The organism is Methylobacterium sp. SyP6R (genome assembly GCF_019216885.1).
In the GTDB taxonomy this organism is placed as follows: domain Bacteria; phylum Pseudomonadota; class Alphaproteobacteria; order Rhizobiales; family Beijerinckiaceae; genus Methylobacterium.
Genome location: NZ_JAAQRC020000001.1, coordinates 6365515 through 6420434 on the forward strand (window position 1 = coordinate 6365515; position 54920 = coordinate 6420434).

At 70.5% G+C, this 54920-nt stretch carries 59 protein-coding genes (2 of these 59 only partly in view); 25 read left to right on the plus strand and 34 right to left on the minus strand.

The window, feature by feature from the left end; translation table 11 throughout:
• Together HBB12_RS29095 and HBB12_RS29100 are read left to right on the plus strand one after the other, a co-directional pair.
• Positions 1-355: the 3' portion of a hypothetical protein gene (locus HBB12_RS29095; RefSeq protein WP_236992554.1), read on the plus strand. The gene continues 35 nt to the left of window position 1, outside the view; 355 of the gene's 390 nt are visible here — the last part of the coding sequence; its start codon lies off the left edge, out of view; it ends in the stop codon at positions 353-355.
• A 181-nt stretch (positions 356-536) separates the two neighbouring features.
• Complete coding sequence (locus HBB12_RS29100) at positions 537-2369, plus strand: gamma-glutamyltransferase family protein (RefSeq protein ID WP_236992555.1); 1833 nt, start codon at positions 537-539, stop codon at positions 2367-2369.
• Between the two features lie 99 nt (positions 2370-2468).
• Here the strand turns inward: HBB12_RS29100 and HBB12_RS29105 are convergent, their stop codons facing one another.
• From HBB12_RS29105 to HBB12_RS29115, 3 genes are all read right to left on the minus strand, one after another.
• On the minus strand, positions 2469-2675 hold the full coding sequence (locus HBB12_RS29105) for a hypothetical protein (protein WP_048433129.1): 207 nt from the start codon (positions 2673-2675) through the stop codon (positions 2469-2471).
• 64 nt (positions 2676-2739) lie between these two features.
• Positions 2740-3054 carry a polyhydroxyalkanoic acid system family protein gene (locus HBB12_RS29110; RefSeq protein ID WP_048433130.1) on the minus strand — a complete coding sequence of 105 codons (315 nt, stop codon included), beginning with the start codon at positions 3052-3054 and terminating at the stop codon, positions 2740-2742.
• A gap of 74 nt (positions 3055-3128) precedes the next feature.
• Positions 3129-3512, minus strand: coding sequence for a septal ring lytic transglycosylase RlpA family protein (locus HBB12_RS29115; RefSeq protein WP_203155402.1), 384 nt, complete (start codon positions 3510-3512; stop codon positions 3129-3131).
• Positions 3513-4133: 621 nt separating this feature from the next.
• Between HBB12_RS29115 and HBB12_RS29120 the strand changes: the two genes are divergently transcribed.
• Both HBB12_RS29120 and HBB12_RS29125 read left to right on the plus strand, forming a co-directional pair.
• Complete coding sequence (locus HBB12_RS29120; RefSeq protein WP_272913308.1) at positions 4134-5324, plus strand: site-specific DNA-methyltransferase; 1191 nt, start codon at positions 4134-4136, stop codon at positions 5322-5324.
• 163 nt (positions 5325-5487) lie between these two features.
• Complete coding sequence (locus tag HBB12_RS29125) at positions 5488-6093, plus strand: hypothetical protein (protein ID WP_236992557.1); 606 nt, start codon at positions 5488-5490, stop codon at positions 6091-6093.
• A 17-nt stretch (positions 6094-6110) separates the two neighbouring features.
• Here HBB12_RS29125 and mutY read toward each other — a convergent pair whose 3' ends face one another.
• Positions 6111-7343 (minus strand): A/G-specific adenine glycosylase, encoded by a 1233-nt coding sequence (gene mutY / locus HBB12_RS29130; RefSeq protein ID WP_236992558.1) that lies wholly within the window; start codon positions 7341-7343, stop codon positions 6111-6113.
• A gap of 86 nt (positions 7344-7429) precedes the next feature.
• On the opposite strand from mutY, the gene HBB12_RS29135 reads away from it, so the two are divergent.
• From HBB12_RS29135 to HBB12_RS29185, 11 genes are all read left to right on the plus strand, one after another.
• Positions 7430-7687, plus strand: a complete 258-nt coding sequence (locus HBB12_RS29135; RefSeq protein WP_272913309.1) for a DUF4160 domain-containing protein — start codon at positions 7430-7432, stop codon at positions 7685-7687.
• Complete coding sequence (locus tag HBB12_RS29140) at positions 7680-8012, plus strand: DUF2442 domain-containing protein (RefSeq protein WP_236992559.1); 333 nt, start codon at positions 7680-7682, stop codon at positions 8010-8012. Before HBB12_RS29135 ends, HBB12_RS29140 begins: the two co-directional genes overlap by 8 nt.
• Positions 8013-8112: 100 nt before the next feature.
• Positions 8113-8601 carry a DUF721 domain-containing protein gene (locus HBB12_RS29145; RefSeq protein ID WP_236992560.1) on the plus strand — a complete coding sequence of 163 codons (489 nt, stop codon included), beginning with the start codon at positions 8113-8115 and terminating at the stop codon, positions 8599-8601.
• Positions 8602-8881: 280 nt separating this feature from the next.
• Positions 8882-9526 (plus strand): DsbA family protein, encoded by a 645-nt coding sequence (locus HBB12_RS29150; protein WP_236992561.1) that lies wholly within the window; start codon positions 8882-8884, stop codon positions 9524-9526.
• Between the two features lie 220 nt (positions 9527-9746).
• The gene (smc, locus tag HBB12_RS29155; RefSeq protein WP_236992562.1) at positions 9747-13196 is read left to right on the plus strand and encodes a chromosome segregation protein SMC; all 3450 of its coding nucleotides are present in this window, start codon (positions 9747-9749) and stop codon (positions 13194-13196) included.
• 157 nt (positions 13197-13353) lie between these two features.
• Positions 13354-13731, plus strand: coding sequence for an AtpZ/AtpI family protein (locus tag HBB12_RS29160; RefSeq protein ID WP_236992563.1), 378 nt, complete (start codon positions 13354-13356; stop codon positions 13729-13731).
• A gap of 91 nt (positions 13732-13822) precedes the next feature.
• Positions 13823-14578 carry a F0F1 ATP synthase subunit A gene (locus HBB12_RS29165; RefSeq protein WP_135414404.1) on the plus strand — a complete coding sequence of 252 codons (756 nt, stop codon included), beginning with the start codon at positions 13823-13825 and terminating at the stop codon, positions 14576-14578.
• 127 nt (positions 14579-14705) lie between these two features.
• Complete coding sequence (locus tag HBB12_RS29170; RefSeq protein ID WP_048436618.1) at positions 14706-14933, plus strand: F0F1 ATP synthase subunit C; 228 nt, start codon at positions 14706-14708, stop codon at positions 14931-14933.
• Positions 14934-15129: 196 nt separating this feature from the next.
• Positions 15130-15696 carry a F0F1 ATP synthase subunit B family protein gene (locus HBB12_RS29175; RefSeq protein WP_236992564.1) on the plus strand — a complete coding sequence of 189 codons (567 nt, stop codon included), beginning with the start codon at positions 15130-15132 and terminating at the stop codon, positions 15694-15696.
• Positions 15697-15718: 22 nt separating this feature from the next.
• A complete protein-coding gene (locus HBB12_RS29180) occupies positions 15719-16204 on the plus strand; it encodes a F0F1 ATP synthase subunit B family protein (protein WP_236992940.1) in 486 nt (161 codons plus the stop codon).
• Between the two features lie 255 nt (positions 16205-16459).
• Positions 16460-16717, plus strand: a complete 258-nt coding sequence (locus HBB12_RS29185) for a DUF6894 family protein (RefSeq protein WP_236992565.1) — start codon at positions 16460-16462, stop codon at positions 16715-16717.
• Between the two features lie 251 nt (positions 16718-16968).
• On the opposite strand, the gene fcl is transcribed toward HBB12_RS29185, so the two are convergent.
• The 5 genes from fcl to HBB12_RS29210 form a co-directional block, all read right to left on the minus strand.
• The gene (gene fcl / locus HBB12_RS29190; protein ID WP_236992566.1) at positions 16969-17940 is read right to left on the minus strand and encodes a GDP-L-fucose synthase; all 972 of its coding nucleotides are present in this window, start codon (positions 17938-17940) and stop codon (positions 16969-16971) included.
• A complete protein-coding gene (gene gmd, locus HBB12_RS29195; protein WP_236992567.1) occupies positions 17930-19006 on the minus strand; it encodes a GDP-mannose 4,6-dehydratase in 1077 nt (358 codons plus the stop codon). Before gmd ends, fcl begins: the two co-directional genes overlap by 11 nt.
• 237 nt (positions 19007-19243) lie before the next feature.
• Positions 19244-19759 carry a transcriptional regulator LdtR gene (ldtR, locus tag HBB12_RS29200; protein WP_236992568.1) on the minus strand — a complete coding sequence of 172 codons (516 nt, stop codon included), beginning with the start codon at positions 19757-19759 and terminating at the stop codon, positions 19244-19246.
• Between the two features lie 173 nt (positions 19760-19932).
• The gene (locus tag HBB12_RS29205) at positions 19933-20394 is read right to left on the minus strand and encodes a DUF6163 family protein (protein WP_236992569.1); all 462 of its coding nucleotides are present in this window, start codon (positions 20392-20394) and stop codon (positions 19933-19935) included.
• 3 nt (positions 20395-20397) lie between these two features.
• Positions 20398-21450, minus strand: a complete 1053-nt coding sequence (locus HBB12_RS29210; RefSeq protein WP_236992570.1) for an enoyl-CoA hydratase/isomerase family protein — start codon at positions 21448-21450, stop codon at positions 20398-20400.
• A gap of 242 nt (positions 21451-21692) precedes the next feature.
• On the opposite strand from HBB12_RS29210, the gene hemB reads away from it, so the two are divergent.
• From hemB to HBB12_RS29225, 3 genes are read left to right on the plus strand one after another with little or no spacing between them, the layout of a single operon-like run.
• A complete protein-coding gene (hemB, locus tag HBB12_RS29215) occupies positions 21693-22742 on the plus strand; it encodes a porphobilinogen synthase (RefSeq protein ID WP_236992571.1) in 1050 nt (349 codons plus the stop codon).
• Between the two features lie 14 nt (positions 22743-22756).
• Positions 22757-23140 carry a hypothetical protein gene (locus HBB12_RS29220; RefSeq protein ID WP_236992572.1) on the plus strand — a complete coding sequence of 128 codons (384 nt, stop codon included), beginning with the start codon at positions 22757-22759 and terminating at the stop codon, positions 23138-23140.
• A 47-nt stretch (positions 23141-23187) separates the two neighbouring features.
• Complete coding sequence (locus tag HBB12_RS29225) at positions 23188-24429, plus strand: threonine ammonia-lyase (protein WP_236992573.1); 1242 nt, start codon at positions 23188-23190, stop codon at positions 24427-24429.
• 50 nt (positions 24430-24479) lie between these two features.
• Here HBB12_RS29225 and HBB12_RS29230 read toward each other — a convergent pair whose 3' ends face one another.
• Entirely contained in the window at positions 24480-25367 is an 888-nt protein-coding gene (locus HBB12_RS29230) for a transporter (RefSeq protein WP_236992941.1), read from the minus strand.
• A gap of 192 nt (positions 25368-25559) precedes the next feature.
• Entirely contained in the window at positions 25560-25853 is a 294-nt protein-coding gene (locus HBB12_RS29235) for a hypothetical protein (RefSeq protein WP_236992574.1), read from the minus strand.
• A 320-nt stretch (positions 25854-26173) separates the two neighbouring features.
• Here HBB12_RS29235 and HBB12_RS29240 point away from each other — a divergent pair, with 320 nt between their 5' ends.
• Together HBB12_RS29240 and HBB12_RS29245 are read left to right on the plus strand one after the other, a co-directional pair.
• Positions 26174-26692 (plus strand): RDD family protein, encoded by a 519-nt coding sequence (locus HBB12_RS29240; protein ID WP_236992575.1) that lies wholly within the window; start codon positions 26174-26176, stop codon positions 26690-26692.
• A gap of 160 nt (positions 26693-26852) precedes the next feature.
• Complete coding sequence (locus tag HBB12_RS29245) at positions 26853-27605, plus strand: arginyltransferase (protein WP_236992576.1); 753 nt, start codon at positions 26853-26855, stop codon at positions 27603-27605.
• Here HBB12_RS29245 and HBB12_RS29250 read toward each other — a convergent pair whose 3' ends face one another.
• The 7 genes from HBB12_RS29250 to rpmI all read right to left on the minus strand — a co-directional run bounded on the left by HBB12_RS29250 (position 27606) and on the right by rpmI (position 33783).
• Positions 27606-28529, minus strand: coding sequence for a DUF1186 domain-containing protein (locus HBB12_RS29250; RefSeq protein ID WP_236992577.1), 924 nt, complete (start codon positions 28527-28529; stop codon positions 27606-27608).
• 59 nt (positions 28530-28588) lie between these two features.
• A complete protein-coding gene (pheT, locus tag HBB12_RS29255; RefSeq protein ID WP_236992578.1) occupies positions 28589-31012 on the minus strand; it encodes a phenylalanine--tRNA ligase subunit beta in 2424 nt (807 codons plus the stop codon).
• 18 nt (positions 31013-31030) lie between these two features.
• Positions 31031-31519 (minus strand): HEPN domain-containing protein, encoded by a 489-nt coding sequence (locus tag HBB12_RS29260; RefSeq protein WP_236992579.1) that lies wholly within the window; start codon positions 31517-31519, stop codon positions 31031-31033.
• Positions 31516-31842, minus strand: coding sequence for a hypothetical protein (locus tag HBB12_RS29265; RefSeq protein WP_236992580.1), 327 nt, complete (start codon positions 31840-31842; stop codon positions 31516-31518). The genes HBB12_RS29260 and HBB12_RS29265 overlap by 4 nt, the downstream gene beginning before the upstream one ends.
• A 37-nt stretch (positions 31843-31879) precedes the next feature.
• Positions 31880-32962 (minus strand): phenylalanine--tRNA ligase subunit alpha, encoded by a 1083-nt coding sequence (gene pheS, locus HBB12_RS29270; protein WP_236992581.1) that lies wholly within the window; start codon positions 32960-32962, stop codon positions 31880-31882.
• Positions 32963-33131: 169 nt separating this feature from the next.
• Positions 33132-33512: a 50S ribosomal protein L20 gene (gene rplT / locus HBB12_RS29275; protein WP_236992582.1), complete on the minus strand. Its 381-nt coding sequence runs from the start codon at positions 33510-33512 to the stop codon at positions 33132-33134.
• Between the two features lie 67 nt (positions 33513-33579).
• Positions 33580-33783, minus strand: coding sequence for a 50S ribosomal protein L35 (rpmI, locus tag HBB12_RS29280; RefSeq protein ID WP_007561407.1), 204 nt, complete (start codon positions 33781-33783; stop codon positions 33580-33582).
• A gap of 350 nt (positions 33784-34133) precedes the next feature.
• On the opposite strand from rpmI, the gene HBB12_RS29285 reads away from it, so the two are divergent.
• Positions 34134-35264: a glycosyltransferase family 4 protein gene (locus HBB12_RS29285; protein WP_236992583.1), complete on the plus strand. Its 1131-nt coding sequence runs from the start codon at positions 34134-34136 to the stop codon at positions 35262-35264.
• 296 nt (positions 35265-35560) lie between these two features.
• The gene (locus tag HBB12_RS29290) at positions 35561-37825 is read left to right on the plus strand and encodes an amylo-alpha-1,6-glucosidase (protein ID WP_236992942.1); all 2265 of its coding nucleotides are present in this window, start codon (positions 35561-35563) and stop codon (positions 37823-37825) included.
• A gap of 146 nt (positions 37826-37971) precedes the next feature.
• On the opposite strand, the gene infC is transcribed toward HBB12_RS29290, so the two are convergent.
• Both infC and HBB12_RS29300 read right to left on the minus strand, forming a co-directional pair.
• Positions 37972-38493, minus strand: a complete 522-nt coding sequence (infC, locus tag HBB12_RS29295; RefSeq protein WP_048430889.1) for a translation initiation factor IF-3 — start codon at positions 38491-38493, stop codon at positions 37972-37974.
• A gap of 248 nt (positions 38494-38741) precedes the next feature.
• Positions 38742-39974 (minus strand): glycosyltransferase family 4 protein, encoded by a 1233-nt coding sequence (locus HBB12_RS29300; protein ID WP_236992584.1) that lies wholly within the window; start codon positions 39972-39974, stop codon positions 38742-38744.
• A gap of 253 nt (positions 39975-40227) precedes the next feature.
• Between HBB12_RS29300 and HBB12_RS29305 the strand changes: the two genes are divergently transcribed.
• A complete protein-coding gene (locus tag HBB12_RS29305) occupies positions 40228-41001 on the plus strand; it encodes an alpha/beta hydrolase (RefSeq protein ID WP_236992585.1) in 774 nt (257 codons plus the stop codon).
• A 43-nt stretch (positions 41002-41044) separates the two neighbouring features.
• On the opposite strand, the gene HBB12_RS29310 is transcribed toward HBB12_RS29305, so the two are convergent.
• The 11 genes from HBB12_RS29310 to HBB12_RS29360 form a co-directional block, all read right to left on the minus strand.
• Positions 41045-41308 carry a BQ00720 family protein gene (locus tag HBB12_RS29310; RefSeq protein ID WP_236992586.1) on the minus strand — a complete coding sequence of 88 codons (264 nt, stop codon included), beginning with the start codon at positions 41306-41308 and terminating at the stop codon, positions 41045-41047.
• Positions 41309-41401: 93 nt separating this feature from the next.
• The gene (locus HBB12_RS29315) at positions 41402-41836 is read right to left on the minus strand and encodes an Hsp20 family protein (protein ID WP_060848394.1); all 435 of its coding nucleotides are present in this window, start codon (positions 41834-41836) and stop codon (positions 41402-41404) included.
• Between the two features lie 191 nt (positions 41837-42027).
• Positions 42028-42690 carry a DUF2939 domain-containing protein gene (locus HBB12_RS29320; protein ID WP_236992587.1) on the minus strand — a complete coding sequence of 221 codons (663 nt, stop codon included), beginning with the start codon at positions 42688-42690 and terminating at the stop codon, positions 42028-42030.
• 34 nt (positions 42691-42724) lie between these two features.
• Positions 42725-43258, minus strand: coding sequence for an RNA pyrophosphohydrolase (locus tag HBB12_RS29325; protein WP_236992588.1), 534 nt, complete (start codon positions 43256-43258; stop codon positions 42725-42727).
• 164 nt (positions 43259-43422) lie between these two features.
• Positions 43423-44616, minus strand: a complete 1194-nt coding sequence (locus HBB12_RS29330; protein WP_236992589.1) for a divergent polysaccharide deacetylase family protein — start codon at positions 44614-44616, stop codon at positions 43423-43425.
• 124 nt (positions 44617-44740) lie between these two features.
• Entirely contained in the window at positions 44741-46081 is a 1341-nt protein-coding gene (gene ctpA / locus HBB12_RS29335; protein WP_236992590.1) for a carboxyl-terminal processing protease CtpA, read from the minus strand.
• A complete protein-coding gene (locus HBB12_RS29340) occupies positions 46081-47415 on the minus strand; it encodes a murein hydrolase activator EnvC family protein (protein ID WP_236992591.1) in 1335 nt (444 codons plus the stop codon). The genes ctpA and HBB12_RS29340 overlap by 1 nt, the downstream gene beginning before the upstream one ends.
• Positions 47412-47900: a 23S rRNA (pseudouridine(1915)-N(3))-methyltransferase RlmH gene (gene rlmH, locus HBB12_RS29345; RefSeq protein ID WP_236992592.1), complete on the minus strand. Its 489-nt coding sequence runs from the start codon at positions 47898-47900 to the stop codon at positions 47412-47414. The genes HBB12_RS29340 and rlmH overlap by 4 nt, the downstream gene beginning before the upstream one ends.
• 33 nt (positions 47901-47933) lie before the next feature.
• Positions 47934-48245 (minus strand): ribosome silencing factor, encoded by a 312-nt coding sequence (gene rsfS, locus HBB12_RS29350; protein WP_442919383.1) that lies wholly within the window; start codon positions 48243-48245, stop codon positions 47934-47936.
• A gap of 269 nt (positions 48246-48514) precedes the next feature.
• Positions 48515-49156, minus strand: a complete 642-nt coding sequence (locus tag HBB12_RS29355; RefSeq protein WP_236992594.1) for a nicotinate-nucleotide adenylyltransferase — start codon at positions 49154-49156, stop codon at positions 48515-48517.
• Between the two features lie 34 nt (positions 49157-49190).
• Positions 49191-50480, minus strand: coding sequence for a glutamate-5-semialdehyde dehydrogenase (locus tag HBB12_RS29360; RefSeq protein ID WP_236992595.1), 1290 nt, complete (start codon positions 50478-50480; stop codon positions 49191-49193).
• Between the two features lie 355 nt (positions 50481-50835).
• On the opposite strand from HBB12_RS29360, the gene HBB12_RS29365 reads away from it, so the two are divergent.
• Complete coding sequence (locus HBB12_RS29365) at positions 50836-51276, plus strand: translation initiation factor 2 (protein WP_236992596.1); 441 nt, start codon at positions 50836-50838, stop codon at positions 51274-51276.
• 101 nt (positions 51277-51377) lie between these two features.
• Here the strand turns inward: HBB12_RS29365 and lepA are convergent, their stop codons facing one another.
• Complete coding sequence (gene lepA, locus HBB12_RS29370) at positions 51378-53183, minus strand: translation elongation factor 4 (protein ID WP_236992597.1); 1806 nt, start codon at positions 53181-53183, stop codon at positions 51378-51380.
• A 251-nt stretch (positions 53184-53434) separates the two neighbouring features.
• Between lepA and HBB12_RS29375 the strand changes: the two genes are divergently transcribed.
• Positions 53435-53719 carry a hypothetical protein gene (locus HBB12_RS29375; RefSeq protein WP_236992598.1) on the plus strand — a complete coding sequence of 95 codons (285 nt, stop codon included), beginning with the start codon at positions 53435-53437 and terminating at the stop codon, positions 53717-53719.
• A 14-nt stretch (positions 53720-53733) separates the two neighbouring features.
• Here HBB12_RS29375 and HBB12_RS29380 read toward each other — a convergent pair whose 3' ends face one another.
• Together HBB12_RS29380 and HBB12_RS29385 are read right to left on the minus strand one after the other, a co-directional pair.
• Positions 53734-53985 carry a hypothetical protein gene (locus HBB12_RS29380; RefSeq protein ID WP_236992599.1) on the minus strand — a complete coding sequence of 84 codons (252 nt, stop codon included), beginning with the start codon at positions 53983-53985 and terminating at the stop codon, positions 53734-53736.
• 127 nt (positions 53986-54112) lie between these two features.
• Positions 54113-54920, minus strand: partial view of an NAD(P)/FAD-dependent oxidoreductase gene (locus HBB12_RS29385; protein WP_236992600.1) — the 3' portion only. Its footprint extends 278 nt past the window's final position; only the last 808 of its 1086 coding nucleotides appear in the window; its start codon lies off the right edge, out of view; the stop codon is at positions 54113-54115.

The window sequence follows — 54920 nt, forward strand, 5'->3', positions numbered from 1 at the left end:
TCTGACGGAACTCGGCTTCGAGCGGAGAATGGCCAATGACAGCCATGCGCTCTACGATCATCCGGCCGGCGCGAGCGTCTCGCTTCCCCACAGCCGGCCTCATGTGTCCGGTGCGCTCCTGAAGGCGATCGAGCGTCAGGTGGCGGGGTTCGGCATCGCTCCGGCTCATGTCTTCGGTGAGACGGTCCTCGCCCGGCACCGGGCTGCTCCGGTGACCGACGAGGCCGGCGACGGTTCGGCCGATGCGGCCGGTTCCGGGACCGCGCCGGCACGATCCGCATTCGATCGCGAGACCGGCGGGCACAGGGCCGCGAGCCCGCCGAAACCGCGCCGACGCCGCGCCGCCGCGCAATAGACCTTCGGAACTGCGCGGCACACCGACGACGCCCGAAGGCTTCCTCTCCCTCGATGGGTAGCGTCGGGTGCAGGCCGGCCCCGACGGATCGTGCCGTGCTCATCCCCGCCCGAGCCGGTGTAAGACCATAGTGGCTGCGGTTCGCGCCCATGCCCCTGGGCCGCCCCGAAGAGGATTCCCGATGAGCGTCGCCAAACCCGATCCCTTCACCACCCGCCCCGAGATCGACGGCACCTTCGGGGTCGTGGCCTCGACGCACTGGATCGCCACCGCGGTCGGGATGGGCGTGCTGGAGCGGGGCGGCAACGCCTTCGATGCCGGGGTGGCCACCGCCTTCGTGCTGCAGGTGGTCGAGCCGCATCTCAACGGACCGGGCGGCGACGTGCCGGTGATCCTGCACGACGTCCGGGTCGGGCACCCGCAGGTGGTGTGCGGCCAGGGCCCGGCGCCGCAGGCCGCCACCATCGCACACCTGCGCGACGATCTCGGCCTCGATCTCGTGCCGGGCACCGGGCTGCTCGCGCCCTGCGTGCCCGGCACCTTCGACGCTTACATGCTGATCCTGCGCGACCACGGCACCTGGCGGCTGGCCGACGTGCTGGAGGCGGCGATCGGGTATGCCCGCGACGGCTTCCCGCTGGTCGAGCGGGTCTCGGCCACCATCGCCACCGTCGAGGGGCTGTTTCGCGAGCACTGGCCGAGCTCGGCGGCGACCTACCTGAAGGAGGGCGGCGTGCCTGCCCCCGGCAGCCTGTTCACCAATCCGGTGCTCGCCGAGACCTATGCCCGCATCGTGCGCGAGGCGGCCGGCGGCTCGCGCGAGCAGGAGATCGAACGCGCCCGCCGGATCTGGTCGCAGGGCTTCGTCGCCGAGGCGATCGACGCGTTCTGCCGCGGTGAGCCGGTGATGGACGTGACGGGCAAGCCCCATCGCGGCCTCCTCACCGGGGCCGACATGGCGTCCTGGCAGGCGAGCGTCGAGGCGCCGATCGGGTACGAATACGGCCGCTACACCGTGCTGAAGGCTGGTCCCTGGACGCAAGGCCTCGCGACCCTGCAGCAGTTCGCCCTCCTCAAGGGCTTCGACCTCGACCGCCTCGATCCGGCGGGACCCGACTTCATCCATCTCCAGGTCGAGTGCGCCAAGCTGGCCTTTGCCGACCGCGACACGTTCTACGGCGACCCCGCCTTCGTCGACGTGCCGGTCGAGACCCTCCTGTCGGATGCCTACAATGCCGAGCGCCGCCGTCTCGTCGGCGCCACCGCCTCGCTGGAGCAGCGGCCGGGCACGATCCCCGGCTTCGGCAAGGCCCTCGATGCCAGGGTGAGCGAGGGCGCGCGCACGGCCGTCGGCTCGTCCGGCGCGGGGGAGCCCACGGTCGGCAGGATCGAGGCGAGCGTCCCGCCGGACGATGCCCGCGCAGGGGTGGTGCGGGGCGACACGGTGCATTTCGACATCATCGACCGGCACGGCAACATGATCGCCGCCACGCCGTCGGGCGGCTGGCTGCAATCCTCGCCGGTGATCCCGGCCCTCGGCTTCTGCCTCGGCACCCGCGCGCAGATGTTCGTGCTCGACGAGAGCCATCCGGCAGCGCTCGCCCCCGGCAAGCGACCGCGCTCGACGCTCTCGCCCACCATGGCTTTGCGTGACGGCAAACCCTACCTCGCCTGGGGCTCGCCGGGCGGCGACCAGCAGGACCAGTGGATCCCGCAATTCTTCCTGCGCCACGTCCATGCCGGCATGAACCTGCAGGCGGCGATCGACGCGCCGGCCTGGCACACCGAGCACTTCCCGTCCTCGTTCTGGCCGCGCACCGCCCGGCCGGGCGTGGTGGTGGTGGAAAACCGCATCAGCCCCGCCACCATCGCGGAGCTGCGCCGGCGCGGCCACCTCGTCGAGGTCGGGTCGGACTGGTCGGAGGGGCGGCTGACGGCAGCAAGCCGCGACGGGCGGCGCCTCAGGGCCGCCGCCAATCCCCGCGGCATGCAGGGCTACGCCGCGGGACGGTGACACAGGGTCCGCCGATCAGGTCTCCGGTTCGGCGGACCATGCGGCAAGGAGGATCGGGACAGCACTCGATCGCGGTGCGATCGGGTGTCGTCCCACCCCTCACATCGTCGGGTTGGCGGGGCCGGTCGGGGACGGGTCGGGGGTGATGGCCGGCGAGTTGCCGGGATCGTTCACCGGGATCTCGACCGGCCGGTCGCCGGGCGCCTCGCTCGGCAATTCCGGCCCGCCGGGATTCGGCGTATCGGGACCGGGTGTCGGGGGCACGGGATCGTAGGGCTGGTCCGGGATCGGGCCGGGATTCGACATCGAGCGCTCCTCATCTCTATCGAACCCAAACCGGGGCGCGCGGCCCCGGTTCCGCTTCCGTCCCCTACTGCTTGGTCAGCAGCTTGGTGCCGTTCTGGCTGACGATCTGCTGGATCTTGTGGGCGAAGATCGAGAGCAGGAGCGGCATCCGCACCTCGACCCGCACCGCGTCGTCCTCGACGTCGATGTCGCCGTCGACGCGCTGGTTCATGGCGGCGACGAGGAAGGAGAGCCGGTCGCCGGTCCAGGTCGCATCGGCCATGCTGAGACCCGCCTTCTGCAGCATCTCCTTGGCCTGGCCGATCCCGTTCTCCAGCCGGCGGCGGGCCTCGGCCCGGCCGAGCTGATGGGGAATCACGACAACCAGGGGCTTTGCCATCACATCACGCTCCGCTCGCACGATCGAGCCTGATGTGGGGACGCCTCGCCCGACGGCAACGCCAAAGGGGTGGATCAGTCCACCACCGCCACGGCGACGCGGGCGACGCCGTTCATGCCGATCGCCCTCCCTGCGCCGCGGGCGAGATCGATGATGCGGCCATGGGCGAACGGCCCGCGGTCGTTGATCCGCACCACCACCGAGCGGCCGTTGGACTGGTTGGTCACCCGCACCCGGGTGCCGAAGGGCAGGCTGCGATGCGCCGCGGTGAGGCCGTTGGGGTTGAAGCGCTCGCCGCTCGCGGTGCGATGGCCGGACGCGTACCAGGAGGCCTTGCCGCTCTGGGCCTGGGCCGTCGACACCCCCGCGAGGCTCGAAAATCCGGCGAGGGCGACACCCCCCGCGAGAGCCACGATGCGGGCCGCGTTCGACCGACGCGCAGGCTGGGCGCTGTTCATTCCACTGTCCTTGGTGGTTGCTGATGACCGCGTCAATCGAGACCAAACAGGACGAAAATATGACCGCCCGATTTGCGGCCAATCACGCCGCATTCTCGGCCGATATCTTGCCGTTCGTTAAGATTTAATTTTTCAAGTCATGGCCGGCCGCGAAACCTTATTGCCGACTTACGGGCTCGCGCGGCTTCACTCGGGTTTTCAGCATTCGAAAGAAGCGGGGCTGGGGCGGTGGGGGCGGCTGCGGCGGTGTCGGGGTGCCCCTTCAGGCCGCGCTGTCCGGGGACAGTTGTGCCGCGGGTTCTCTCCTCTCCCCGCGGGCGGGGAGAGGAGGGTTCCCGCGCCATTCCTTTCCCGGACAGCCCTGCCGGGGGCACAGACAGGGGAAAGCCCATGCTCCATCATAGGCGGACAGGTTCACCTGAAGGGCCGACGCCGGCCCGCAACGACGAGGCCGGGCCATCGTCGCATCAGTATCGCTTCATTAACGAATGAGCCCGCGCACGAAACGACTAGGCAAGAAGTGCAGCCCCATTTCGAGACGCAATTCGTATCTGCGGGAAACGTGACCTTTACCGTAGCGGCGGCAATGTCTGGTGGTCAGTCGCGTAACCGGTGTTTGCCATGGCTTCCCCGCGTACCGCGGTCGCCGGCGCCGCCGCCCGGAATCAAGTCTCGCGTACCGGGCGAGTGGTGTCGGCGCCGCGGATGGGTCTCGTTACCCCCGCACAGCGCCTTCCCCTGGACGAGGTCATCCTCGGGGATTGCCTCTCCGCCCTCGAGCGGCTCCCGCCGGCCAGCGTCGACATGGTCTTCGCGGATCCGCCCTACAACCTCCAGCTCGGCGCCGGCACCCTGCTGCGTCCGAACCAGAGCACCGTCGACGCCGTCGACGACGACTGGGACCAGTTCGCCAGCTTCGAGGCCTACGACACCTTCACCCGCGCCTGGCTCGCCGCCTGCCGCCGGGTGATGAAGCCGACCGCCACCCTCTGGGTGATCGGGTCGTACCACAACATCTTCCGCGTCGGCAGCGCGTTGCAGGATCTTGGTTTCTGGATCCTGAACGACATCGTGTGGCGCAAGGCCAACCCGATGCCGAACTTCCGCGGCAAGCGCTTCACCAACGCCCACGAGACCCTGATCTGGGCCTCGCGCAGCGACCAGAAGGGCTACACCTTCCATTACGAGGCGCTGAAGGGCGGCAACGACGACCTTCAGATGCGCTCGGACTGGTTCATCCCGCTCTGCACCGGCGACGAGCGCCTGAAGGGCGAGGACGGGCGGAAACTGCACCCGACCCAGAAGCCCGAGGCGCTGCTGGCCCGCACCATCCTGTCGGCGTCCAATCCCGGCGACGTGGTGCTCGATCCGTTCTTCGGCACCGGCACCACCGGGGCGGTGGCCAAGCGGCTCGGCCGGCACTTCATCGGCATCGAGCAGGAGCCGGCCTACGCGGCCGCGGCACGCGAGCGCATCGCCGGCATCGAGCCCCTGTCGCGCGCCGCCCTCCTCACCGCGCCGACGAAGCGCGCCGAGCCGCGGGTGCCGTTCCTGAGCCTGCTCGAGGCCGGCCACATCCGGGCCGGCGAGACGCTCACCGACGAGCGCCGCCGCCACAAGGCCCTGGTGCGCCCCGACGGCACGCTCGGGGTCGGCCCGGCCTCGGGCTCGATCCACAAGATCGGCGCCCTGGTCCAGGGCCTGCCGGCCTGCAACGGCTGGACCTTCTGGCACGCCGAGCGCGGCGGACGCCTCGTCTGCATCGACGATTTCCGCGGCACGATGCGGGCCGGGATGGGCTCGGCGGCCTGACCGCCGACGCCCGTCACCGGGCGGGACCTGTGGCCAGCCGGCCACGGGTCACTCGCTGTTTAACGAATGCGAAACACTTCGCTTGCCGGTTGACCCTGGGTCAGACACTGCCCGTACAGCGCGACCGTATCGGACGGCGTGAAGAGCGGGAAAGTGTCTGACGATGGGTCGATGGTCGTGGGTGCTCGTCGTGCTGGCGAGCCTGTGCGTGGCGGCGTGCAACACCGTGGCGCCCAATCGCCTGTCGCTGGCCGACACGGCGCAGCTGCGCTTCACCGGGATCGACGTCCAGACCAGCGGCGCCGCCATCAACTGGACCAGCGCCGAAGACGAGTACCTGCGCAGCCGCAACCTGTCGCTGACTGACCCGGCCCTGGTGCAGACGCCCGAGGCTCGAGGCTACATCCGCGATCTGGCGGCGCGGCGCCTCAAGGCCGCCCTGGAGCGGGCGCTGGCCTCCCGGCCCGAGGGCGCTCGCCCGGCCCGGCTCGTGGTCACCCTGGTGAGGGCCGACATGCCCTCGGCCGCCCAGCGCATCATCGCGGGCGGCCATCCGACGATCCGCGCCAACATCGCGGTCGTCGACGCCCGCACCGGCGCGGTCCTGACGAGCTATAGCGGCGATCAGGGCATGCAGGTGGCCGGCCAGGGCGTGCTCGGCGTGGTGGTGGACGGTGCTCTCACGGCCGGCGGCATGGACGACCAGTTCGACCGCGCCGCCAACGACGTCGCGCGGCGCTTCAAGGCCTGGCTCGCCGCCGGGGCCTGAGCCTCCTCAGTTCCTCCTCAACTCCCCTTGGGCCGCCCCCGTCCCTTGACCACCGGGGCGGCCGAGGCAGGCCGCCGCGACAGCACCTTGGGCAGCGGCGCGCGCCGCACCGGCGGCTCGGGCTCGGGCAGCGTCGCGAGGTCGGGCTCCGGCGGGGGCTTGGGCGCGGGCGGCGGGGCCGCCAGCTTCTGCTCCAGGGCGTGGGCCAGCACCTTCTTCATCGCGCCCGGCAGCGGCTCGGATTCGAGGCCGGCGCGGGGGGTGAAGCGCATCCCCTCGGGGGCCGGGGTACCGGCGGCGACCCGGGCGAGGAAGACCGTCAGTTCGAGCGGGAAATGCGTGAAGACGTGGCGCACGATGCCGGGCAGCCGCTTCCAGCGCGCATCGAGGGGCGCGTCGAGAAGCGCCTGAGCCGGGTCGTAATCGGCCCGCCACTCGCTCGTCGGCGGCTCGGCCATCGAGCCGAGCAGGCCTTCCGGCGGCCGGGTGCGCAGCAGCACCGCGTCGTCGCCGGCCCGCAACACCACGAAAGCGGCGCCGCGGCGCAAGGCGCCCGCCACCTTCTTCACCTTGCGCGGAAACGTCTCCTGCAAGCCCTCGGCCCGGGCGCGGCAGGGCTGCATCCAGGGGCAGAGCGCGCAGGCCGGCCGCTTCGGCGTGCAGAGCGTGGCGCCGAGATCCATCACCGCTTGCGCGAAGTCGCCGGGGCGCCGTTGCGGCACCAGGCCTTCCGCGAGGCGGCGGATCTCGGGGCGCGCGGCGGGGATCGGGGTCTCGATGGCGTAGAGCCGCGACACCACCCGCTCGACATTGCCGTCCACCGCCGCCGCCGGCCGGTCGAAGGCGATCGCCGCGATGGCGCCCGCCGTGTAGGCGCCGATGCCGGGAAGCGTGCGCAAACCCTCGACCGTGTCGGGAAAGCTCCCGGCCTGCGCCACCGCCTTCGCGCAGGCATGCAGGTTGCGGGCGCGGGAATAGTAGCCGAGGCCCGCCCAGGCGCCCATCACCGCCTCCTCGGGCGCCGCCGCCAGGGCCTCGACGGTGGGAAAGCGCTCCAGGAATCGGGCGAAATACGGTTTGACCGCAGCGACGGTGGTCTGCTGCAGCATGATCTCGGACAGCCAGACCCGGTACGGATCGGGCGCGACGCCGGGCAGCGCGCGCCAGGGCAGCGCACGGCGATGGCGGTCGTACCAGACCAGGAGGTCGGCGGCTTCCGGCCTTGAGTGCGACGCGGCGGGCGCTACCATGCGGCCCGCCTTAGCGGGTTTTCGGGCATTGCGGGAGCGGGATTTCGGCGCGGTACCGACGCGCCGGCGTTCTCGCCCACCGCGAAATGGGGTATGCTCGCTTGCCTACCGTCCTGCGTCTCGGGTCGCTGCGCGTGGTGATCTATCCGGCGGACCATCGCCCCGCCCATGTCCACATGATCGGGGACGGCAACGAAGCAGTGTTCATCCTCGGCTGTCCCGACGGACCCATCGTGTTGCGAGAGAACAGAGGGTTCGCCTTTGCAACCGTCAGGGCGATCGCGCGGGACCTCGCCGGACACCGGGCACACCTCTGCGAAAGTTGGAGGCACATCCATGGATGAAGAGGACTATGCGCTGGCGACGGCGCGAGGACAGGCGCGAGCCAATGAACCGCGCGCCGTGGGAGCCCGGTACCTGTCCGTCCCCGACACTCTCGTCGTCACCCTCTCGACCGGCATGGAACTGCACGTGCCTGTCGCCAGAATCGAGGGACTTGCACAGGCGGCAGCGGAGGACCTGCACGAGATCGAGGTGAGTCCGGCGGGAACGGGTCTCCACTTCCCGCGGCTCGACGCCGACGTCTACGTGCCGGGTCTTCTGGCGGGCATCACCGGATCCGCGCGCTGGATGGCGCGACTGCCGGCAGCGCAGGCGCCCGCCGCCTAGCTACCGGGGATTCGAGGGTTAAGCATTCCCTTACACGAAGGCTCTAAGAGTCGGGACTTCACGCCGGATACGGCGACCTTGCAGGACGGACGGACGGGCGATGGCGCGGCCCAAACCCTTGAGCGAGCTGATCGAGCGGTCCCTCGGCCCCGTCTTCGCGGCGCAGGGCTTCGCCTCGACCGACATCCTGGCCTCCTGGGCCGAGATCGTCGGCGAGCGCCTGGCCCGGGCCTGCCAGCCGGAAAAGCTCGAATGGCCGCGCCGGCGCGGGGCTCCGCGCGACCAGAGGCCGGAGCCCGGCACCCTGACGGTGCGGGTCGAGGGCGCCTTCGCCCTCGAGCTCCAGCATCTCGGGCCGCTGGTGATCGAGCGCATCAACCGCCATTACGGCTGGGCCTGCGTCGGCAAGATCCGCCTGCGCCAGGACCGGGTCGCCCAGGCCCGCCGCCGCGCGCCCGCGCCCCCGCCCCTCGACCCGGTGCGCCGCGGCGAGGTGGCGCTGGCCGTCTCCGCCGTGAGCGAGGCGGCGCTCCGCGACGCCCTCGACCGCCTCGGCCTCGCGGTTCTGGGCGCGCAGCGCTCGCGCTGAGCCGCATCGTCGTCGGGCCCGCAGGGCCCGAGGCAAGCCCGGCCGGGCGTCGGCGCCCGTGCGCCGGACGCCGTCGCGGCACGCGGCGGCACCTCCAAAATCCGCGGGCATGCAGCCCGCGGCAAGCCCAACCGGGCGCCGGCACGCATGTGCCGGACGCCGACGCGGCACGCGGCGGCACAAAGAGAGTTGATGCGCCGGCTGCTTGCCACGAGGCGGCCGGGATTCTACCGCAGTCCGATCGCGGACCCTCCCGCACCCGCTCACGAGGACGCCTGCCATGCTCACCCGTCGCGAGGCCCTGACACTCACCGGCTCGGCCCTCGGCGCGGCCCTGCTCGCGCCGGCCCTGCCGTTCCGCGCCCTCGCCCAGGGGCCGGTGGTGGACGGATTGATGCAGCCCGGCCCCCTCGGCGACGTCTGGCTCGGGCCCGACAACGCCCGCTGCACCATCATCGAGTACGCCTCGATGACCTGCTCGCACTGCGCCGCCTTCCACAAGACGACCTGGCCGGCGCTCAAGGAGCGCTGGATCGACACCGGCAAGGTCCGCTTCACCTTACGCGAATTCCCCCTCGACCCGCTCGCCACCGCGGCCTTCATGCTGGCCCGGGCCGACGACGCGGCGCGCTACTACCCGATCACCGACATGCTGTTCGACCAGCAGGCGAACTGGGCCTTCGTCCCGAAGCCCCTCGACGCCCTGGAGCAGATGATGCGCCAGGCCGGCTTCTCGAAGGAGAAGTTCGAGGCGACCCTCAAGGACCAGAAGCTCTACGACGCGGTCAACGCCGTGAAGGAGAAGGCGATGACCACCTTCAAGGTCAACGCCACCCCGACCTTCTTCATCAATGGCCAGAAGTACCAGGGCGAGATGACGATCGAGGGCATGGAGAAGGTGATCAAGCCGATCGTGGGGGCGTGAGGCAGTCGCGCTCCTGCGTGCACTGCTTGAAAATGCGGCGGCTTCGAAGGCAAGGCGCCTCCCCTCCCCCCTGTGGGGAGGGGTGAGGGGGATCGAAGATCCCGCGTGGGGGTGGTGCAGAAGGCACCGTTGAGCTTTATCCGGCACCACCCCCACCCCTAGCCCCTCCCCACACGGGGGAGGGGAAACCGAGCACCGACCCCGCGCACCGCGCCGCCCCATGAAATTCACGCGCCTGCGCATCGTCGGCTTCAAGACCTTCGTCGAGCCGAGCGAATTCCTGATCGAGCCCGGGCTGACCGGGGTGATCGGCCCGAACGGCTGCGGCAAGTCGAACCTCGTCGAGGCCCTGCGCTGGGTGATGGGGGAGAGCTCGCACAAGAGCATGCGGGCCTCGGGCATGGACGACGTGATCTTTTCCGGCTCGGGCGGACGCGCCGGGCGCAGCCATGCCGAGGTGACGCTCACCCTCGACAACGGCGCGCGCACCGCGCCCGCCGCCTTCAACGCCGCCGACCTGCTGGAGGTCTCGCGCCGCATCGACCGGGGCGCCGGCTCGACGTATCGGGTCAACGGCCGCGAGGTCCGGGCCCGCGACGTGCAGCTGATGTTCGCCGATGCGGCGACCGGCGCCCGCTCCCCCGCCATGGTGCGGCAGGGCCAGGTGGCGGAGCTGATCGCGGCCAAGCCCCAGGCGCGCCGCCGCATCCTGGAGGATGCCGCCGGCATCGGCGGCCTGCATGCCCGCCGGCACGAGGCCGAATTGCGCCTGCGGGCGGCCGAGGACAACCTGTCGCGCGTCGAGGACGTGCTGACGGCGATCACGGCGGGCGTCGATTCCCTGCGCCGCCAGGCGAGATCGGCCCAGCGCTACCGGGCCATCGCCGCCGAGATCCGCCGGCACGAGGCGCTGCTGCTGCTGATCGGGCACACCAACGCCCGCCGCGAGGTTCTGGCGGCACAGGCGGCGCTCGCCCAGGCCCTCGACCGGCTGGCGGTGACGCAAGCCGAGCAGGTCGCGTCCGCGACCGCCCAAGGCCTCGCCGCCGCCGCCCTGCCGCGCCTGCGCGAGGCGGAAGCCGCCGCCTCGGCCGAGCTGCAGCGCCTGACCCTGGCGGCGGCGCAACTGGAGGCGCAGGAGCGCCGCAGCGCCGAGCGCCTGCGCGACCTCGGCCGGCGGATCGCCGACCTGCGCCGCGACCTCGCCCGCGAGGCCGCCTCCCGGGACGATGCCCGCACCACCCTGGAGCGCCTCGACGGCGAGGCGGCGGCACTGACGGAGGCCGATGACGGAGCGGCGGCGCGGGCCGACGCCGATCTGCGGGCCGCCGATGCCGAGGCCCGGCTCGCCCTCGCCGAGGCGGCCTTGTCCGCCGCGCAAGGCGCCCAGGCCGAGCACGCGGCACGGCGCAGCGCCCTGATCCGCAGCGTCGCCGACGAGCGCACCCGGGCCGCGCGCCTCGCCGCCGAGCAGGCCCGCCTCGCCCGCGAGGCCTCCGCCGCCGGCGAGGCCGAGACCGGACGGCTCGCCGCCCTGCGCGAGACTACCCACGAGGCGAAGGAGGCCGCCGAGAGCGCCGAGGAGGCCGCGGCGGCGGCCCGCGACGCCGTGGCGGACGCGCGCGAAGCCGAGGCGCGGGGCCGGCCGGTCCTGGCGGCGGCGGAGCGCGAGGCGGCACGGCTCGACACCGAGGCCCGCACCCTCGCCCGCCTGGTGGCGCCGGCCACCGGGTCGCGCTTTCCCCCGATCCTCGACGTTCTCGCGGTGGAGCCGGGTTACGAGGCAGCCCTGGCGGCGGCCCTCGGCGACGACCTCGACGCCGCGACCGACCCGGACGCCCCGACCCGCTGGGCGCTCACCCGCGACCCCGGCACCGATCCGGCCCTGCCGGCCGGCGCCCGGCCGCTCGCCGACCTCGTCACCGGCCCGCCGGTCCTCGCCCGGCGCCTGCGGCAGGTCGGAGTGGTGGAGCGGGAGGACGCCGCCTCCTTGCGCGCGCGCCTGCATCCGGGCCAGCGCCTCGTCACGACACGCGGCGACCTCCATCGCTGGGACGGGTTCACCGCCGCGGCGGAGGCGCCACGACCGGCGGCGCGGCGGCTGTCGGAGCGCAACCGGCTCGACACGCTGCACGAGGCCGCGGCCCTCGCCCGGGAGCAGGCGGAGGTCGCGCGGGAGGCCCACGACGCCCTCCAGACCCGGGCCCAGGAAGCCGCCGCCGTGGAGCTGCGCGCCCTCGACGGCGCCCGCCTCGCCCGGCGCAATCTCGACAATGCCCGCGAGACCCTGACCCATGCCGAGCGCCGGGAGGCCGAGGCCGCCGCCCGCCGGACGGCGCTCGCCGAGGCGCAAGGCCGCATCGCCGCCGATGCCGAGGAGGCCGCGGCCCGGGCCGAGGCGGCGGAGGAGGCGCTCGCCGCCCTCGACGCGCCCGGGGACCTGAGCGCCCGCCTCGATGCCGCCCGCGAGCAGGCCGAGGCCGGGAGGCTCGCCGCCGCCGAGGCCCGGGCCGCGTGCCTGTCGCTCGCCCGCGCCGCCGAGGAGGCCGCCGCCCGCCGGGCCGCGCTCGCCGCCGACCGGGCGCGCTGGCAGGACCGGGCCGAGCGGGCGGACGCGATCCTCGACGAACTCGCGGATCGGCTGGCGGCGGCGGAAGAGGAGCAGGCGGAGCTCGCCGAGGCGCCCGAGACCTTCGCCGAGGAGCGCCGCCGCCTCGATGCCGCGACGGAGCGGGCGGGCGCCGCCCGGGCGCAGGCCGGCGAGCGCCTGGCGGCGGGAGAGACGGCGCTGGCCGAGGCCGAGGCGCGGGCGCGCGCCGCCCTCGACGCCTTCGCGGCCGCCCGGGAGACCCGGGGCGCGGCACTCGCCGCCCACGAGGCCTTGGAACGGCGCCTCGCCGAGGTCGTCCGCGCCATCGCCGACAGCTTGGAGACCACGCCGGAGGGCCTCCATGCCCTTGCCGCCGCGACGCCGGGCGATCCCCTGCCCGAGATGGGCGCGGTCGAGGCGAAGGCCGCGTCGCTCAAGGCCGACCGCGACCGGCTCGGCGCCGTGAACCTGCGCGCCGAGGAGGAACTGCGCGAGACGGAAGGCCGGCGCGACGAGCTGGGGCGTGAGCGCGACGAGCTGATCGAGGCGATCCGGCGCCTGCGCGGCGCGATCCAGAGCCTCAACCGCGAGGGACGCGAGCGGCTGCTCGCCGCCTTCACGGCGGTGAACGGGCATTTCGAGCGGCTGTTCACGACGCTGTTCGGCGGCGGCACCGCCGAGCTGACGCTGGTCGATTCCGACGATCCGCTGGAAGCCGGCCTCGACATCCTGGCTCGCCCACCGGGCAAGAAGCCCCAGACCATGACGCTGCTGTCGGGCGGCGAGCAGGCCCTGACGGCGACCGCGCTCATCTTCGCGGTGTTCCTCACCAACCCGTCGCCGGTCTGCGTCCTCGACGAGGTCGACGCCCCCCTCGACGACGCCAACGTGGAGCGCTACTGCGATCTTCTGACGGCGATGGCACGCGACACCGACACCCGCTTCATCGTCATCACCCACAACCCGATCACCATGGCGCGGATGGACCGTTTGTTCGGCGTGACCATGGCCGAGCGGGGGGTGTCGCAGCTCGTCTCGGTCGACCTCGCGACCGCCGAGCAACTGGTCGAAGCGGTTTGACGGCGGCCCCGCGCGAGGCGCGAAATCCGCCGAAAGTCCAATGACTTACCCTTGCTTCGGGGTGCCTTGACACCCAAGGTAGGCGAAACTATGGTGCGCCCGCTCGACGGGGGTAGCCGGACCGGAACACCTCATCCTTCACGCGCGAGGTTTCGCCATGAACGGCAACGACCCGCGGGGGAAGGACGGCACCGGTGAGGGCCCCTCCCCCGACGACGACCTCTCCGCGAGGCTCAAGCGTCTCGAGATGCAGATCGACCGGAAGCGCCCCGCGGCGGCTCCCGATCCTTCGTCGCGTCGAGACAGCGGCCAGCCTTCGTCCCTCGGCATCGCCATGCGGCTGTCCACGGAATTCGTGGCGGGCGTCCTGGCGGGCGGCCTTCTCGGCTGGGGCTGCGATCGACTGCTGGGCACCAAGCCCTGGGGTCTGATCGTCCTGCTCGTCCTGGGCTTCGGAGCCGGAATCTACAACGTGATGCGCGTTTCCGGATTTTTTCCGGCCGCGGACACGAAGAAAGGCCCGCCAGGGCCTTGATCATCCGGTGGATGCCGTGCATCCGCCTGCACGGATTGGCAGCGCGGCGGGAGAGACCCGCGGCAGCGATACACGAGGGGGCGGGACCGGCATGGCCGTCAAGATGGATCCGATCCACCAGTTCGAGCTGAAGCCGCTGGTTTCGTTCGGGCATATCGGCCACCAGCACATCGCCTTCACCCAGTCGGCGCTGTACATGTTCCTGGCCGTGGGGCTCATCGCGCTCCTGACGATCTGGGCGACGAAGAGCCGCGCGGTGGTGCCGGGCCGGGCGCAGTCCCTGGCCGAGGTATTCTACGAGTTCATCGGCCAGACCGTGCACCAGTCGGCCGGCCACGGCAGCGAGCGCTTCGTGCCGCTGGTCTTCTCCCTGTTCATGTTCGTGCTGCTGCTGAACCTGTTCGGGATGATCCCCTACGCCTTCGCGGTGACCAGCCACATCATCGTCACCTTCATGCTGGCGCTGGTGGTGATCCTCACCGTGGTGATCTACGGCTTCATGGCCCACGGCACCCACTTCCTCGGCCTGTTCGTGCCCCCCGGCGTGCCCGGCTGGCTCAAGCCGCTGATCGTGGTGATCGAGGTCGTGTCGTTCATCTCGCGGCCGATCAGCCTCTCGGTCCGTCTCTTCGCCAACATGCTGGCGGGCCACATCGCGCTGAAGATCTTCGCGGGCTTCGTCCCGGCCCTGCTCGCCGCCGGCGTCTGGGGCATCCTCTCGCCCCTGCCCCTCGCCCTCTCGGTCGCCGTGACGGCGCTGGAGATGCTGGTCGCGGTGCTGCAGGCCTACGTCTTCGCGACGCTGACCTCGATCTACCTCAGCGACGCCCTGCATCCGGGCCACTAAGGGACCGGGGCCTCGTGCGAGGCCCCTCCCCGCGCCCGCGATCGCACCCCCGAGCTTCCCACCCCGGTTCGCCGTGTCGCGGCCGGATACCACCCGCCAGACGACTAGACGACCTTAGGAGCATCAGATGGATCCCGTTGCTGCGAAGTACATCGGCGCCGGCCTCGCCTGCCTCGGCATGGCGGGCGCCGCCATGGGCCTCGGCAACCTGTTCGGCCAGTTCTTCGCCGGCGCCCTGCGCAACCCCTCCGCGGCCGACAGCCAGCGCGCCAACCTGCTCCTCGGCTTCGCGCTGACCGAGGCGCTGGGCATCTTCTCGCTGCTCGTCGCGCTGCTGCTGCTGTTCGCCGTCTAATCCCGGCGAGGATTACCGAGACGAGGTGGTCCACCCGCGCACCGGGCCTTCACACGAGGCTCCGGTGCGCGTGCGTTAAGAGCCCTCGACACCACTTCGTGCAGCCGCCGCCCTGCTCAAGGCGTGGCGGCGCGACGGCCGGCCCGGCCGAGCGCTCGGCGGGAGCGCTTCGTCTCCCCCACACCCGGACGACACCATGGCGCAGCCACACGCACCCGCTCCCCTCAAGGAGGGGATCATCCACGAGCCGGCCTCCGAGCATGGCGGCGGCTTCCCGCCGTTCGAGAGCAGCACCTTCGTCGCGCAGACGCTCTGGCTCGCGCTCGCCTTCGGCCTGCTCTACTACCTGATGTCGAAGATCGCGCTGCCGCAGATCGCCGGCATCCTGCACGACCGGCAGTCCCGCCTGTCCGGCGACCTCGACCAGGCCGCCCGCGCCAAGGCCGAGGCCGACAGCGCCCGCGACACCTACGAGCGCGCCCTGAAGGAGGCCCAGGACAAGGCCAAGGGCATCGCCCAGACCACCCGCGAGCAGCTCGCCTCCGAGGCCGAGACCCGCCGCAAGTCCCTCGAGGCCGACCTGGCGACCAAGCTCGCCGAGGCCGAAGGCCAGATCCGCACCCGCACCGCCACCGCGATGAGCAGCGTGCGCGAGGTGGCCGCCGACGCCGCGACCGCGATCGTCGAGCGCCTGACCGGCCAGGCGCCGGACCGGAGCGCCGTCGAGGCGGCCTACGACCGCACCGCCCAGACCGTGCACTGAGCCGCAGGAGATCACCGACATGCTGTTCGATGCGGAATTCTGGGTCGCGGTCGCCTTCGTGGTGTTCTGCGGCATCGCCTGGAAGATGGGTCTGTTCGACCAGATCATCGGCGGGCTCGACAAGCGAGGCGAGCGCGTGCGCAAGGAACTCGAGGAGGCCCGGCGCTTGCGCGAGGAGGCCGAGGCCGTCCTGGCGGATTACAAGCGCCGCCGCTCGGATGCCGAGCGCGAGGCCGCCGAGATCGTCGCCAATGCCCGCGCCGAGGCCGAGGCCGCCGCGGCCGAGGGCCATGCCCGCCTGAACGAGTTCGTCGCCCGCCGCACCAAGGCGGCGGAGACCAAGATCGCCCAGGCCGAGGCCCAGGCCGCCGCCGAGGTGCGGGCCGCCGCGGCGGAGGCCGCCGTGCGGGTCTCAGAGACCATCCTGCGCGAGAAGGTCAGCGGCGACGCCGCCCAGGACCTGGTTCGCCGCAGCCTCGGCGAGGTGCGGACACGCCTGCGGGCCTGATCCCTCGCAGGAGTCCGATCCCGACTTTCGAGAGCCGCCTTCGGGCGGCTTTCTTTATTGGGCCAAGACGAAAGCCCATCTGTTTCGTGACGCAAAGTCTGCGGTTTCGATCAGAGGAATTATTTCAAGATATAACACCGCTGTCGCGAGGCGGAGACCCTGAAGAGTCGCGGGGATTACAGGCTTAACCGGGAAAGGATCGCCGTCCGCCGTTTTCTGTGGCATAGATTCGGACGAATCGCCGCCGAGCCCGTGATGACCGTCTACTACTTCCACTTCCAGTCCGGTCGCCGCCTGATCATCGACCCCGAGGGCGTCGAGCTGCAGAGCACGGCCGACGCGCTGGAAGTGGCGGCCAAGCTGGCGACCGGCCTGCTCGACGACCGCGAGATGTCCTGCGACTGGACCCGCAGCGCCTTCCGGGTCGAGGACCAGCACCAGCGCCGCGTCTTCCGCCTGCCGATGACGGCCGTGCGGAATCGGGACAACCGGAGTCGGGCTTTCGTGAATTAGGGTAGCCGGTTCGATCGATAGCGCCGCATCACGGGCAGTCCCATCCTGAACCTCATCCTGAGATGCGGCTGGAAGGAGCCTCGAAGGAGGGCTCCAATACGCTCGGAGACGTCTGGAGCCCTCCTTCGAGATCAGTCGGTCTTCGATCGACCGATCCGGTTTCCGCATCGCGAAGCGATCAATCGGAAGCCGTATGACACCTCAGGATGAGGTCGTGGATGGGAGAATGGTCCTAGGATGGCGGCGAGCCCTCACCCCCTCCCCGCCCCGTTCTCCTTGAACCACGCATAGACCGCCCGGATGCCCTCCTCGAGCGGGATGCGCGGCGCCCACCCCATCGCCCGCAGCGTGTCCGCGCTCATCAGCTTGCGCGGCGTCCCGTCCGGCTTGCTCAGGTCGTGGGCGATCCGGCCGCGAAAGCCGACGACCTCGGCGACGATCCCGGCGAGATCGGCGATCGCGATGTCGGTGCCCGACCCGACATTGACGTGGCGCTCCCCGGCATAAGTCTTGAGCAGGAAGACCAGCGCGTCGGCGCAATCGTCGACATGCAGGAATTCCCGCCGCGGCGTGCCGGTGCCCCAGATGACCAGTTCGTCGTCACCCCGCAACGCCGCCTCGTGCGCCTTGCGGATCAGCGCCGGCAGGACGTGGCTGCTCGTCAGATCGAAATTGTCCCCCGGCCCGTAGAGGTTGGTCGGCATCGCCGCGATGAAGTCGCAGCCGTGCTGGCGGCGATAGGCCTGGACGAGCTTGATCCCGGCGATCTTGGCGACCGCATACCACTCGTTGGTCGGTTCGAGCGGCCCGGTCATGAGGGCGTCCTCGACGATCGGCTGGGGCGCGAATTTCGGGTAGATGCAGCTCGACCCGAGCAGCAGCAGCCTGCCCACGCCGATGCGCCGGGCCGCCTCGACGACGTTCGCCTCGATCATGAGGTTGGCGTACAGGAAATCGGCCGGAGAGGTGTCGTTGGCCAGGATCCCGCCGACCTTGGCGGCGGCGAGCACGATCGCGTCGGGCCGCGCTTCCGCCAGCCACGCCTCCGTCTCGGCCTGGCGCGTCAGGTCGACGGTGCGGCGATCGATGGTGAGGACCTCGCAGCCCTCGCCGGCGAGCCGGCGGACCACCGCGCTCCCGACCATGCCCCGATGCCCGGCGACCCAGACGCGCTTGCCGGCGAGCGGGTAGACGATCTCAGTCGAAGCGACCTTATCCGACATGGCGGCGCTGCTCCTGCGCGACCGCCGCGAGGTCGTGGCGGACCATCTCAGCGCAGAGATCCTGCCACTTGGTCTCGTGGACCCAGCCGAGTTTCTCCCGCGCCTTGCTCGGATCGCCGATCAGCAGGTCGACCTCGGTGGGCCGGAAATAGCGCGGATCGACCTCGACCAGGACGCGGCCGGTGCGGGCGCAACGCGCCTTCTCGTCGACGCCCCGGCCCGACCAGTCGAGGGTCATGTCGGCCTCCGCGAAGGCGGCGGTCACGAAGTCGCGCACCAGCGTCGTCTCCCCGGTCGCCAGAACGTAGTCGTCGGGTTGGTCCTGCTGCATCATCAGCCACATGCCGCGGGCGTATTCGCGGGCATGACCCCAGTCGCGGCGGGCATCGAGGTTGCCAAGATAGAGCGTGTCCTGGAGCCCATGCCGGATGCTCGCGACCGCACGGGTGATCTTGCGGGTGACGAAGGTCTCGCCGCGCAAGGGGCTCTCGTGGTTGAACAGGATGCCGTTGGAGGCGTGCATGCCGTAGGCCTCGCGGTAGTTCACCACGATCCAGTAAGCGTAGAGCTTCGCGGCCGCGTAGGGGCTGCGGGGATAGAACGGCGTCGTCTCGCGCTGCGGCACCTCCTGGACGAGGCCGTAAAGCTCGGAAGTCGAGGCCTGGTAGAAGCGCGTCTTCTTCTCCAGGCCGAGGATGCGGATCGCCTCCAGGATCCGCAACGTGCCGATCCCGTCGGCATTGGCGGTGTATTCCGGTGTCTCGAAGCTGACCTGGACGTGGCTCTGCGCCGCGAGATTGTAGATCTCGTCCGGCTGGACCTGCTGGATGACCCGGATCAGGTTGGTCGAATCGGTCATGTCGCCGTAATGCAGCACGAAGCGCTGATCGGGGACGTGCGGGTCCTGGTACAGGTGCTCGATCCGCCCGGTGTTGAAGGAGGACGAGCGGCGCTTGATCCCGTGGACGACGTAGCCCTTCTGCAACAGGATTTCCGACAGGTAGGCGCCGTCTTGCCCCGTCACGCCGGTGATCAGGGCCACTTTCTTCGCTCGATCGACTGTCATGGGCCGCCCGCTGAACTGCTTACGTATTTCCATAATTATAATGGACGCACGACTTCAGAAGCAACACGGCACTTCCCGAGTGGATGCGCACGACATCTTGACGCATTGGACGGCGCCAAGAGATGCGGCCTTCAATCCCTGAATTGTCTCGCCTCGGTATTCTATACGTGGGCGGCACTCTGCCGCTCCGCGCCCGGCGACGGGGCGCGGAGACCAGGGCGGACCACCGGCGGCAGGTCAGAGCCGGTAGCGGATCTGATCGGTCCAGAAGCGCTCGAGGCGAGCGAGCGCCGTGTTGAGGCGGCCGAAATCGTCCTCCGAGATGCCGCCGATCGGCTGGATCGTCTTGGCGTGCTTGTCGTAGAGCCCGCGGACGATCTCGTGCACCTCGCGGCCCTTGTCGGTGAGGCTGATGCGGACCGAGCGGCGGTCGGTCTTGGAGCGGGCGTGGTGCAGGTAGCCGGCCTCGACCAGCTTCTTGACGTTGTACGAGACGTTCGAGCCGAGGTAGTAGCCGCGGGTGCGCAGCTCGCTCGCGGTCAGCTCCTTGTCGCCGATGTTGTAGAGCAGCAGGGCCTGGACGCTGTTGACGTCCTCGCGGCCGCGGCGGTCGAACTCGTCCTTGATCACGTCGAGGAGCCGGCGGTGCAGGCGCTCGACCAGGTGGAGGGCCTCGAGGTAGTGGGGGCGGACAGCGGTCTCGGTCTCGGGAGCGGAGATCGTCTGCGCCACCTTCGTCGCCTGGGTCTTCATCGGAACGCCTCACTCTGTACGGGGGTGCTCGGCGGTGTCTCCCGCTCCGCTTATGGGTTCAAATTAGGCGGGCCCCGTGAATGTGAGTTTAAACGACAGGATAAATTCTCGATTTACCTCTGTCGGTAAACCGAAGATGAACCCGATCGTTCACTTTCGAGAAAGGTTGAGGATCAGCGTAGTTCGCGCGAGGCGAGCCAAGAGACCGCGAAGTAGACCACGATGATCATGCTGTCGAAGGCGAGGCTCGGCAGCGACATCGGCAGGAGCTGCGGGGTGAGCAGCGCCAGCACCATCGCCGAGGTGGCGGCGAGCAGCCAGACCACCCCGCCCCAGGCGGTGGCGAGCCACAGGCCCACCGCCGCCAGCAGGTTGATGACGCCGAAATAGACGATCACCGCCTGCCGGCCGATCGGCGCGGTCTCGAACGGCGCGGCGTTGGGGCGGGCGCCCAGGATCTCGGCCCAGGCGCTCAGGCCCTTGACCATCCAGACCACCGCCACGACCCGCATCAGCCAGACCAGCACCACGTCCCAGCGCGTCTCGGGCCGCGGGGCCCGGCGCTCGATGCGGTCGGCGACCTCCTCGGACCCGACGCGCCGGGGACCGCCCCGGACCTTGCTGAGAGAGCGCATGGCCTAAGTGAAGCTCGGCTCGCCGGGCATCGGCGCGAAATGGGCCTCGATGTCGTCGGGCCGCACCGCCTCCAGGGTGGCGGGCTGCCAGTCCGGCTTGCCGTCGCGGTCGATCAGCACCGAGCGCACGCCCTCGTAGAAGTCGTGCCCGCGCAGGATCCGGCACAGGATGCGGTATTCGAGCCGCATCGCCTCCGGGAAGGACAGGCCGGCGCCCCGGCGCATCTGGGCGAGCGCCAGGACGAGGCTGGTGGGCGAGCGGGTGCGGATCGTCGCGGCGGTCTTCTTCGAAAATTCCGACCCGGCGGCGTCGAGCCGCGCCAGCACCTCGGACACGCTGTCGGCCGCGAAGCAGGATTCGATGAGCGCCCGCTCGGCATGGAGCGGGCCGGGGGCCGGAGCCTCGCTCGCCCCGATCGCCGTCTCGACCGGCCCGCCCTGGCTCAGCGCGTCGCGGATCTCGGGGAAGCGCGAAGCGGGAGCCGCGTGGGTGGCGAGCCCGAAGGCGAGGACGTCGCCCTGGCCGATCCGCTCGCCGGTGAGCGCCAGGTAGGTGCCGACGAAGCCCGGCAGCCGCGGCAGGGCGTGGGTGGCGCCGACATCGGGGAAGAAGCCGATGCCGGTCTCGGGCATCGCGAAGGTGGTGCGCTCGGCCGCGACCCGGTGCGAGCCGTGCAGCGAGACGCCGACGCCGCCGCCCATCACGATGCCGTCGATGAGCGCGACATAGGGTTTCGGGTAGCGCTGGATCAGCGCGTTGAGCTCGTATTCCTCGCGAAAGAAGGTCTCGGCCTCCGCGTAGCGCCCGGCGCTGCCCTCCTCGTGGATGCGGCGGATGTCGCCGCCGGCGCAGAAGGCGCGCTCGCCGGCACCCTGCACCACCACCCGGGTCACCGCCGGATCGGTTGCCCAGGCATCGAGGGCGCGGCGCATCGCGCGCACCATCTCGAGGGTGAGGGCGTTGAGGGCCTTGGGCCGGTTGAGGGTGATGAGACCGGCCGCACCCCGCCGCTCGCACAGAACCGTGTCGTCCGCCGTCACGTCCGCGTCGCTCATGATGCACCCTCCCGGTTAAGGGCGGTTAACCGGGTGCGGCCTGCCGCGTCAACGGCGAGAGGCGACTCACGCCAGCCGCGGTCCTGCCAAGCGCCCGCGGCACAGCCATGATGCGCCCGCGGCCCATCCCTGCACCTCCACCCGGGTTCTGGCGCCGCCCGGAACGTGCTACCTGCGGATTGGACGAATTCGACGAAGAATCAGGCCCGGCACAGGCGGGCCACGAGGAGGCCCGATCCCGGATGTCGCAGATCCAGCCGATGCCCCGGCCGCTCGCCCGGGAAGCCGCCCGGACCGAGCCGGCCTCCCTCGGGCTCACCCAGCGCCCGCGGCGCAACCGCAAGGCCGAGTGGTCGCGCCGCCTGGTGCGCGAGACCACGCTGACCGTCGACGACCTGATCTGGCCGATCTTCCTGATCGAGGGCGAGGGGCGGCGCGAGCCGGTCGCCTCGATGCCGGGCGTCGAGCGCCTGTCGATCGACGAGGCGGTGCGGGCGGCCGAGAAAGCGGCGTCCTTGCGCATCCCGGCGCTCTCGTTCTTCCCCTTCGTCGAGCCTTCTTTACGCGACGCGACCGGCTCCGAGGCCCTGAACCGCAACAACCTGGTCTGCCGCGCCGTGCGGGCGGTGAAGAAGGCGGTGCCGGAGATCGGGGTCATCACCGACGTCGCCCTCGATCCCTATACCAGCCACGGCCATGACGGCCTCCTGGAGGACGGGGTCATCGTCAACGACGAGACGGTGGCGCTCCTCGTCGAGCAGAGCCTGATCCAGGCCGAGGCCGGCACCGACGTGATCGCCCCCTCCGACATGATGGACGGCCGCGTGGGCGCGATCCGGGCCGGGCTCGACCGGGCCGGGCACCGCGACGTGCAGATCATGACCTACGCGGCGAAGTATGCCAGCGCCTTCTACGGCCCGTTCCGCGACGCGATCGGCACCAACGCCACGCTGGTCGGCGACAAGCGCACCTACCAGATGGATGCCGGCAACACCGACGAGGCCCTGCGCGAGGTCGCCCTCGACCTCGACGAGGGCGCCGACTCGGTGATGGTCAAGCCCGGCATGCCCTATCTCGACGTGATCCGCCGGGTGAAGGAGACCTTCTCGGTCCCCACCTTCGCCTACCAGGTCTCGGGCGAGTACGCGATGATCGCCGCCGCCGCCCAGAACGGCTGGCTCGACGGCGAGCGCGCCATGCTGGAGAGCCTCTCCGCCTTCAAGCGCGCGGGCGCCGACGGCATCTTCACCTATTTCGCCCCGCGGGTCGCCGAGCGGCTGCGCCAAGGTTGAACCCGGAATCGAGGGTGAGACCGGGCTTCAGGGGCAGGCTCGGGGCGCTCGCGGCGCTCGTGAGCCTCGCGGCCTGCGCCGGCAGCCCGGATCCCGAGCAGGCCCGGATCTGCCGGCGCGCCCTGCCGACGCTGGTGCCGGCGGGTGCCCGCGTCACGGTCCTGCGCGAGGCCTCCGGACCGCAGGAGCGCAGCATCCGCATCGATTTCTCGCAGGAGCGCGAGGGCCGCAGCCCGTTGCCGCGCTACGCGGTCTGCCAGTTCTCGGGCTTGAGCCGCACCGACCTCTCGGGCCTGACGAGCGACCGCGGCCCGGTCGGCGGCGCGGCGCTCTACCTGCTCAAGCACTATTACCTCGACACGCCGGATGCGGCCGTGGCCGAGCCGGGGGCGGGCTGACGCCGGGCGGTGCAGGCCGTAGAGTGAGACGGCCCGGAGATTCGCGCTTGAGCCAGCCCTACGCCATCACCCCGGACGACGTGGTCCGGGCCGCCCACACCATCCGCGGCCACGTGCTGCGCACGCCGCTGGTGCCGGCGCCGCGCCTGTCGGAGCTGACCGGGGCGCGGGTGCTGGTCAAGCACGAGAACATGCAGGCGACCGGCGCCTTCAAGGAGCGCGGCGCGGTCAACCGCCTCAGCGCACTCACGGACTCCGAGCGCCGCCGCGGCGTGGTGGCGATGTCGGCCGGCAACCACGCCCAGGCCGTCGCCTACCATGCCCGTCGGCTGGGCATCCCGGCCACCATCGTGATGCCGGCGACGACCCCGCTGGTGAAGGTCGAGAACACCCGCGCCCACGGCGCCACCGTGGTGCTGGAGGGCGAGACCCTGGTCGAGTCCGCCGCCGCGGTCGACCGGCTGGTCGAGGCGCACGGCTTCGTGCTGGTCCACCCCTACGACGATTCCCTGGTGATGGCCGGCCAGGGCACCATCGCGCTCGAGATGCTGGAGGACGCCCCCGACCTCGACTGCCTGGTGGTGCCAATCGGCGGCGGGGGCCTCATGAGCGGCATCGCGATCGGTGCGAGCCTGCGGCCGCGGGTGGCGCTCTACGGGGTCGAGGCCGCACTCTATCCCTCTTTCCTCAACGCCATCGACGGCGTGGACCGGCCGGTCGGCGGGCCGACGCTGGCCGAGGGCATCGCCGTCAAGACCGTCGGCCGCCTGACCCTGCCGATCGTCCGGGATCTGGTGCGCGAGATCGTCCTCGTCGACGAGCCGCAGATCGAGCGGGCGGTGCACGACTACGCCACGCTCCAGCGCAGCCTCGCCGAGGGCGCCGGCGCCGCCGGCCTCGCCGCGCTCCTCGCCCGGCCCGACCTCTTCTCGGGCCGCACCGTCGGCCTGGTCCTGTGCGGCGGCAACATCGATGCCCGCCTGCTGGCCTCCGTGATGGTGCGCGAACTGGAGCGCGCGGACCGGATCATCTCGTTCCGGATGACCGCGAGCGACCGGCCCGGCGTGCTCGGCCAAGTCGCAGGACGGCTCGGCGCGTTGGGCGCCAACATCCTGGAGGTCTCGCATGGCCGCCTGCACCTCGACGTACCGGCCAAAAGCGTCTCGATCGACGTGACGATCGAGACCCGGGGCCCAGGCCACACCGCCGAGATCCTGGACACGCTGAGCCGGGAGGGGCTGGAGCCGCGGCGGATCGGGCCGCACGGGAACACCGCGGCGGGAGGCTGATCGTCCCCGCGGCGCCCCGCCGTGCCCCACCCGGCGCGCGCGGGTAACGATCAGCGCGTCTGCTCCCGCGTCAGCAGCGTGCGGTCCGGCGCGGCCTCCCGCTTGTCCTGGTACAGCGGCACGATCGCCCGCAGCCACGCCCGGGTGTCGCGGCCGCCGTAATTGCGGTCGATCACGTCGCGGGTCACGTAGGCCTGGAGGTTCACCGGGCCGAAATTGTATCCGACGAGCCCGCCCACCGCGACCTGCCCCTGCGCGCGGTACCCCGCGACGCCCGTCGGCAGGTCGGTGGAGCCGAAGGCGACCGCACCGATCTGCCACTTGCCGAAGTTGCGCGTCGCCGTCAGGTCGAGGTTCATGTAGTCGGGATAGGTCGCCACCCCGGGGGGCGGCCGGTCGCCGAGGAAGTGGCCGTAGAACAGGTGGCCGGTCAGGTTCCAGTCGTTGCCGACGTAGCTGAGCGCGAAGCGGTGCGTCAGGGACGGCGCCTGGGTGACGATGCCGGTCCGGCCCGGGAAGTAGCCGCCGAGCAGGTAACTGAAGCCGACATCGCCGCCGAGATCCCAGGCGAGCTGCGCGGCGACCAGCGGCTGGCCGAGGCCGCTCTGCCAGTCCCTGTCCTGCAGTCCCACGGCCGAGTACGAGCCGGCGAGGAAGAGCTGCAGCCGGCCGCCGGCGATGTCCCAGGGCGTCGCCCAGGCCAGGGTCGTGGCGTTGACGTTGAGCGGCGTCACCCCGGGCGCCGTGGCGCGGACGCCGAAATTCGTCGTCGTGACCCAGTACAGGCCGTGCGGGATCTGTGCGCCGACCGGCAGCCCGAGCGACTGGCCGGGCTGCGCCGCGGAGCCGGCCCGGGCGGGCCCTGCCGCCGCGACGAGGCAGGCCGCGGCGAGAACCGCCCCGAGCGCCGCGGCGCTCCCGCGTCCGACCCGGTCCAGGCGCGTCGTCCCGATATGGTCTGCTGCCACGAAGCGTCCTCCCTCATTCATGACGGATCGGCGCGAGGCGGGACGCGGTTTTGTTCATTCTTCGCGTCGAGACCGGCCTTGCGTCGTGGCGCGATCGTCGGTCGATCGCGCTCTCACCTTCCCGGCAAGGGCCTCGCACGAGCCCCTGCCGTCGAAGCCGCGTCAGCGGCGACCCGGCTGCGCCGCCCAGACCCGCATCCCGGAATCCCGCCGGTCGAGGCGCGTCGCGGCCCGGTCGGCCACCATCGGCGCACCGAGAAGCTGCCCGGTTCCACGCATCTGCGAGTGGGCGGAGCGCGGGTCGTGGTAGGGATGATGGACGTAGGTGCTCATATGCGCCCCGCCCGCCGCCATGCGGCCGTCGCCGCCACCATCGGCCCGGGCGACACCCGCCGCGGCGATGAGGGGTAGGGCCATCGTGGCAGCGGCGAGCGTCGAGAGAGCGATCGTCTTCATGCAAGCCATCTCCGGTCTGCCAGCGTCCCTGTCGTCGAGGAAGACGCCGATTGCGATGGGATGACCTTGAATGGCGACGGGGATCATCGATGTGCGTGAGCACACACCAAGTCTATCGGGATGCTAATCCCATATCATCTACGGCAATGTGCGTAGAGGCACATGGCAGGCCGGAGGCCGCCGCGCCTGCGGGATGACGCAGGTGCGAGATCGCCCGAAACCGTCACCACCGGCGCGAGCCGCGTGCGAGCAAGCTACCCTTGAGACGAACGAGGGCCGCGCCCACCTAATGCACCGGGCGGACGAGCGGAGACGAGCGAATGGCGAATTCCTGGCAAGGCGGGCCCCAGGGCGGGTCCTTTGGCGGCCCCTATCAGCAGGGCTACGCACCCCCGCCGGGCTGGGCCGGCCCGCCGGTGCTGGTGGCGCACGGCTCGCTGTCGCGGCGCTTCGTCGCCTACCTGCTCGACATTGCGTTCATCTTCGGCTTCAGCTGCCTGTTGTGGCTGGCGATCTCGCTCCTCGGGGTCATCACCTTCGGCGTGGCTTGGGCGCTCTACGCGATCCTGCCGGCGAGCGGCGTCATCTACAGCGCGATCACGGTCGGCGGGCCGCGCCAGAGCACCATCGGGATGCGGATGATGGGCCTGCGGGCGGTGCGGGCGACGACCGGCGGGCCGATCGACTGGATCACCGCGGGCGTGCATGCGCTGCTGTTCTACGTCGCGTTGTCGACCTTCCTGCTCTGGCTCCTCGATATCGGCATCGGCGTGCTGCGGGCCGACCGGCGCATGGGCCACGACCTCATCCTCGACCTGGCGGTCGTTCGCGACGCGTGAGCGGCCAAGGCTGCAACCTTCGGCGCCGGTCGCGCTTACATCCAAGGAATTCGCACCGGCGCGGCCCGCCCCTGTTGAGGCGGGCCGCGCCGGTGCTATCCTGTCCTTCCTGGCGCCTGTGCCATCCCCCCTGGCCGGCCCCCTGCGAGACCGACGACGCGTGACCAGCCATCCGCGGGACGCACCGCAATTCTATCTCACGGCTCCCTCGCCGTGCCCCTACCTGCCCGGGCAGCAGGAGCGGAAGGTCTTCACGCACCTCGTCGGCCGGCGCGCCCGCGACCTCAACGAGATCCTGACGCAGGGGGGTTTTCGCCGCTCGCAGACCATCGCCTACAGGCCGGCCTGCGAGACCTGCCGGGCCTGCATCTCGGTGCGGGTGGTGGTGGGCGACTTCGCGCCCAGCGACAGCCAGCGCCGTGTGCTGAAGCGCAACCGCGACCTCGTCGGCCAGGCCCAGGCCAACCGCCCGGCCTCGGAGCAGTACGCGCTGTTTCGCCGCTACCTCGATGCCCGCCACGGCGACGGCGGCATGGTCGACATGACGGTGCTCGACTACGCCATGATGGTCGAGGACAGCCATGTCGAGACCCATCTGGTGGTCTACCGCAAGCGCGGGCCCGACACCGCGATCAACGGCCGCGGCACCGGCGCCCCGATCGCCGTCTGCCTCACCGACGTGCTCTCCGACGGGTTGTCGATGGTCTACTCGTTCTACGATCCGGCGGAGGCCGAGCGCTCGCTCGGCACCTTCATGATCCTCGACCACATCGAGCGCGCCCGCAGCCTCGGCCTGCCGTACCTGTATCTGGGCTACTGGGTCGAGGGCTCGCGCAAGATGCAGTACAAGGCGAAGTTCACCCCCCAGGAACGGCTGATGCCGAATGGCTGGGCCCGGATGGAGGAAGCCTGATCAGCGCTTCGGCGGCAGCGGAGGCAGGGCGGGCAAGCCCTGCTCGACCTTGTCGAGGCAGCACTTCTTGAACTTCCTGCCGCTGCCGCAGGGGCAGGGATCGTTGCGGCCGACGTCGCGGTAGGGGTTGCGCTCGGGGATCGGGAAACCGTCCTCGTCGAGGTCGGGCAGGTGGTCGTAGGCGCCCTCCCGGGTATGCTCCAGCGCCCCGATCGGGTCGTCGAGGTAGTCGATCAGCAGGTCCTCGAACCGGCCGCGGCTCTTCGGCCGCAGGCGGGCCTCCTTCAGGGTCTCCTGCACCGTCTCCCAATCGACGACGCTGCCGGCGTTGCGGCCGTCCTTGCGCGCCGCCTTGAGGCGGGGGACGAGGTCGTCGAAGCCCAGCAGCGAGACCGCATCCTCCCAACCCTGCCAGACCGCCTCGGCATCGGGGGGAGCCAGGCGCTCGTCGTCGAAGCGCACCAGGAACGCCTTCACCGTCTCGCGGTCGATGCGTCCATCGGCGGTGAGCAGCGCGAGGGCGTGGAAGAGCTGCATCCGCGCGATGCCGACGGGAGCCTCGCCGGCGATGGCCGCGAGCAGACGGTCGGCCTCGCCGTCGAAGCTGCCGGCGACGAGGGAAGCGAGGGTGTTCGGGTAATCCTCCCCGAGCGCCGCCGCGATCGCGTCGTCGTCGCGGCGCAGGAGGCGCATCAGCGGAGCCTGGATCCGGGTGTCGCGGGCCGAGGCCAGGACGTGGATGCCCCAGAACAGCAGGGTCCGCTCGGGCTCGGTCAGCGCCTCGGCATCACCGTCGGCGGCCCGGCCGAGGATCGCCAGGACCGGCTCGGCGATCGAGTCCGGCGTCGCCAATGCCCGTTCCAGGGCCCCCTCGGGCAGGTAGGTCGCCGCCGAGAGTTCCCGGATCAGATCGGTATCCGCCATGCCCGCCTCCTCGTTCCTTCGTTCCGGCGGCGCGCGCCGCGCCGCCGGCTTGCTCGGGATCAGCCCCGCAGGGTCGCGCCGGTCTTGCGCGTCACCTCGGCGATGATCTTCTGGCTCACCGCCTCGATCTCGGCGTCGGTGAGGGTGCGGTCGGTCGGCTGGAGACGCACCGCCACGGCGACGGACTTCTGGTCCTCGCCGATCCCAGGCCCCTCGTAGACGTCGAACACCTCGATTGCCGTCACGAGGTTGCGCTCGGCACTTTGAGCCGCCTTCAGGATGTCGCCCGCCGCGACCGTGCGCGAGACCACGAAGGCGAAGTCGCGGGTGAGCGGCTGGAAGTCGGGCAGCTGTGCGGCCGGCTTCATCTTGGTCGGGCGGTACTTCGGCAGCGGCAGGGCGTCGAGGGTGATCTCGCAGACCACCACCGGGCCCTTGATGTCGAGGGCCTTGAGCACCCGCGGATGCAGTTCGCCGAAGAACCCGACTTGGTTGCGCGGCCCGAATTGCAGCGTGCCGGAGCGGCCGGGATGCAGCCAGTCCGGCCCGCCGGCCACGACCTGGAGGCCGCCGGTCGGCACGCCGAGGGAGGTCAGCAGCGCCAGCGCATCGGCCTTGGCCTCGAAGGCGTCGACGGGCTTCATCGCGCCGTCCCAGTGCCGGCCGGCGCCGCCGTGGCGGGCGGAGCCGCGGCGGAGCGCGGTGGCCTTGGTGGTCTGGCCCTCCGGCTGGTCGGAGGCGAAGCACTGCCCGACCTCGAACAGGGCGACGTCGCCGTAGCCGCGGTCGGCGTTGCGCTGCGCGGCGCGGGCGAGACCCGGCACCAGGCTCGGGCGCATGTCCGAGAGATCGGCGGCGATGGGGTTGGCCAGCGCCAGTTCCGGCTTGCCGCCGCCGAACAGGGTGGCGTCGTCATGCGCGATGAACGACCAGGTCACCGCCTCGACGAGGCCGCGGGCGGCGAATTCGCGCTTGGCCTGCCGGGTGCGCTTCTGCATCACCGTCAGGACCGGGCGGATCACCGTCGCGTCGATCCGCGGGAGCGGTTTGGGCTCGATCCGGTCGAGGCCGGCGATGCGGACGATCTCCTCGACGAGGTCGGCCTTGCCCTCGACGTCGGGGCGCCAGGACGGCGACAGCACCTTCACCCGGTCGCCCGAGCCGGCGACGTGGAAGCCGAGCGATTCCAGCGTCACCTTCATCTCCGGCCGCGGCAGGTCGAGGCCCGACAGCCGGCGCACCTCGGTCCACGGGAAGTCGATGATGCGATCGGTGTCCGGCACCTCGCCCGACACCGTGGCCTGGCTCGGGGTGCCGCCGCAGAGGTCGAGCACGAGCTTCGTCGCGAGATCCAGGCCCGGCAGGGCGAAGGCCGGATCGACCCCGCGCTCGAACCGGTAGCGGGCATCGGTCACGATGCCGAGACGCCGCCCGGTGCGGGCGATGGTGAGCGGGTCCCACAGGGCCGATTCGATCAGCACGTCGGTCGTGCCCTCGTCGCAACCCGAATGCTCACCGCCCATGATGCCGGCGATCGATTCGACGCCGGCCTCGTCGGCGATGACGATCGCGCCGTCGTCGAGCCGATAGGTCCGCCCGTCGAGGGCGACGATCTCCTCGCCGTCGCGGGCGCGGCGGACCGTGAGGTCGCCCTTCACCTTGGCGGCGTCGAAGACGTGCAGCGGCCGGCCGCGGTCGAAGGTGACGTAGTTGGTGATGTCGACGAGCGCATTGATCGGCCGCAGGCCGATCGCGGTCAGGCGCCGGCGCATCCACTCGGGAGACGGCCCGTTCCTGACGCCGCGCACCAGCCGCAATCCGAAGAGCGGGCAGAGATGCGCGTCCTCCGGGGCGAAGTCGCGGGTGACGGAGACCGGGCAGGCCCCCTCCCCCTTGACCGGCGCCAGTTGCTCGCGCTTGAGCGTGCCGATGCCGGCCGCCGCCAGATCGCGGGCGATGCCGGAAATGCCCGTGCAGTCGGGCCGGTTCGGCGTCAGGTTGATCTCGATCACCGGATCGTCGAGGCCGGCAAAGGCCGCGTAGGGCTGGCCGACCGGCGCATCGGCGGGCAGATCGAGGATGCCGTCATGGTCGTCCGACAGGCCGAGCTCGGAGCCCGAGCACAGCATGCCCCGGCTCTCGACGCCGCGGATCACGCCCACCGACAGGGTGATGTTCTTGCCCGGCACGTAGGTGCCGGGAGGGGCGAACACGGTCTTCATGCCGGCCCGCGCGTTCGGCGCGCCGCAGACCACCTGCACGGGGGCGCCCTCGCCGGTATCCACGGTGCAGACCCTGAGCCGGTCGGCATTCGGGTGCTGCTCGGCCGTGACGACGGCCGCGATGCGGTAGGCCGCGAGATCCGCGGCCTTGTCCTCGACGCGCTCGACCTCCAGCCCGATGCGGGTCAGCGTCTCGACGATCACGTCGAGGGAGGCATCGGTGTCGAGGTGGTCCTTGAGCCAGGAGAGGGTGAATTTCATGGGGCTAAACCTCTCGGCTCAGGCGAGCCGGGCCTTGGTGATGAGAAGGACGGCCAGGCGGCGGCACTGGTCGTCGTCGAGGGATTCGAGGTCGGAGACGGCCTGCTTGGCGCGGGCCACGACGTTGCGGGTCACGTCGCGATGGATGTTCAGGCTGGGCGGGCTGTAATCCGCCTGATGCCGGCGATCCTGGAGGTAGGCGAAGGCTGCGCTGATCTCGACGACGATCGGTCCGATTTCAGCCGCCTCCCGAGTTGCCAGGCGCCTTCGGATCTGGCCGTGGTCGAGGAGCCGGTAGACCGGCTCGGTCAGCGCCGGGTCCCGCCGCCAGAGGCCGAGCGCGCGCGTGCTCGCGAAGCAGAGACCGTGAAATACGGCGTAATAGGCAGAGCTGACGGCACGACGCATCGCGGCCTTCTGCAAGTTGCGGCGCCCACGCTGCTCGGCAAGCAGGTCGGCGACGACGAGGAGATCGTAGACGAGGGGATTGCCGAGCCGCGCCATCACGCATTCACTTCCGAATCCCGATCATCCAGTCCCCGATCGTCGTCCTCATCCCCGAAGATCTCGTCGTCCGGATAATCGAAATCGAGATAGGGGAAGCGCTCTTCGCCCTTCTCGCGCAGGGCGAGCCAAAGCGCCGCATTCGCGGCGTTGGATTCCTTGCCCCCGGTCACGCCCGAGCCCGGCTTCATGTGCGCGACGACGAACAGCGACGGCTCGTCGGACTGGTTGTAGCCCGGGCGCACCTCGACCCGCTCGTAGCCGGACGCGGTGAGATACCGGGTCAGGATCTCGTCGGCGATCGTCGTGATCTCGTCCACGGTCATGGTGCGCCTCGCGCAAGTGCCTCTCAGGGTGTGTCTCTCAGCCGGTCAGGCCGCCGACCAGGCTCGGGATGTCGAGGGGCCGGAAGCCGTAATGCTCGAGCCAGCGGACATCCGCCTCGAAGAACGGGCGCAGGTCCGGCATGCCGTATTTGAGCATCGCGATCCGGTCGATGCCCATGCCCCAGGCGAAGCCCTGGACCGAGTCCGGGTCGAGGCCGCAATTGCGCAGCACGTTCGGGTGGACCATGCCGCAGCCGAGGATCTCGAGCCAGTCGTCGCCCTCGCCGAAGCGGATCTCGCCGCCCTTGCGCGAGCACTGGATGTCGACCTCGGCCGAGGGCTCGGTGAAGGGGAAGAAGGAGGGCCGGAAGCGCATCTTGACGCTGTCGACCTCGAAGAACGCCTTGCAGAACTCCTCCAGGATCCACTTCAGGTGAGCGATGTTCGCCTGTTTGTCGATCACCAGGCCCTCGACCTGGTGGAACATCGGGGTGTGGGTCTGGTCGGAATCGTGCCGGTAGGTGCGACCCGGGCAGATCACCCGGATCGGCGGCTGCACGGAGCGCATGGTGCGGACCTGGACCGGCGAGGTGTGGGTGCGCAGGAGCTTGCGCTTCCCGTCTCGGTCGGGCCGCAGGAAGAAGGTGTCGTGCATCTCCCGGGCCGGATGGCCCTCGGGGAAGTTGAGCGCCGTGAAGTTGAGGTCGTCGGTCTCGACGTCGGGCCCTTCCGCGATCGAGAAGCCCATATCGCCGAAGATCGCCGTGATCTCGTCCATCACCTGGGTGATCGGATGGATGCGACCGCGGGTCTCGGGGCCTTCCCGCACCGGCAGGGTCACGTCGATCCGCTCGGCGGAAAGGCGCGCCGTCAGCGCCGCCTCGGCCAGGGTGTCGCGCCGGGACTGGATCGCGCCCTGGACCTTGTCGCGCAGGCCGTTGATCAGCGGGCCCTGCTCCTTGCGGGCCTCGGGGCTCATGGCGCCCAAGCTCTTCAGCAGCTCGGAGACGGCGCCCTTCTTGCCGAGGGCGGCGACGCGCACGCCCTCGAGCGCCACCTCGTCGGCGGCGCCGGCGACCTGGGCGAGGAGATCGGTTTCGAGGCTGGTGAGATCGGTCATGGTCTGCTCAATCGGGGCTTGAGGCGATGCCCTGCAACGCGCCGCCCCGCTCCGTCAACCCGGACGGACGGGACGACCCGTGCAACGCAAAACGGCCCGCGCGGGCGGGCCGTGATGTCCGGTCGTCGAGGGAAACCGGAAGGTCCGCGGGAGCGGACCCGAGGGAGGCTTACGCCGCCGCCTTCACCAGCTCGGCCGGCAGGACGGACTTGGCCTTCTCGACCACGGCGAGGAAGGCCGCCGGCTCGTGGATGGCGAGCTCCGAGAGCGCCTTGCGGTCGACCTGCACGCCGGCCTTGGCCAGGCCGTTGATGAAGCGCGAATAGGTCAGGCCGTGCGGACGGACCGCGGCGTTGATGCGCTGGATCCACAGGGCGCGGAAGTTGCGCTTCTTGTTCTTACGATCGCGGTAGGCATATTGCATGCCCTTCTCGACCGCCTGCTTGGCGATCCGGATCGTATTCTTGCGCCGGCCGTAATAGCCCTTGGCGGCCTTGAAAACCTTCTTGTGCTTGGCGTGGCTGGTCACGCCGCGTTTGACGCGGGCCATGGTGATCTCCTGGGATTTCTACGAAACAGATTGACGGAGGAAGCGTCTTCTCGAACGAAGCCGGTTCTCAGCGGGCGTTCGGCAGGAAGTACTTCTTCACGTTGGCGGCATCGCCCTCGAACAGGGTGGTCGTGCCGCGCAGGTTGCGGATCTGCTTCGTGGTCCGCTTGATCATGCCGTGGCGCTTGCCGGCCTGGGCGTACATGACCTTGCCGGTCCCGGTGATCTTGAAGCGCTTCTTGGCGCCCGACTTGGTCTTCAGCTTGGGCATTTTGCTCTCCTGACGCGAACTCCACCTCCCGAGGCCCGCCACGGGGCGGATCCCGACGATCGTCACGACCGATGGTGGAGCGACACGAACCGCCACGGCAGCCCTCACGGCCGGGCGGTTCAGCGAGACGCGCGCTTTAGCAGGGACCGGGGCTTCACGCAATCGTCGCATCGTCGTGCGCCTCGCCCCTGTGTGAGGCGGGAACGATCGTGGGCCCACCCTGGCGTTGTGCGCCGCAACGGAACCATAAACGTGCGTACGCGGTTTCGTTCATGTCCCGCTCAGGCCCCATCCTGTTTAAGTCCCGCCAACGTGAACCGCCATCGTTCGGCGTCCCAGGAGATTTGCTCGTGCGCATTGCCCAGGTAGCCCCTCTCGCGGAGGCCGTTCCGCCGAAGTTCTACGGCGGCACCGAGCGTGTCGTCTCCTGGCTCACCGAAGAGCTGGTCCGGCAGGGCCACGACGTCACGCTGTTCGCGAGCGGCGACTCGGAGACGAGCGCCAAGCTGGTCGCCTGCTGCCCGGAGGGCTTGCGGCTCGCCGGCATCCGCGATCACGTCGCCAGCCACCTCGCCATGCTCTATCACCTGCGCCGGCGGGCGGACGAGTTCGACGTCATCCACTTCCACATCGACCTCCTGCAGTATCCGCTGTTCGAGGAATTCAACCACAAGTGCGTCACCACCCTGCACGGGCGGCTCGACGTGCCGGACTTCATGCCGGTCTACCGCACCTTCACGGGCATGCCGCTCGTGTCGATCTCCGACCACCAGCGCGGGCCGATGCCCGAGAACGCCAACTGGCTGCAGACCATCCATCACGGCCTGCCGGCGGAGAATTGCCGCTTCTCGGCGAAGCCGAAGGATGGCGGCTACCTCGCCTTCCTCGGCCGCATCTCGCCCGAGAAGCGCCCCGACCGCGCAATCGAGATCGCCAAGGCCTCGGGTGTGAAGCTGAAGATCGCCGCCAAGGTCGACAAGGCCGACCAGGAATACTGGGACGAGGTCATCGAGCCGATGACCCACCATCCGCTGGTCGAGTATATCGGCGAGATCAACGAGGATCAGAAGCACGAGTTCCTCGGCAACGCCCTGGCGCTCGCCTTCCCGATCGACTGGCCGGAGCCCTTCGGCCTGGTGATGATCGAGGCGATGTCGGCCGGCACGCCGGTGATCGCGTGGCGCAACGGCTCCGTGCCGGAGGTCATCAAGGACGGCGTCTCGGGCGTCGTGGTCGAGTCGATGGACGAGGCCATCGCGGCGGTCGAGACCTGCAAGGCGATGAGCCGCGAGGGCGTGCGCCGCTACTTCGAGACCCGCTTCACCGCGAGCGTCATGGCCCGCTCCTACGTCGCCGCCTACGAGTCGCTCATCGCCGGCGACCTCGACGCGATCAAGATCCCGGGCCTGACCCTCGGCGCGCCCGCCGCTCTCAACGGCGCGACCAACGGCATCGCGCACCCGGCGCTCCGGGCGATCTGATCCGCCTCGCAACGGACTGACGACGAGGCCCGGTTCCCGTAAGGGGGCCGGGCCTTCTCTTTTGCGCCGCGCCTGCCCAAAATCCGAGCCTGCCCGATCGTGGCTCCCCTCTGGCGCCCGCCGCACGATGGCCCACTTTGGCTCTAGCGTGGGCCGTACCCGCGAATCGCCGCGGGCTCCGCCGCCCCGCTGCCACCGGGCACCCGTCCGGAGCCCCGAGATCTCGCCCCGATCCCCGTGACACCTCGCCCCGCGACGCCCCGCGGCGCGAAGCCCCAAGGAGTGAAGCCGTGCCGATGGTCGCGACCGCCCCCGACGACGAGACGCTGCCGCAATACCACATCGAGGCCCAGACCTCGCTGGTCGAGCGTCAGCTGCGCTCGCTCAAGCATGGCGATGCCTTCGCGGTGCTCGACAGCTACGGCGATATCGGCGTCTTTCCCGGCCCGGAGGGCCTGTATTTCCAGGACACCCGCTTCCTGTCGCGCCTGGAGCTGACCGTCGAGGGCCAGCGGCCGATGCTGCTCGGCTCGGTGGTGCAGGACGACAACGGCGCCCTCTCGGTCGACCTGACGACGCCGGACATCCGGCTCGACGCCAACGACGAGACCAGCATCCCCCGCGAGATCATCGCGCTCGAGCGGACGAAATTCCTGTTTCGCGGCACCTGCTACGACCGGATCGGCCTGCGCAACTACGACACAAAGCCGCGCCACCTGCGGGTGGCCCTGACCTTCGATGCCGATTTCCGCGACCTGTTCGAGGTTCGCGGCAGCGACCGCGCCCATCGCGGCACCCGCAGCGTCGAGGTGACCGGGGCCAACGAGGTGACCTACCGCTACGACGGCCTCGACAAGCGCCTGCGCACCACCCGGCTGCGCTTCGGGCCGAAGCCGGCGCGGCTCGACGCGCACAAGGCCGAGTTCGAGGTCAAGCTCGCCCCGGGCGGGCGCGCCTCGATCTTCGTGCGGGCGATCTGCGACACGGTCGATCACAGCCGCGACGGCGAGGCGGTGGTCGGCAGCGCCCTGCCCTTCACCCACGCGGCCTATCCGAGCCCGCGCCGGGAGGACGGCCACCCGAAGGGCGAGGGCATGACCTTCGCGCTCGCCTATCGCGACGCACGCCGCGACCTGCGCAAGGCGACCGCCAACATCACCACGATCGAGAGCTCGAACGACCAGTTCAACGAGGCCGCCTGCCGCGCGACGGCCGACCTCTACATGCTGCTCAGCCGCACCCCGAACGGGGTCTACCCCTATGCGGGCATCCCCTGGTACAGCACGGTCTTCGGCCGCGACGGCATCATCACCGCCATGATGACGCTGTGGATCGACCCCGAGATCGCCAAGGGCGTGCTGCGCCACCTCGCGGCGACGCAGGCGACCACGATCGATCCCGCCGCCGACGCCCAGCCCGGCAAGGTCCTGCACGAGACCCGCAACGGCGAGATGGCGATCCTCGGCGAGGTGCCGTTCAAGCTCTATTACGGCACCATCGACGCCACCCCGCTCTTCGTGATGCTGGCCGGCCAGTATTACGAGCAGACCGGCGACCTCGCGACCATCAAGGCGATCTGGCCCAACCTCCTGGCGGCGCTGAACTGGATCGACGAGTACGGCGACCGGGACAAGGACGGCTTCGTCGAATACGCCCGCGAGACCGAGAAGGGCCTGGCCAACCAGGGCTGGAAGGACAGCCACGATTCGATCTTCCACGCCGACGGCCGGATGGCGCAGGGGCCGATCGCGCTCTGCGAGGTCCAGGGCTACGTCTACGCCGCCAAGAAGGGCGCCGCGAAACTCGCCGCGCTGATGGGCGACGCAACGCTCTCCGAGCGGCTGAAGGGCGAGGCCGAGCGGCTGCGCCAGGCCTTCGACGAGAAGTTCTGGCTGCCCGAGATCGGCACCTACGCCATCGCGCTCGACGGCGACAAGCGCGCTTGCGCCGTACGCTCCTCGAATGCCGGCCACGCGCTCTTCACCGGCATCGCCTATCCGGAGCGGGCCGAGAGCGTCGCGGCGGTGCTGATGTCGAAGGACGGGTTCAACGGCTGGGGCGTGCGCACCATCGCGGTCGGCGAGGCGCGCTATAATCCGATGTCGTACCATAACGGCTCGATCTGGCCGCACGACAACGCGCTGATCGCGCTCGGCCTCGCCCGCTACGGCCTGAAGGCGGAAGCGGCGCGGGTGTTCGAGGGGCAGCACGGCGCCTCGCTCTACCAGGAGGGGCGGCGGCTGCCGGAGCTGTTCTGCGGCTTCATCCAGCGCAAGCAGCGCGGACCGACCAACTATCCGGTGGCGTGCAGCCCGCAGGCCTGGGCGGCGGCGGCGCCCTTCGCGTTCCTGGCCGCCTGCCTCGGGCTCGAACTGCGCCACGACCGCAACCGGATCCGTTTTCGCGATCCGATCCTGCCGTCCTTCCTCGACGACGTGCTGATCCGCAACCTGAAGCTCGGCGACAGCCGCGTCGACCTGCTGATCCACCGCCACGGCAGCGACGTCACCGTCAACGTGGTGCGCCGGACCGGCGATGCGCAGGTACTTCTTCTGAAGTAAGGCGCTTCTGCTGAAGCAGAAAAGCGATGGGCCGGGACATGCCCGGCCCTTCGATGCTCCCCGCGCGGGTTTTCTGAGAGAAGCCCGCGCCCGGAGCGCTCCGTGATCCGTGCCACGCCTTCGAGAAGCGCGGAGGGTGCCGTGCCTTAGCGCGGCGCCAGGATCATGATCATCTGGCGGCCTTCGAGCTGCGGCTCGCTCTCCACCTTGGCGATCTCTTGCGTCTCGGACTTGACGCGCTCGAGCAGGCGCAGGCCCAGATCCTGGTGCGCCATCTCGCGACCGCGGAAGCGCAGGGTCACCTTGACCTTGTCGCCTTCCTCGAAGAACCGCTGCACGGCCTTCATCTTGACTTCGTAGTCGTGCTTGTCGATGCCGGGACGGAGCTTGATCTCCTTGACCTCGACGGTCTTCTGCCGCTTGCGCGCCTCGGCCTGCTTCTTCTGCTCGTTGAAGCGGAAGCGGCCGTAGTCGAGAAGCTTGCAGACCGGAGGCACGGAGTTCGGCGCGATCTCGACGAGGTCGAGGCCCGCCTCTTCGGCGACCTGCAACGCCTCGAAGAAGCCCATGACACCGCGGTTCTGGCCGGTATCGTCGATGAGCTGCACCTCGCGGACGCCGCGGATGTCCCGGTTCGCGCGCGGCCCGTCTTTCTGCGGGGCCGGCATGGCTCTCATAGGTCTGCGAATGGCTTCATTCTCCTCAGTCATGTCGTCCAGCGGCGGCCCGCCGACCGTGCCCCTTCCGGACCGATCCCGAACCACCGCGCGGGTAGACTCTCGTGTACGCTAGCACCTTGGCGAGATCGCCCGGTTTGTCAACTCACGGATGCGGGTCTTGGTTGCCGATTGCCTAAATTCCAGGCAACCAAATATCCGTGAAGTCTTAGACCCGCGCGAGGCCATCGCGCGCCCATTCAGGCCCCCTCCCCCGCGGGACCCGCGCCGAGCAGCTCGGCATAGACCGCCAGGGTGTCGGCCAGCATCAGCTCGAGGGAGAAATGCGTCTCGACGTGGCGGCGGGCGCGGCGCACCAGGGCGTCGCGGGCGCTGGCGCCGAGCTGCAGCGCCTCCGCGACGGCAGCGGCCAGCGCCTGGGCGTCGTTCGCCGGCACCCGCCAGCCGGTGCGCTCGTGCGCCGGCACCTCCGGCGGGGCCAGCACCGTCTCGGGCACGGCGCCGAGATCCGAGACCACGACCGGCGTGCCGAGCGCCTGGGCCTCGACCGCGGAGCGGCCGAAGGCCTCGGGCTCGGTCGAGGGCACCGCCACCACCGAGGCCGCCCGGTAGGCCGCCGGCATGTCGCTGCAATGCCCGACGCGCTTCACCGAGCCGGCGAGGCCGTGGGCGGCGATCATCGCGTCGAGTTCGCGCAAATAGGCGGTGCGCCCCTGCGGATCGCCCGCCAGCACCACGGTGAACTCGGCCACACCCTGCGCGCGCAAGGCGGCCGCCGCTTCGATCAGCACGCGGTGCCCCTTCCAGGGGGTGAGGCGGGCGGCGAGCAGCACCACCCGCTCGTGCGGGGCGACGCCCCAGGCCCGGCGCAGGGCCTCGACCCGCTGCGGCGCGACCTGGGCGGGGGCGAAGGCCGCTAGATCGGTGCCGCGGTGGATCACCCGCACCCGGTCGCCTGCGACCTGCGGAAAGAGGCGCCGGATCGCGTCGGCGGTGAAGTGCGAGTTGGCGATCACCACGTCGCCGCGGGCCATCACCGAATTGTAGAGGAGCTTCGTCGGCGAGCGGCCGGCATAGCTGCCGTGATAGGTGGTGACGAAGGGAACGCGCAGCCGCCGCGCCGCCCCGAGCGCCACCCAGGCCGGGGCCCGCGAGCGGGCATGGATCAGGTCGACCCGCTCCGCCCGGCAGATCCGCATCAGCCGCCCGACGTGGAGCGCCATGGCGAAGGGGTTCTTGGACCGCGCCGGGAACGGCACCCAGGCGCCGCCCTTGGCCTGCAACTCGCCGACGAGGCGCCCGCCCTCGGTGGCGACGAGCGCCCGGGCGCCCGCGGCGGCGAGCGCCGCCGCCACGTCGACGGCGGTGCGCTCGGCGCCGCCGGCGTCGAGCTCCGGGATGATCTGGAGCACGGTACGGCCCGCCAGCGGATGGCTCGCGGCCGGGAACGGCGTGGCCTGGCTCGACGGCATGGGACTCCGGGTCAGGGTTCTGATCGCAGCACTCGCGGCATGACGGTACCCGCTCTGCGCAGGATTCGACGAAGACCGGCGGCATGCCGGCCGGATCTCGTAGGACCGACGGCCGCCTCCAGTGTAGAAGCCCGCCGTTGCGGTCCGCTCACGGACGATGCGTCAAGGTCGCCCGGTCGTGTTGCGGATCGGTAAACCTTGGGCACCGGCCGCCCGCGACCAGGGCTGCACACGGAATAACGGGGATAACGTCATGCAAGCGCAAACGGAGACGCCGCCGCGCCAGCCCGCCACCATGCTGGCCGTGCGGGGCCGGCGCCTCGCCACCCTGGTGCGGCCCGGTTCGGGACCGCCGGTGGTCTGGCTCGGCGGCTTCCGGTCGGACATGCGCGCCACCAAGGCCGAGGCCCTGGACGACTGGGCAGCGCGGAACGGCCGGGCCTTCGTGCGCTTCGACTATACCGGCCACGGTGAATCGGAAGGCACCTTCGCCGATTGCACGATCTCGGACTGGCTCGCCGATGCGGAAACCGTCATCGCCGCCCTGGCACCGCGGCGCCCGATCCTGGTCGGGTCGTCGATGGGCGGCTGGATCGCACTGCTCGCCGCCGCGAAGGTCGGGCCCGCCGGCCTGGTGCTGATCGCCCCGGCGACGGACTTCACCGAGGTGCTGATGTGGCAGCAATTCCCGGAGGAGATCCGCCGGCAGGTGATCCGCGACGGGGTGTGGCAGCGCGGGTCGCAATACTCGCCCGAGCCGACGCCGGTGACCCGGGCGCTCATCGAGGACGGGCGCCGCCACCTGATGCTCGGCGGCCCGATCGATCCGGGCTGCCCGGTCCACATCCTGCAAGGGATGGCCGATCCGGACGTGCCGTGGCCGCACGCGATGAAGCTCGTCGAGCGGCTGCCGGAGGCGGGCGTGGTCCTCACCCTCGTCAAGGAGGGTGACCATCGCCTCTCCGGCCCCGCCGACCTCGACCGCCTCGTGGCGGCGGTCGAGGGGATCGCGGCGAGGGAAGGCTGAGCCTTGCCACGGGGTGCTCAGCGTCGAGCACCCCGATGGATGCTCAATGGACGCTGACCGCCTGGAGGTCGTGCGCCCAGGCATTGGCGAAAGCCGCATCCCGGCTGTCGGTGAGCAGGATCGGGGCGCCGCTCGCCGAGAGCACGGCGAACAGGTCGAGACCGGGGGTCAGGTCGGGGGCCTCGGGGAAGAGGCGCTTCACCTCCTCCGAGCGCATGGCGCGGATATAGGCCACGTGGCCCTCGCCGAGGGCCGCCAGCGCGCTGGGATCGAGCGTGACGTCGAGGTTCCGGGTGGTGTCGGACATGATGCGCCCTCCTCTGAAAGGCAGCAGGACGGTGATCGGCTTGAGGCCCCGAAGCGGCCCGCCGACCGGTGGGTTAAGGATAGATGGGGACGATCAGTCGCCGTCGCGCGCCCCGATGTCGATCCGTCGCACGATGCGCTCCGGCTCGGGCCGGGCGAGGTCGATCGACAGGAGACCGTTCGACAGGTCGGCCCCCAGCACCTCCATGCCGTCGGCGAGCAGGAAGGCGCGCTGGAACTGCCGGGCGGCGATGCCCCGGTGCAGGAAGGTCCGGCTCTTGTCGTCGGCCTGCCGGCCGCGGACGATGAGCTGGCTCTCCTCCAGGGTCACGTCGAGCTGGTCGCGGGTGAAGCCGGCCACCGCGAGCGTGATGCGCAGCCGCTCCGGCTCGCGCTCGGTGCGGGGCAGGCGCTCGATGTTGTAGGGCGGGTAGCCGTCGTTGGCGGCCTTGGCGACGCGGTCGAGCGCCTGCTCGATCTCGTCGAAGCCCAGCAAGAACGGGTGCCCGAACGGCGAAGGACGCGTCATGATGTCGGCGAAGCCCTGTTGCGGAGGCACTTCGTAGGCTGTCCGGGCCCGCATCCGCAGCGCCCGTCGGGGCCGACCGCAACTCCGCCGGCCCATCTCGGGATATGAGGGGCAAGAGGTCCCTCATCAAGGGTGAGGTCCCTCATCAAGGGTGGGGTCCCTCACAAGGGCGGGGTTCCGCATCGCGCGCCTCAGCGCTGCATCGCCCCGGTGAGCCGCTGGCTGATGCGCTCGCGCAACGCCCCGGGCAGTTCGAGGTCGACGAGGCGCCAGGTCCAGCCGCGCAGGCGCAGGCGAAGGCGGAACCGGTTCTCGATCGGCCGGTCCGGCGGGTAGCTCACCACCATGCCGCGAAAGCCCCGCGGCTCGGCAGAGCGGAACAGGGCGAAGAGTTGGCCGAGGGTCGAGGCATGAAGGCCAAGTCCGAGACCGTCCTTGCCCTTGGGTGCCTCGGGGAAGGTCGCCGTCGTGTCGCCGGGGGCCGTCTCGCGGGGGCCGCCGTCGCGGGCGAGGCCGGCGCGCACCGGCCAGCCGTCGTCGAGGAGGTCGATCAGGGTCTCGGGCGTGACGAGGGATTCGACCAGCGGCCCGGCCAGCGCGCCGCTCGCCTCGGTCAGGATGGTGCGCTCCCGGGACGACAGGTCGCGGCGGGCCGCGATGGCGTCGACCGCCGCGGCCAGCGCCTGCTTGGTCAGGGACAGCCGCAGGGTGCGGAAGTTCACCCGCTGCTCCAGGGCCGCCGCATCATGCGCCTGCACCGCCTGCGAGATGCGGTAGAGCGCCAGATAGGGCGAGGCCCCATAGCCGATCCACAGAAGCAGGATCGCCAGGCCCGCGAGCCACCAGCGCGTCATGCGTCGTTGCCGGTGGACGGACGCACGAGGCCGGTCACGCCGGTCGCGCGAGATGGGCGAAGGCGGCGATCACCTGCTCGTAGACCGGGCGCTTGAACGGGATCACCAGCGCGGCGAGGTTGGCCAGCGGCTCCCAGCGCCAGCCGTCGAACTCCGCCTTGTGGGCGCCGCCGCCCGGCCGGAGGATGTCGATCTCGCGCTCGTCGCCCTCGAAGGCGAAGGCGAACCACTTCTGGGTCTGGCCCCGGAAGCGCCCCTTCCAGGGCTTGCCCGCGGCGAAGGTCGGCAGGTCGTAGGAGTACCAGCCCGGCGCCTCGGCGAGGAAGCGCACCGAGGCGGGCGCGACGCTGGTCTCCTCGTAGAGTTCGCGCAGGGCGGCGTCCCGGGGTGCCTCGCCCTCGTCGATGCCGCCCTGCGGCATCTGCCAGGCATGGGCGCCGAGATCGCCGGAATCGTGGCGCCGGTGGCCGGCGAAGACCAGCCCGTCGCGGTTGAACAGGGCGATGCCGACGCAAGGCCGGTAGGGAAGGCTGGCCAGCGCGGCCTCGGAACGGTGGATCGATGCCATGGGGCGACCTTAGAGCAATTTCCCGTGAAGGGGACCTCACACTTCGGGAAAATGCTGCGGGAGCGAAACCGACGGGTCAGACCAACGGTCGTGGAAAACGACCTTTGGTGCCGTTCTCGAAGTGTCGTCAAGCCTGCGACCCGGCATCGAAAATTCGAGATGGATCAGGAGCCGGCGCGCAGGGCCCGGCTCGCCGGGACCAGCAGGATGCCGCGGGATTCGAGGTCGCGCGACCAGCGGGCAATCCGGTCGATGGAGAGCGGCAGGGCGGTGGCCGAGCCCAGCGCGAAGCCGGACTTGCGCGCCGCCTCCTCCAGGCGGGCAAGCTCGCGGTCTATGGCATCCGGGCGCGGCACCGCGTCGACGACGATCTCGGCCCGGGCCACCGGCACCTTGGCCTTGCGGCCGATCTCGCGGGCGAGCGAGCGCGGCGAGGTGCCGTCGTCGAGGAAGCCGAGGCCGCGCCCGCCGATCTCGCGCAGCACGGGCTCCAGGGCAGCGCTCTCGCTGGTCAGGCGCGCGCCCATGAAGTTCATCACCCCCACCGCCCCCGGCACCCGGGCGAGCACGAAGGCGAGGCGGTCGAGATTCTCGGCGGGCTTCGAGCCTGCCAGCAGGGTCTGCGGCCCGGGATCGTTGTCGGGGTAGTCGAACGGCTCCATCGGCGCCTGGACCAGCACCTCGTGCCCGGCCTCGCGGGCGCGGGCGGCGCTGCGGATCACGTCGGCGCCGTAGGGGGCGAAGGCCAGGGAGATCGCCGGGGCCAGGCGCTGCACGGCGTCCTGGGTCGCCGCCTGGCCGATGCCGAGGCCCGACACCACGAGCGCGATGCGGCCCGCCACCGCCCCGCCCCGCTCGAGTCCCGAGGCCTCGGGGCGGGCATAGACGTCGAGGGGCCGGGCGCCGTCCGGGCCGATCTTCGGCAGGGTGCCGTAGCGGCCGCGCTCGGACAGACGCGGATCGGGGGCGGGTGAAAGCTGGATCGGTCCGTTGCCCGGCACCCGGATCACCACCGAATCCGGCGCGGCGGTGCCGTCCGGGCGGGTCACCGAGACACCCGAAGCCCGCTCGACCTCGCCGGCGCTGCGGCTGGCCGGATCGGGACGGAGCGGGACTGCCGGTTCCGGCACCGGGGTGCTGGGCGCCCGCAACTCCACCGTCGCAACGGCGTAGGGCTCGCCCGCGAGGGGATCGTCGCCGAAACCCAGGAAGGCGGCGAGCGCCAGGACGCTCGCGCCCAAGCAGGCGGCAGCGACCACGCGGGGTCGCAGGGCGGCGCGCCAGTGCTGGAGGCGCGCGGTCGCTTCGTCCCTCAGCCCGAGGGGACGGGTCAGGATGGTGTCGGACGCGAGCGGCACGGTCGTGAGGTCCCGCGACCGTGTCGCTGCCAAAAAAGCGGAAGGCCCGCAGCGCCGGTCGTTACCGGCATTGCGGGCCTTCGCGGTAAACGCGGCGTTAAGAGCGCCGCAGGACGTCAGCCGATCAGTTCGGCTTCGGGTCCGTGGGCTTGTCGGTGCTCTTGGCGGTGTTGGCCGCGCCCTTCTGCACGCCGTGCAGGAAGTCGACCGCGGCGATGAGCTGCTTGTCCTTGGCCGGGTCCGGCGGGACGTAGGCCGACGAGCCGCCGCGCTCCTCGGTGTCCTTCTGCTTGAGGTGGCCCTTCAGGCCGGCCTCGCCCTTGGTCTCGTCCTTGCCCTTCAGGTCGTCGGGCACGTCCTGCAGCACCTCCTGGTCCGGCTCGATGCCCTTGGCCTGGATCGAGCGGCCCGACGGGGTGTAGTAGCGCGCGGTGGTCAGCCGCAGGGCGCCGTTGCCGCCGAGCGGGATGATCGACTGCACCGAGCCCTTGCCGAAGGAGCGGGTGCCGAGCACGGTCGCCCGCTTGTGGTCCTGGAGCGCGCCGGCGACGATCTCGGAGGCCGAGGCCGAGCCGCCATTGACCAGCACCACGATCGGCTTGCCCTTGGTCAGGTCGCCGGACTTGGCCGAGAAGCGCTGGGTCTCGTCCGGGTTGCGGCCGCGGGTCGAGACGATCTCGCCGCGGTCGAGGAAGGCGTCGGAGACCATCACCGCCTGGTCGAGCAGGCCGCCCGGGTTGTTGCGCAGGTCGATGATGAAGCCCTTGAGCTTGTCGCCCGGCATCTCGCTCGAGAGCTTGTCGACGGCGGCCTTCAGGCCGTCATAGGTCTGCTCGTTGAACTGGGTCAGGCGGATATAGCCGATATCGCCGCCCTCGGTGCGCGAGCGGACCGGCTTGATCCGGATCAGGTCGCGGTTGAGCGTGACCTCGAGCGGGTCCTTCGCCTCCTTGCGGGTGATCTTGAGCTTCACCGGCGAGTTGACGGGCCCCCGCATCTTGTCGACGGCCTGGTTGAGGGTCAGGCCCTGGACCTGGTCGCCGTCGATCTGGGTGATGATGTCGTTGGCCAGCAGGCCGGCGCGGGCGGCGGGCGTGTCGTCGATCGGGGTGACGACCTTGATCAGGCCGTCCTCCATCGTGACCTCGATGCCGAGGCCCCCGAACTCGCCCTTGGTCTGCACCTGCATGTCACGGAAGCTCTTGGCGTCCATGTAGCTCGAATGCGGATCGAGCGAGGTCAGCATGCCGTTGACGGCCGCCTCGATCAGCTTCCCCTCGTCGGGCTTCTCGACGTAGTCGGTGCGGATCTTCTCGAAGACGTCGCCGAACAGGCTGAGCTGGCGGTAGGTCTCGGCCGAGGCGGCAACGGCGCTCGTGCTCGAGAGCAGGTGGGTCTGGGTCGCCACCGTGGCCGTCCCGGCGCCCAACATGGCTCCGAACAGGACGAGGGAAACTTTGCGCATTATCCGCGAACCTTCTCGCTTGACCCTTTGGCCCACCAAGGATCCGGGTCGATGGAGCCACCGTCTTTTTTGAACTCGACGTACAGGACGGGATCGTTCCGCCCACCGGCTCCCGCCGAAGGTGCGGAGCCCGTGTCTCCCATGACGGCGACCGGCTCCCCCGCTAGCACGAACTGACCGACCTCGACGTTGATCTGGTCCATGCCCGCCAGGAGGAGATAGTAGCCGTCGCCCGCGTTGATGATCAAGAGACGTCCGTAGGAGCGGAACGCCCCCGCGTAAGCCACCCAGCCGTCGGCCGGAGAGGAAACGACGCCGCGCGGGCGGGTCATGAGCGATATGCCGCGGCTCGTGCCCCCGGCCCCGTCGGGGCTGCCGAAGGTCCGCACCACCTCGCCGCTCACCGGGCGCGGCACCAGGCCGCGCACCTGGGGGAAGGGAACCTTGGGGGCGAGCCGCGCCGGATCGCGCAGGGCCGCCGCCGCGAAGCGCTCGCGGGTCTCCCGGCTCTCGGCCTCCGCCGCCTCCTTCGCCGCGCCGGCGGCCCGGCGGGCATTGGCGAGGTCGCCGTCGAGGCGGTCGACCAGGTCCTTGAGGCTGCGGGCCTGGCCGGCAAGTCCCGTCGCCCGCTCCCGCTCGGCATTGAGCCCGCTCTCCGCCTCGCCGAGGCGGGCCTGTCGGGCACTGATGAGGGCGCTGAGGCGTTGGCGCTCGGCGGCCCAGCCCTTGATGTCGCCGCGCAGGGTCTCCTGGTCGGCGGCGATGAGGCCGCGCAGGCGCACCAGCTCGGCGAGGTCGCCGGCCAGGGTCTCGGCCTCGCCCTGCAATTCGGGCACCACCGCGCCGAGCAGCATCGAGGTGCGGATCGCCGCCAGCACGTCCTCCGGCCGCACCAGCACCGCCGGCGGCGGGCGCCGGCCCATGCGCTGGAGCGCGGCCAAGACTTCCGCAATGACGCCGCGGCGGGCCTCCAGCGAGCGGCGCAAGGCCGTCTCGCCGGCCGCCATGGACTGGAGCCGCCCTTCCAGCTCGGAGATGCGGCTCTCGGCCTCCTGCGCCTTGCGGGCGGCGTCGATCAGGGCCTGGTTGAGGCGGGCGCCGTCGCCCTTGATCTCGGCGACCTCGCGCTCGAGCTTGGCCTTGGTCTCGGCGCTCGCCTGGAGTGCGGTCTCGATCGCCCGCAGGCTCTCGGCCTTCCGCTCCTTCTCGGCCTGGGCCTTCGCCACGGGATCTTGCGCCACGGTATCGGATGCTGGACCCGGCGCCGTCTGGGCGCAGGCGAGGCTCGCGGCGGTCAGCAAGAGGGCGGTCGCGGGGAGGAGCGCTCGGGTCACGGGGCGCCGCGGTGATAGGGGTGGCCGGAGAGGATCGTCATGGCCCGGTAGAGCTGCTCGAGGGCCAGGACCCGGACGAGGCCGTGCGGCAGGGTGGCGGCGCCGAAGGCGAAGACCAGGTCCGCCCTGGCCCTGACACTAGGATCGAGGCCGTCGGCGCCGCCAATCACGATGGCGAGACCGGGCCGGCCGCCGTCGCGCCAGGCGCCGACCTGCTCGGCGAAACCGAGGCTCGTCACCGCCTTGCCGCCCTCGTCGAGGACCACCAGGGCGGCGCCGGGCGGAACCGCCGCCAGGATCGCGCCCGCCTCCTCGGCGCAGCGGTCCGGCGCGCGCCGGGCCCGGCTCTCCGGGATCTCGGTGAGCTGCACGGCAGAAAAGCCGAGGCCACGGCCGAGCGCGTCGGCTCGTCCCCGATATTCCTCGGCGAGGTCGCGTTCGGGACCGCGCTTGAGGCGGCCGACCGCGACGAGGGCGAGCCGCATGGCGGCGTGTCCGTTGCCAGGGTTTTCGAGCGACTAGCCAGCGAGGCGGTGGGCCGTCTGATCTTTCGGCCGGTCGGCGCCCCAGATCTTCTCGAGGTTGTAGAAGTGGCGCACCTCGGGCCGGAAGATGTGGACCAGGATGTCCCCACCATCGATCAGCACCCAGTCGCAGGCCGGCATGCCCTCGACCCGGGGATTGCCGAAGCCGCGGCTCTTGAACTCCTGGATCACCTTGTCGGCGATCGAGCCGACGTGGCGCTGCGAGCGGCCGGAGGTGATGATCATGGCGTCGGCGATGGAGGTCTTGCCGGCGAGATCGATCTCGACGGTCTCCTCGGCCTTCATGTCCTCGAGGCAGGCGAGGGCAACCGACCTCATATCCGCGGCCTCGGGCGCCGCATTCCCAGACCCTTGCCTGGAGTCCTGCGCCTGGGCGTCAGCGGGAAGCTCGTTGTCCTGAGCTTCGTGAGAGACTGCGTCGTTCAGTGCCGGCCCCTGTCGATGAAGGCACCCTGTGGCGCCACGAGACGAAATTGCCCGCGGCCTACGCGGTGCCGATGCCATTGTTCGAAGACAGTGGCGAACAGAAGGCGGTTTTTCAAGCGCGTCCAGCATTAATCCCGATTTGTCGCGCCCTGTCGCCTCGGTGCGGCGCCGGCACGCAGGGCCGTCGAGGACAGGCTCGATCGCGGTCCGTGCAGGAACACCCAGGCGGGCGGCGCGCGGTCGGCCAGGGTCGGGGCGGCGGCCTCGCCGATGCGGGAGGCGGCGAGCAGGCGGGCGGCCGGGGAGGCCATGGCCTTCAGCGTGTAGCCCGGCCGGTCGATCACCGCGAAGGGCATCCGGGCGGCGATCTCGCGAAATCCCTTCCAGCGGTGGAAGCTCGCCAGGCTGTCGGCCCCCATGATCCAGACGAAGCGGACCTCCGGGTGCCGCAGGGTCAGCCAGCGCAGGGTGTCGATGGTGTAGCGAATCCCTAGGCGGCCCTCGCCAAGCCCCGCCTCGAAGTCGGTGACGGCGATCTTCGGATCGGCCGCCACCGCCCGGGCGCCCGCGGCGCGGGCCGCCGCCTCGGGCAGGTGGCTGCGGTCCTTCAGCGGGTTGCCGGGGCTCACCAGCCACCACACCCGATCGAGGGCGAGGCGCCGCAGGGCCAGCCGGCTGACATGCCGGTGGCCGGCATGGGCCGGGTTGAACGAGCCGCCATAGAGGCCGACCCGGAGGCCCGGCGCGAGGGGCGGCAGGCGCACGATCACGGGAGCGTTCCCCGAGGCTCCCGTCGTCAGGCGGTCACGGGCGGATCTGCCCGGTGCCGCGGACCCGGTAGTTGAAGGTGGTGAGCTGCTCGACGCCGACCGGGCCGCGGGCATGCATCCGCCCGGTGGCGATGCCGATCTCGGCGCCGAAGCCGAACTCGCCGCCATCGGCGAACTGCGTCGAGGCGTTGTGGACGACGATCGCCGAATCGACCTCGGCCAGGAAGCGCTCGGCCGCCGCCCGATCCCGCGTCAGGATCGACTCGGTGTGGTGCGAGCCGTAAGTCTCGATGTGGTCGATGGCGGCGTCCAGCCCGTCGACCACCCGGACCGAGATGATCGCGTCGAGATACTCGGTCCGCCAATCCTCCTCGGTCGCTCGCGTCACCCGGGGATCGACCGCCTGCACCGCCGCGTCGCCGCGCACGGCGCAGCCGGCCTCCAGGAGGTCGGCCACCAGGGGCGTGAGATGGGTGCCAGCGCAGGCGCGGTCGACGAGCAGGGTCTCGGCGGCGCCGCAGACGCCGGTGCGGCGCAGCTTGCTGTTGCGCACGATCGCGCGCGCCATTTCGAGGTCGGCCGCTTCGTGCACGAAGACGTGGCAGATCCCCTCGAGATGGGCGAAGACCGGCACCCGCGCCTCGTCCTGCACCCGGGCGACCAGGCTCTTGCCGCCGCGGGGCACGATCACGTCGATCGCGCCGTCGAGGCCGGTGAGCATGGCGCCGACCGCCGCGCGGTCCGTCGTCGGTACGAGCTGGATCGCGTCGGCCGGCAGGCCGTGGCGGGTCAGCCCCTCGATCATCGCAGCTGCGATGGCGGTGGCGCTGCGGTGGCTCTCCGAGCCGGCGCGCAGGATCGCGGCGTTGCCGGCCTTCAGGCACAGGGCCCCGGCATCCGCCGTCACGTTGGGACGGCTCTCGAAGATCACCCCGACCACGCCGAGCGGCGTCGCCGCCCGCTCGATCGTCAGGCCGTTCGGCCGCTCGTAGGTGGCGAGCACCCGCCCGACCGGATCGGGCAGGCCGGCGATGCTCTCAAGCGCCTCCGCGATGCCCTCGATCCGGGCGGCGTCGAGCGCCAGGCGGTCGAGGGAGGCGGGCGTCAGGCCCTTGGCGCGCCCGTCGGCGAGGTCGGCGGCGTTGGCCGCCAGGATCGCCGCGCTCGCATCGCGCAAGCAAGCGGCGGCCTCGCGCAGGGCGGCATCCTTCACCGGGCCTGGGACCAGAGCCATCCGGCGGGAGGCGGCGCGGGCGCGCCGGCCGATCTCGCGCATCAGCGCGTCGACATCCTCGGAACGGGGCTTCAGGCTCAGCACGGACACGGTCGTCTCATCCCGGCCGCGGCGAGCGGCCCACGATGTCGAAGGGGACCCGTCATGCCACGGCGGACCGGCGGGCGACAAGGGCGTCGGTGGCGACGGGACGGTGGCCGCCCGAGGCGCGAGGCCACGCCCATCCGGGAGAGGGCCGGAACCGATCAGGCTCCTGCCCCACCCCAGTCGAGAACCAGGCGCGCTCTGTTAGATCAAAGAACAGATCGCTCCGGCGATATGACAGAGCGTGTCAAATCGGCAACTCTCACGGTTGTCTCGTGAAAACCTCAAGTGCGATCTTGATTGCCGACGCGGCGTCACGTCTATCTCGGACATCGCCCGAAGAGGCGAATCTGGGGGCATCATGTCAATCAAGCAGATCAGTGCGGCCGTCCTGATGGCGGTCGGTGTCGGCGCCTGCGGCAGCATCGTCCGGGGCACGACGGAGCCGGTGTCGTTCGTCTCCATTCCGTCGGGCGCGGCGATGACGACGGACAAGAAGTATGCGTGCCCGGTCACGCCGTGCACGCTCGACATCGAGCGCTCGGACGAATTCGTCGCGACCTTCACCAAGCCCGGCTACCAGCCGCACTCGATCCCGGTGCGGACGAAGATCGTCGGCAAGGGCGCGGCGGGCTTCGCCGGCAACGTGCTGGCCGGGGGCATCATCGGCATGGGCGTCGACGCCTATACCGGCGCCGCCATGGACCACGAGCCGAACCCGGTGATCGCGACGATGCGGCCCCAGGGCGGCTCCGTCCCCCACACCCGCCGCCGTCCGGGTCCGAACGAGCCGGGCATGTAGACCCGGCACGATCGCTCGACCCCGCCCCGACGCAGAGAAGGCGCGCCACCCGGCCGGGTGGCGCGCCTTCTTCGTACCGGAGGGGTAGGCCGAAGACCCGATCAGGTATCCATCTTCAGGGCGGCGATGAACGCTTCCTGCGGGATTTCGACCTTGCCGAACTGGCGCATGCGCTTCTTGCCCTCCTTCTGCTTGTCGAGGAGCTTGCGCTTGCGGGAGATGTCGCCGCCGTAGCACTTGGCGGTGACGTCCTTCGACAGGGCCCGGATGGTCTCGCGGGCGATGATCTTGCCGCCGATCGCCGCCTGGACCGGGATCTGGAACAGGTGGCGCGGGATCAAGTCCTTCAGCTTCTCGCACATGGCGCGGCCGCGGCTCTCGGCACGGGTGCGGTGGACCAGCATGGAGAGGGCATCGACCGGCTCGGCATTCACCAGGATCGACATCTTCACCAGATCACCCTCGCGGTAATCCGAGATGTGGTAGTCGAACGAGGCGTAGCCCTTCGAGATCGACTTCAGCCGGTCGTAGAAATCGAACACCACCTCATTGAGCGGCAGGTCGTACACCACCATGGCGCGCTTGCCGACGTAGTTGAGGTCGATCTGCGCGCCGCGCCGGTCCTGGCACAGCTTCAAGACGCCGCCGAGATACTCGTCCGGCGTCATGATGGTGGCGCGGATCCACGGCTCCTCGATCGTGTCGATCTTCATCACATCGGGCATGTCGGCCGGGTTGTGAAGCTCCTTCTTCTCCCCGTCGGACATGTTGAGGTGGTAGACCACGCTCGGCGCGGTCGAGATCAGGTCGAGGTTGAACTCGCGCTCCAGCCGCTCCTGGATGATCTCGAGGTGGAGGAGCCCGAGGAAGCCGCAGCGGAAGCCGAAGCCGAGGGCGGCCGAGGTCTCCATCTCGTAGGAGAACGAGGCGTCGTTGAGGCGCAGCTTGCCCATCGCGCCGCGCAAATTCTCGAAATCCGCGGCGTCGACCGGGAACAGGCCGCAGAACACCACCGGCTGCACCGGCTTGAAGCCCGGCATCGCCTCCTTGGTCTTGCGCTTGTCCTCGGTGATGGTGTCGCCGACGCGGGTATCGGCGACTTCCTTGATCGAGCCGGTGAAGAAGCCGACCTCGCCGGGACCGAGTTCCGACACGTCCTGCATCTTGGGCCGGAACACGCCGAGGCGCTCGACGCCGTGGGCCGCATCGGCCCCCATCATGCGGATCGTCATGCCCTTCTTGAGCACGCCGTCGACGATGCGCACCAGCACCACGACGCCGAGATAGACATCGTACCACGAATCGACCAGCAGCGCCTTGAGCGGCGCCGACCGGTCACCCTTCGGCGGCGGCAGCCGGGTGACGATCGCCTCCAGCACCGCCTCGATGTTGAGGCCGGTCTTGGCCGAGATCGGCACCGCGTCCTTGGCGTCGATGCCGATCACCTCCTCGATCTGCTCCTTGACCCGGTCGGGCTCGGCCGCCGGCAGGTCGATCTTGTTGAGGACCGGGACGATCTCGTGGTTGGCGTCGAGGGCCTGGTAGACGTTGGCCAGCGTCTGCGCCTCGACGCCCTGGGAGGCGTCGACGACCAGCAGCGAGCCCTCGCAGGCGGCGAGCGAGCGCGACACCTCGTAGGCGAAATCGACGTGGCCGGGAGTGTCCATCAGGTTGAGGACGTAGTCGCGCCCGTCCTGCGCCTTGTATTCCAGGCGCACGGTCTGCGCCTTGATGGTGATGCCGCGCTCCTTCTCGATGTCCATCGAGTCGAGCATCTGCTCGCTCATGTCGCGCGCCGCGACCGCCCCGGTGATCTGGATGAGCCGATCGGCGAGCGTCGACTTGCCGTGGTCGATATGGGCGACGATCGAGAAGTTGCGGATGTTGTCGATGGGGGACGCGGTCATCGTGAGGCTGTCTCCGGCGCGCAGGCGCGGCGATGCGCGGGGCGCACGGCGGTGGGGATAAGAGTCGACGGGAGATAGCAGCGGCACCCCGCCGCGCCAAGACGGCGGCCGGACGCACGCGACACGTTCCACGGCGCGCCTCATCGGCAGCGGTCGGCAGCAGCCCCGTTCCCGCCGGCTCGCTACAGCGAAGTGACTATCACTCCGGCTTCGGCATAATCTCAGTCGCGAGATGACGCAGGGATCGAACCGTGGAAAGAGACAACAGCGATGCGGGGCAGCGACCGAATCTGGTCGAGGTCGACAAGATGGCCATCGCTCCCGACGTTCTGGAACGCCGACATGAGGGTTTTCGCCAGCGCGTCACCATCCATCTGACCTACGCGATCGTTCTGCTTTCCATCTCGGCGATCGGCCTGGTGGTGGCATTTCCGGACAGGACAGCAGCGTTAAAAGATATCTTGTCTATCATCCTGCCCGGATTGTTCGGCGTCTACGGGACTGCGATGGGTTTCTATTTCAGCCAGAGGAAGTGATCCGCCGACCGAAATCAGCGGAACACGACCTCTTTTATGCGCCCATCGCTTTCCTGAATCAGGATCGACGCACCCCGCTCCTTCTGCTCAAGGAGAAACTTTTCGGTCCCAAGCGCGCGACGGACGGCCTCCGAGAGGGTGATATTGCCGTAACGGCTCGCGATCCATTCGAGGATCTGCCTGTTATCAGCCGACAATCTCAGCGTGAGCTTGTCCGCATTCTTGTCCTGCTCGGGCGCACAGGATTCGGTGAATTGTACGGCCATGGGGGCCTCCGCGATGTCGTTCAGACGTCGAAACGTCAACGCATTGACGCCTATTGGCGGTGCGATAAGCGTCAGCGTCAAGTGCCCGTGGCGACACGTCATCCATTGCCGGCCATGGCAGCGAACCTCACGCTCCCAACCGGTCCGCCACATCCTCCGCCAGCGACAGGCTCGAGGTCAGCCCCGGGCTCTCGATGCCGAAGAGATGCACGAGCCCCGGCAGCCCGTGCTCGGCCGGGCCGTCGATGAGGAAGTCGGCCGCCCCCTCCCCCGGACCGGACAGCTTCGGGCGGATGCCGGCATAGTCGGGCACCAGCGCGCCGTCGGGAAGCGCGGGCCAGTAGCGGCGGATCGCGGCGTAGAACAGGGCACCGCGGCCGGGATCGACCTCGTAGTCGGGGGCGTCGATCCACTCGACGTCGGGGCCGAAGCGCATCCGCCCGGCGAGATCGAGGGTGAGGTGGATCCCTAAGCCCCCCTCGACCGGCGCGGGGTAGATCAGCCGCGAGAAGGCCGGCCGGCCGGTGCAGCCGAAATAATTGCCCTTGGCGAGCACGAGCCGCGGCACCCGGGTCTCGGGATAGCCCTCGGTCGCCCGGGCAAGGCCTTGCGCGCCGAAGCTCGCGGCGTTCACCACGGCATCGACCGTGAGCTCATCGTCGCCGAAGCGGGCGACCCACCCGTCGGGCGAGCGGGTGAGGCGGTCGATCGGCGTGTTGAAGGCGAGCGCGCCGCCCGCCCCCTCGATGTCGCCCTGCAGCGCCAGCATCAGGGCGTGGCTGTCGACGATGCCGGTCTCGGTCGAGAGGAGCGCGGCATTGCAGGTCAGGTTCGGCTCCAGGCGCCTCGCTTCCGCGCCGTCGAGGAGCGACAGGCCCTCGACCCCGTTCTCGACCCCTTGCGCGTGGATCGCCGCGATCTTGGCGCCCTCCGGC

Excerpts from the sequence above, each read along its gene's own strand:
- HBB12_RS29265 (WP_236992580.1), bottom strand. The coding sequence starts at position 31,842 with ATGACCGTGGACGAGATCACGACGATCGCCGACGAGATCCTGACCCGG.
- fcl (WP_236992566.1), bottom strand. The coding sequence starts at position 17,940 with ATGTCGGATAAGGTCGCTTCGACTGAGATCGTCTACCCGCTCGCCGGC.
- HBB12_RS29315 (WP_060848394.1), bottom strand. The coding sequence starts at position 41,836 with ATGACGCGTCCTTCGCCGTTCGGGCACCCGTTCTTGCTGGGCTTCGAC.
- rsfS (WP_442919383.1), bottom strand. The coding sequence starts at position 48,245 with ATGAAGGCCGAGGAGACCGTCGAGATCGATCTCGCCGGCAAGACCTCC.
- HBB12_RS29240 (WP_236992575.1), top strand. The coding sequence starts at position 26,174 with ATGGCGAATTCCTGGCAAGGCGGGCCCCAGGGCGGGTCCTTTGGCGGC.
- ctpA (WP_236992590.1), bottom strand. The coding sequence starts at position 46,081 with ATGCGCAAAGTTTCCCTCGTCCTGTTCGGAGCCATGTTGGGCGCCGGG.
- HBB12_RS29115 (WP_203155402.1), bottom strand. The coding sequence starts at position 3,512 with ATGAACAGCGCCCAGCCTGCGCGTCGGTCGAACGCGGCCCGCATCGTG.
- HBB12_RS29185 (WP_236992565.1), top strand. The coding sequence starts at position 16,460 with ATGACCGTCTACTACTTCCACTTCCAGTCCGGTCGCCGCCTGATCATC.
- HBB12_RS29165 (WP_135414404.1), top strand. The coding sequence starts at position 13,823 with ATGGCCGTCAAGATGGATCCGATCCACCAGTTCGAGCTGAAGCCGCTG.
- HBB12_RS29100 (WP_236992555.1), top strand. The coding sequence starts at position 537 with ATGAGCGTCGCCAAACCCGATCCCTTCACCACCCGCCCCGAGATCGAC.
- ldtR (WP_236992568.1), bottom strand. The coding sequence starts at position 19,759 with ATGAAGACCCAGGCGACGAAGGTGGCGCAGACGATCTCCGCTCCCGAG.
- rlmH (WP_236992592.1), bottom strand. The coding sequence starts at position 47,900 with ATGCGGCTCGCCCTCGTCGCGGTCGGCCGCCTCAAGCGCGGTCCCGAA.
- HBB12_RS29380 (WP_236992599.1), bottom strand. The coding sequence starts at position 53,985 with ATGGCCGTACAATTCACCGAATCCTGTGCGCCCGAGCAGGACAAGAAT.
- smc (WP_236992562.1), top strand. The coding sequence starts at position 9,747 with ATGAAATTCACGCGCCTGCGCATCGTCGGCTTCAAGACCTTCGTCGAG.
- HBB12_RS29325 (WP_236992588.1), bottom strand. The coding sequence starts at position 43,258 with ATGGCATCGATCCACCGTTCCGAGGCCGCGCTGGCCAGCCTTCCCTAC.
- HBB12_RS29210 (WP_236992570.1), bottom strand. The coding sequence starts at position 21,450 with ATGAGCGACGCGGACGTGACGGCGGACGACACGGTTCTGTGCGAGCGG.
- HBB12_RS29365 (WP_236992596.1), top strand. The coding sequence starts at position 50,836 with ATGTCAATCAAGCAGATCAGTGCGGCCGTCCTGATGGCGGTCGGTGTC.
- HBB12_RS29110 (WP_048433130.1), bottom strand. The coding sequence starts at position 3,054 with ATGGCAAAGCCCCTGGTTGTCGTGATTCCCCATCAGCTCGGCCGGGCC.
- HBB12_RS29105 (WP_048433129.1), bottom strand. The coding sequence starts at position 2,675 with ATGTCGAATCCCGGCCCGATCCCGGACCAGCCCTACGATCCCGTGCCC.
- rplT (WP_236992582.1), bottom strand. The coding sequence starts at position 33,512 with ATGGCCCGCGTCAAACGCGGCGTGACCAGCCACGCCAAGCACAAGAAG.
- mutY (WP_236992558.1), bottom strand. The coding sequence starts at position 7,343 with ATGGTAGCGCCCGCCGCGTCGCACTCAAGGCCGGAAGCCGCCGACCTC.
- HBB12_RS29300 (WP_236992584.1), bottom strand. The coding sequence starts at position 39,974 with ATGCCGTCGAGCCAGGCCACGCCGTTCCCGGCCGCGAGCCATCCGCTG.
- HBB12_RS29140 (WP_236992559.1), top strand. The coding sequence starts at position 7,680 with ATGGATGAAGAGGACTATGCGCTGGCGACGGCGCGAGGACAGGCGCGA.
- HBB12_RS29305 (WP_236992585.1), top strand. The coding sequence starts at position 40,228 with ATGCAAGCGCAAACGGAGACGCCGCCGCGCCAGCCCGCCACCATGCTG.
- HBB12_RS29120 (WP_272913308.1), top strand. The coding sequence starts at position 4,134 with ATGGCTTCCCCGCGTACCGCGGTCGCCGGCGCCGCCGCCCGGAATCAA.
- pheS (WP_236992581.1), bottom strand. The coding sequence starts at position 32,962 with ATGACCGATCTCACCAGCCTCGAAACCGATCTCCTCGCCCAGGTCGCC.
- HBB12_RS29145 (WP_236992560.1), top strand. The coding sequence starts at position 8,113 with ATGGCGCGGCCCAAACCCTTGAGCGAGCTGATCGAGCGGTCCCTCGGC.
- HBB12_RS29150 (WP_236992561.1), top strand. The coding sequence starts at position 8,882 with ATGCTCACCCGTCGCGAGGCCCTGACACTCACCGGCTCGGCCCTCGGC.
- pheT (WP_236992578.1), bottom strand. The coding sequence starts at position 31,012 with ATGAAATTCACCCTCTCCTGGCTCAAGGACCACCTCGACACCGATGCC.
- HBB12_RS29160 (WP_236992563.1), top strand. The coding sequence starts at position 13,354 with ATGAACGGCAACGACCCGCGGGGGAAGGACGGCACCGGTGAGGGCCCC.
- HBB12_RS29310 (WP_236992586.1), bottom strand. The coding sequence starts at position 41,308 with ATGTCCGACACCACCCGGAACCTCGACGTCACGCTCGATCCCAGCGCG.
- infC (WP_048430889.1), bottom strand. The coding sequence starts at position 38,493 with ATGCCGGCCCCGCAGAAAGACGGGCCGCGCGCGAACCGGGACATCCGC.
- HBB12_RS29125 (WP_236992557.1), top strand. The coding sequence starts at position 5,488 with ATGGGTCGATGGTCGTGGGTGCTCGTCGTGCTGGCGAGCCTGTGCGTG.
- rpmI (WP_007561407.1), bottom strand. The coding sequence starts at position 33,783 with ATGCCCAAGCTGAAGACCAAGTCGGGCGCCAAGAAGCGCTTCAAGATC.
- hemB (WP_236992571.1), top strand. The coding sequence starts at position 21,693 with ATGTCGCAGATCCAGCCGATGCCCCGGCCGCTCGCCCGGGAAGCCGCC.
- HBB12_RS29320 (WP_236992587.1), bottom strand. The coding sequence starts at position 42,690 with ATGACGCGCTGGTGGCTCGCGGGCCTGGCGATCCTGCTTCTGTGGATC.
- HBB12_RS29250 (WP_236992577.1), bottom strand. The coding sequence starts at position 28,529 with ATGGCGGATACCGATCTGATCCGGGAACTCTCGGCGGCGACCTACCTG.
- lepA (WP_236992597.1), bottom strand. The coding sequence starts at position 53,183 with ATGACCGCGTCCCCCATCGACAACATCCGCAACTTCTCGATCGTCGCC.
- HBB12_RS29235 (WP_236992574.1), bottom strand. The coding sequence starts at position 25,853 with ATGAAGACGATCGCTCTCTCGACGCTCGCCGCTGCCACGATGGCCCTA.
- HBB12_RS29175 (WP_236992564.1), top strand. The coding sequence starts at position 15,130 with ATGGCGCAGCCACACGCACCCGCTCCCCTCAAGGAGGGGATCATCCAC.
- HBB12_RS29205 (WP_236992569.1), bottom strand. The coding sequence starts at position 20,394 with ATGCGCTCTCTCAGCAAGGTCCGGGGCGGTCCCCGGCGCGTCGGGTCC.
- HBB12_RS29135 (WP_272913309.1), top strand. The coding sequence starts at position 7,430 with ATGGGGTATGCTCGCTTGCCTACCGTCCTGCGTCTCGGGTCGCTGCGC.
- gmd (WP_236992567.1), bottom strand. The coding sequence starts at position 19,006 with ATGACAGTCGATCGAGCGAAGAAAGTGGCCCTGATCACCGGCGTGACG.
- HBB12_RS29170 (WP_048436618.1), top strand. The coding sequence starts at position 14,706 with ATGGATCCCGTTGCTGCGAAGTACATCGGCGCCGGCCTCGCCTGCCTC.
- HBB12_RS29290 (WP_236992942.1), top strand. The coding sequence starts at position 35,561 with ATGGTCGCGACCGCCCCCGACGACGAGACGCTGCCGCAATACCACATC.